The 56,915-nt window shown below is 69.4% G+C and carries 53 protein-coding genes and 1 riboswitch (1 of these 54 running past the window's edge); of the genes, 30 read left to right on the top strand and 23 right to left on the bottom strand.

All coding sequences use genetic code 11. The features are described from left to right. The 3 genes from GD1_RS05240 to groL form a co-directional block, all read left to right on the top strand. Positions 1–337, top strand: partial view of an IclR family transcriptional regulator gene (locus tag GD1_RS05240; RefSeq protein ID WP_082365950.1) — the 3' portion only. Its footprint begins 467 nt before the window's first position; 337 of the gene's 804 nt are visible here — the last part of the coding sequence; the start codon falls outside the window, past its left edge; its stop codon occupies positions 335–337. A gap of 222 nt (positions 338–559) precedes the next feature. Further along, positions 560–859: a co-chaperone GroES gene (gene groES, locus GD1_RS05235; protein ID WP_006334733.1), complete on the top strand. Its 300-nt coding sequence runs from the start codon at positions 560–562 to the stop codon at positions 857–859. A gap of 117 nt (positions 860–976) precedes the next feature. Then, entirely contained in the window at positions 977–2,596 is a 1,620-nt protein-coding gene (groL, locus tag GD1_RS05230) for a chaperonin GroEL (RefSeq protein ID WP_059036108.1), read from the top strand. Between the two features lie 254 nt (positions 2,597–2,850). Here groL and GD1_RS05225 read toward each other — a convergent pair whose 3' ends face one another. Next, a complete protein-coding gene (locus GD1_RS05225; RefSeq protein WP_053777703.1) occupies positions 2,851–3,147 on the bottom strand; it encodes a WhiB family transcriptional regulator in 297 nt (98 codons plus the stop codon). 418 nt (positions 3,148–3,565) lie between these two features. Here GD1_RS05225 and GD1_RS05220 point away from each other — a divergent pair, with 418 nt between their 5' ends. The 3 genes from GD1_RS05220 to GD1_RS05210 all read left to right on the top strand — a co-directional run bounded on the left by GD1_RS05220 (position 3,566) and on the right by GD1_RS05210 (position 6,085). Then, complete coding sequence (locus tag GD1_RS05220) at positions 3,566–4,426, top strand: hypothetical protein (protein WP_238403571.1); 861 nt, start codon at positions 3,566–3,568, stop codon at positions 4,424–4,426. Between the two features lie 152 nt (positions 4,427–4,578). Then, positions 4,579–5,169, top strand: coding sequence for a sigma-70 family RNA polymerase sigma factor (locus GD1_RS05215; RefSeq protein ID WP_053777706.1), 591 nt, complete (start codon positions 4,579–4,581; stop codon positions 5,167–5,169). Next, positions 5,153–6,085 carry an anti-sigma-D factor RsdA gene (locus tag GD1_RS05210; protein WP_238403570.1) on the top strand — a complete coding sequence of 311 codons (933 nt, stop codon included), beginning with the start codon at positions 5,153–5,155 and terminating at the stop codon, positions 6,083–6,085. The genes GD1_RS05215 and GD1_RS05210 overlap by 17 nt, the downstream gene beginning before the upstream one ends. Positions 6,086–6,168: 83 nt before the next feature. Here the strand turns inward: GD1_RS05210 and GD1_RS05205 are convergent, their stop codons facing one another. Beyond that, positions 6,169–6,558, bottom strand: coding sequence for a DUF5319 domain-containing protein (locus tag GD1_RS05205; protein WP_053777758.1), 390 nt, complete (start codon positions 6,556–6,558; stop codon positions 6,169–6,171). A 190-nt stretch (positions 6,559–6,748) separates the two neighbouring features. Between GD1_RS05205 and guaB the strand changes: the two genes are divergently transcribed. The 3 genes from guaB (at position 6,749) to GD1_RS05190 (ending at position 11,342) form a co-directional block, all read left to right on the top strand. Further along, entirely contained in the window at positions 6,749–8,260 is a 1,512-nt protein-coding gene (gene guaB, locus GD1_RS05200) for an IMP dehydrogenase (protein ID WP_059036104.1), read from the top strand. A 96-nt stretch (positions 8,261–8,356) separates the two neighbouring features. Then, the gene (locus GD1_RS05195) at positions 8,357–9,499 is read left to right on the top strand and encodes a GuaB3 family IMP dehydrogenase-related protein (protein ID WP_059036102.1); all 1,143 of its coding nucleotides are present in this window, start codon (positions 8,357–8,359) and stop codon (positions 9,497–9,499) included. A 76-nt stretch (positions 9,500–9,575) separates the two neighbouring features. After that, positions 9,576–11,342 carry a GMC family oxidoreductase N-terminal domain-containing protein gene (locus GD1_RS05190; protein WP_053777709.1) on the top strand — a complete coding sequence of 589 codons (1,767 nt, stop codon included), beginning with the start codon at positions 9,576–9,578 and terminating at the stop codon, positions 11,340–11,342. 30 nt (positions 11,343–11,372) lie between these two features. On the opposite strand, the gene GD1_RS05185 is transcribed toward GD1_RS05190, so the two are convergent. Genes GD1_RS05185 through GD1_RS05175 form a run of 3 tightly spaced genes read right to left on the bottom strand, consistent with a single transcriptional unit; the run spans position 11,373 to position 13,354 of the window. Further along, on the bottom strand, positions 11,373–11,975 hold the full coding sequence (locus GD1_RS05185) for an energy-coupling factor transporter transmembrane component T family protein (protein WP_053777710.1): 603 nt from the start codon (positions 11,973–11,975) through the stop codon (positions 11,373–11,375). Next, entirely contained in the window at positions 11,972–12,646 is a 675-nt protein-coding gene (locus tag GD1_RS05180; RefSeq protein ID WP_059036100.1) for an energy-coupling factor ABC transporter ATP-binding protein, read from the bottom strand. Before GD1_RS05180 ends, GD1_RS05185 begins: the two co-directional genes overlap by 4 nt. Positions 12,647–12,682: 36 nt before the next feature. Further along, a complete protein-coding gene (locus tag GD1_RS05175) occupies positions 12,683–13,354 on the bottom strand; it encodes a biotin transporter BioY (protein WP_053777759.1) in 672 nt (223 codons plus the stop codon). Positions 13,355–13,432: 78 nt separating this feature from the next. On the opposite strand from GD1_RS05175, the gene guaA reads away from it, so the two are divergent. Continuing rightward, on the top strand, positions 13,433–15,022 hold the full coding sequence (gene guaA / locus GD1_RS05170) for a glutamine-hydrolyzing GMP synthase (RefSeq protein ID WP_053777711.1): 1,590 nt from the start codon (positions 13,433–13,435) through the stop codon (positions 15,020–15,022). Between the two features lie 39 nt (positions 15,023–15,061). On the opposite strand, the gene GD1_RS05165 is transcribed toward guaA, so the two are convergent. Beyond that, entirely contained in the window at positions 15,062–15,289 is a 228-nt protein-coding gene (locus GD1_RS05165; RefSeq protein WP_053777712.1) for a hypothetical protein, read from the bottom strand. Next, complete coding sequence (locus GD1_RS05160; RefSeq protein WP_059036147.1) at positions 15,286–16,734, bottom strand: PspC domain-containing protein; 1,449 nt, start codon at positions 16,732–16,734, stop codon at positions 15,286–15,288. The genes GD1_RS05165 and GD1_RS05160 overlap by 4 nt, the downstream gene beginning before the upstream one ends. Positions 16,735–16,870: 136 nt before the next feature. On the opposite strand from GD1_RS05160, the gene GD1_RS05155 reads away from it, so the two are divergent. Together GD1_RS05155 and GD1_RS05150 are read left to right on the top strand one after the other, a co-directional pair. Continuing rightward, complete coding sequence (locus GD1_RS05155) at positions 16,871–18,217, top strand: ATP-binding protein (RefSeq protein WP_059036098.1); 1,347 nt, start codon at positions 16,871–16,873, stop codon at positions 18,215–18,217. Between the two features lie 65 nt (positions 18,218–18,282). After that, positions 18,283–18,969 carry a LuxR C-terminal-related transcriptional regulator gene (locus GD1_RS05150; RefSeq protein ID WP_059036096.1) on the top strand — a complete coding sequence of 229 codons (687 nt, stop codon included), beginning with the start codon at positions 18,283–18,285 and terminating at the stop codon, positions 18,967–18,969. Between the two features lie 66 nt (positions 18,970–19,035). On the opposite strand, the gene GD1_RS05145 is transcribed toward GD1_RS05150, so the two are convergent. After that, positions 19,036–20,295 carry a serine/threonine-protein kinase gene (locus tag GD1_RS05145; RefSeq protein ID WP_053777714.1) on the bottom strand — a complete coding sequence of 420 codons (1,260 nt, stop codon included), beginning with the start codon at positions 20,293–20,295 and terminating at the stop codon, positions 19,036–19,038. Between the two features lie 92 nt (positions 20,296–20,387). On the opposite strand from GD1_RS05145, the gene GD1_RS05140 reads away from it, so the two are divergent. From GD1_RS05140 to GD1_RS05130, 3 genes are all read left to right on the top strand, one after another. Next, complete coding sequence (locus GD1_RS05140) at positions 20,388–21,494, top strand: Rv2578c family radical SAM protein (RefSeq protein ID WP_053777715.1); 1,107 nt, start codon at positions 20,388–20,390, stop codon at positions 21,492–21,494. 649 nt (positions 21,495–22,143) lie between these two features. After that, complete coding sequence (gene imuA', locus GD1_RS05135) at positions 22,144–22,884, top strand: DnaE2-dependent mutagenesis accessory factor ImuA' (protein WP_053777760.1); 741 nt, start codon at positions 22,144–22,146, stop codon at positions 22,882–22,884. After that, positions 22,884–24,464 carry a DNA polymerase Y family protein gene (locus tag GD1_RS05130; RefSeq protein WP_053777716.1) on the top strand — a complete coding sequence of 527 codons (1,581 nt, stop codon included), beginning with the start codon at positions 22,884–22,886 and terminating at the stop codon, positions 24,462–24,464. The genes imuA' and GD1_RS05130 overlap by 1 nt, the downstream gene beginning before the upstream one ends. Positions 24,465–24,484: 20 nt before the next feature. Here GD1_RS05130 and GD1_RS05125 read toward each other — a convergent pair whose 3' ends face one another. After that, positions 24,485–25,657 (bottom strand): alanine racemase, encoded by a 1,173-nt coding sequence (locus GD1_RS05125; protein ID WP_280513256.1) that lies wholly within the window; start codon positions 25,655–25,657, stop codon positions 24,485–24,487. 356 nt (positions 25,658–26,013) lie between these two features. On the opposite strand from GD1_RS05125, the gene GD1_RS05120 reads away from it, so the two are divergent. The 3 genes from GD1_RS05120 (at position 26,014) to GD1_RS05110 (ending at position 31,015) form a co-directional block, all read left to right on the top strand. Beyond that, positions 26,014–27,447 (top strand): nSTAND1 domain-containing NTPase, encoded by a 1,434-nt coding sequence (locus tag GD1_RS05120; RefSeq protein ID WP_152972797.1) that lies wholly within the window; start codon positions 26,014–26,016, stop codon positions 27,445–27,447. A 70-nt stretch (positions 27,448–27,517) separates the two neighbouring features. Beyond that, positions 27,518–30,772, top strand: a complete 3,255-nt coding sequence (locus GD1_RS05115; protein ID WP_059036143.1) for an error-prone DNA polymerase — start codon at positions 27,518–27,520, stop codon at positions 30,770–30,772. Positions 30,773–30,787: 15 nt separating this feature from the next. Then, positions 30,788–31,015 (top strand): DUF167 domain-containing protein, encoded by a 228-nt coding sequence (locus tag GD1_RS05110; protein ID WP_053777718.1) that lies wholly within the window; start codon positions 30,788–30,790, stop codon positions 31,013–31,015. A gap of 110 nt (positions 31,016–31,125) precedes the next feature. On the opposite strand, the gene GD1_RS05105 is transcribed toward GD1_RS05110, so the two are convergent. After that, positions 31,126–31,590 (bottom strand): tRNA (cytidine(34)-2'-O)-methyltransferase, encoded by a 465-nt coding sequence (locus GD1_RS05105; RefSeq protein ID WP_053777719.1) that lies wholly within the window; start codon positions 31,588–31,590, stop codon positions 31,126–31,128. Positions 31,591–31,841: 251 nt separating this feature from the next. Between GD1_RS05105 and GD1_RS05100 the strand changes: the two genes are divergently transcribed. Next, a complete protein-coding gene (locus GD1_RS05100) occupies positions 31,842–32,210 on the top strand; it encodes a hypothetical protein (RefSeq protein WP_059036094.1) in 369 nt (122 codons plus the stop codon). A 22-nt stretch (positions 32,211–32,232) separates the two neighbouring features. On the opposite strand, the gene GD1_RS05095 is transcribed toward GD1_RS05100, so the two are convergent. After that, on the bottom strand, positions 32,233–33,189 hold the full coding sequence (locus GD1_RS05095) for a serine/threonine dehydratase (RefSeq protein ID WP_053777721.1): 957 nt from the start codon (positions 33,187–33,189) through the stop codon (positions 32,233–32,235). An 82-nt stretch (positions 33,190–33,271) separates the two neighbouring features. On the opposite strand from GD1_RS05095, the gene GD1_RS05090 reads away from it, so the two are divergent. The 3 genes from GD1_RS05090 (at position 33,272) to GD1_RS05080 (ending at position 36,190) form a co-directional block, all read left to right on the top strand. Then, positions 33,272–34,135, top strand: coding sequence for a bifunctional methylenetetrahydrofolate dehydrogenase/methenyltetrahydrofolate cyclohydrolase (locus GD1_RS05090; protein ID WP_020789794.1), 864 nt, complete (start codon positions 33,272–33,274; stop codon positions 34,133–34,135). A 62-nt stretch (positions 34,136–34,197) separates the two neighbouring features. After that, positions 34,198–34,530, top strand: a complete 333-nt coding sequence (locus GD1_RS05085) for a DUF3017 domain-containing protein (protein ID WP_053777762.1) — start codon at positions 34,198–34,200, stop codon at positions 34,528–34,530. Positions 34,531–34,639: 109 nt separating this feature from the next. Beyond that, positions 34,640–36,190 carry a hypothetical protein gene (locus GD1_RS05080; protein ID WP_053777722.1) on the top strand — a complete coding sequence of 517 codons (1,551 nt, stop codon included), beginning with the start codon at positions 34,640–34,642 and terminating at the stop codon, positions 36,188–36,190. Positions 36,191–36,291: 101 nt separating this feature from the next. Here GD1_RS05080 and metX read toward each other — a convergent pair whose 3' ends face one another. After that, the gene (gene metX, locus GD1_RS05075) at positions 36,292–37,440 is read right to left on the bottom strand and encodes a homoserine O-acetyltransferase MetX (protein ID WP_053777723.1); all 1,149 of its coding nucleotides are present in this window, start codon (positions 37,438–37,440) and stop codon (positions 36,292–36,294) included. Between the two features lie 18 nt (positions 37,441–37,458). Then, positions 37,459–38,769 (bottom strand): bifunctional o-acetylhomoserine/o-acetylserine sulfhydrylase, encoded by a 1,311-nt coding sequence (locus GD1_RS05070; protein WP_020793089.1) that lies wholly within the window; start codon positions 38,767–38,769, stop codon positions 37,459–37,461. A gap of 62 nt (positions 38,770–38,831) precedes the next feature. Then, positions 38,832–38,953: riboswitch (SAM riboswitch) on the bottom strand. Between the two features lie 187 nt (positions 38,954–39,140). On the opposite strand from GD1_RS05070, the gene GD1_RS05065 reads away from it, so the two are divergent. Continuing rightward, a complete protein-coding gene (locus GD1_RS05065; RefSeq protein ID WP_160319611.1) occupies positions 39,141–40,976 on the top strand; it encodes a cutinase family protein in 1,836 nt (611 codons plus the stop codon). A 117-nt stretch (positions 40,977–41,093) separates the two neighbouring features. Next, on the top strand, positions 41,094–42,368 hold the full coding sequence (locus tag GD1_RS05060) for an MFS transporter (protein ID WP_373855245.1): 1,275 nt from the start codon (positions 41,094–41,096) through the stop codon (positions 42,366–42,368). A gap of 16 nt (positions 42,369–42,384) precedes the next feature. On the opposite strand, the gene bfr is transcribed toward GD1_RS05060, so the two are convergent. Beyond that, the gene (gene bfr / locus GD1_RS05055; protein WP_059036092.1) at positions 42,385–42,870 is read right to left on the bottom strand and encodes a bacterioferritin; all 486 of its coding nucleotides are present in this window, start codon (positions 42,868–42,870) and stop codon (positions 42,385–42,387) included. A gap of 100 nt (positions 42,871–42,970) precedes the next feature. Further along, positions 42,971–43,153, bottom strand: coding sequence for a (2Fe-2S)-binding protein (locus tag GD1_RS05050; protein ID WP_020791611.1), 183 nt, complete (start codon positions 43,151–43,153; stop codon positions 42,971–42,973). A gap of 146 nt (positions 43,154–43,299) precedes the next feature. On the opposite strand from GD1_RS05050, the gene GD1_RS05045 reads away from it, so the two are divergent. Genes GD1_RS05045 through GD1_RS05035 form a run of 3 tightly spaced genes read left to right on the top strand, consistent with a single transcriptional unit; the run spans position 43,300 to position 46,288 of the window. Beyond that, on the top strand, positions 43,300–44,145 hold the full coding sequence (locus GD1_RS05045; RefSeq protein WP_020791612.1) for an exodeoxyribonuclease III: 846 nt from the start codon (positions 43,300–43,302) through the stop codon (positions 44,143–44,145). A gap of 23 nt (positions 44,146–44,168) precedes the next feature. Continuing rightward, positions 44,169–45,212, top strand: a complete 1,044-nt coding sequence (gene trpS, locus GD1_RS05040; RefSeq protein WP_053777725.1) for a tryptophan--tRNA ligase — start codon at positions 44,169–44,171, stop codon at positions 45,210–45,212. A gap of 14 nt (positions 45,213–45,226) precedes the next feature. Further along, positions 45,227–46,288 (top strand): YhjD/YihY/BrkB family envelope integrity protein, encoded by a 1,062-nt coding sequence (locus GD1_RS05035; protein WP_053777726.1) that lies wholly within the window; start codon positions 45,227–45,229, stop codon positions 46,286–46,288. 42 nt (positions 46,289–46,330) lie between these two features. Here the strand turns inward: GD1_RS05035 and GD1_RS05030 are convergent, their stop codons facing one another. The 6 genes from GD1_RS05030 to sdhC all read right to left on the bottom strand — a co-directional run bounded on the left by GD1_RS05030 (position 46,331) and on the right by sdhC (position 51,751). Then, entirely contained in the window at positions 46,331–47,539 is a 1,209-nt protein-coding gene (locus GD1_RS05030; protein ID WP_238403685.1) for a D-alanyl-D-alanine carboxypeptidase family protein, read from the bottom strand. Between the two features lie 201 nt (positions 47,540–47,740). After that, entirely contained in the window at positions 47,741–48,151 is a 411-nt protein-coding gene (locus tag GD1_RS05025) for a hypothetical protein (RefSeq protein ID WP_053777727.1), read from the bottom strand. 151 nt (positions 48,152–48,302) lie between these two features. Next, positions 48,303–49,091, bottom strand: a complete 789-nt coding sequence (locus tag GD1_RS05020) for a succinate dehydrogenase iron-sulfur subunit (protein ID WP_020793415.1) — start codon at positions 49,089–49,091, stop codon at positions 48,303–48,305. Continuing rightward, a complete protein-coding gene (gene sdhA, locus GD1_RS05015) occupies positions 49,091–50,845 on the bottom strand; it encodes a succinate dehydrogenase flavoprotein subunit (protein ID WP_059036087.1) in 1,755 nt (584 codons plus the stop codon). The genes GD1_RS05020 and sdhA overlap by 1 nt, the downstream gene beginning before the upstream one ends. Positions 50,846–50,878: 33 nt before the next feature. Further along, positions 50,879–51,331, bottom strand: coding sequence for a succinate dehydrogenase hydrophobic membrane anchor subunit (locus tag GD1_RS05010; RefSeq protein ID WP_059036086.1), 453 nt, complete (start codon positions 51,329–51,331; stop codon positions 50,879–50,881). A 12-nt stretch (positions 51,332–51,343) separates the two neighbouring features. After that, a complete protein-coding gene (gene sdhC, locus GD1_RS05005; RefSeq protein ID WP_053777728.1) occupies positions 51,344–51,751 on the bottom strand; it encodes a succinate dehydrogenase, cytochrome b556 subunit in 408 nt (135 codons plus the stop codon). A 223-nt stretch (positions 51,752–51,974) separates the two neighbouring features. Here sdhC and GD1_RS05000 point away from each other — a divergent pair, with 223 nt between their 5' ends. From GD1_RS05000 to GD1_RS04990, 3 genes are read left to right on the top strand one after another with little or no spacing between them, the layout of a single operon-like run. Further along, on the top strand, positions 51,975–52,391 hold the full coding sequence (locus tag GD1_RS05000; RefSeq protein WP_059036084.1) for a cytidine deaminase: 417 nt from the start codon (positions 51,975–51,977) through the stop codon (positions 52,389–52,391). After that, on the top strand, positions 52,388–53,704 hold the full coding sequence (locus tag GD1_RS04995) for a thymidine phosphorylase (protein WP_059036082.1): 1,317 nt from the start codon (positions 52,388–52,390) through the stop codon (positions 53,702–53,704). The genes GD1_RS05000 and GD1_RS04995 overlap by 4 nt, the downstream gene beginning before the upstream one ends. Beyond that, complete coding sequence (locus GD1_RS04990; RefSeq protein WP_053777730.1) at positions 53,701–54,831, top strand: adenosine deaminase; 1,131 nt, start codon at positions 53,701–53,703, stop codon at positions 54,829–54,831. The genes GD1_RS04995 and GD1_RS04990 overlap by 4 nt, the downstream gene beginning before the upstream one ends. A 125-nt stretch (positions 54,832–54,956) precedes the next feature. On the opposite strand, the gene GD1_RS04985 is transcribed toward GD1_RS04990, so the two are convergent. Then, positions 54,957–56,246 carry a SatS C-terminal domain-containing protein gene (locus GD1_RS04985; RefSeq protein ID WP_059036079.1) on the bottom strand — a complete coding sequence of 430 codons (1,290 nt, stop codon included), beginning with the start codon at positions 56,244–56,246 and terminating at the stop codon, positions 54,957–54,959. Between the two features lie 79 nt (positions 56,247–56,325). Further along, on the bottom strand, positions 56,326–56,915 hold a 590-nt coding region (locus tag GD1_RS04980; RefSeq protein ID WP_169798178.1), incomplete at its 5' end, for a C40 family peptidase.

Below are 56,915 nucleotides of genomic sequence, written 5' to 3'. Positions count from 1 at the left end.
GGCCATCGGGAAAGTTCTTCTCGCGCACGCAGATCCCGAACTCCAGCAGGAGGTGCTGGCGGGGCCGCTCAAGCCGTGGACGCCGCACACGATCGTCGCATCGGGTTTGCTGAGGCGCCGCCTGGCCACCATCCTCGAGGCGGGCGTCGCGTTCGAGCGCGAGGAGTCCACGCTCGGTCTGCTGTGTGTGTCGGCGCCGGTTCTCGACACGGGCACCGGGGAGGCGGTCGCGGCGATCAGTGTCACCGGCCCGGTCGGCCGGTTCCGCCCGGAGGCCCATGTCGCGGCGGTGCGGGCCGCCGCCGCGGGGATCGCCGGGGTGCTGGCGAGACGATAGTCGCGGGCCCGCCGGTCACCGCGCGTCCTCGCGTCGGGGACGAATTTCGCTGCGGGCTGATCTTTTGCAGCCGCGAGCCTTGAGTGCTGGCACTCTCATGTATAGAGTGCTAGGAGGCACTGCGAGCAGACCTCGTTCACCCGCGACGACGAAGTCTCGTGGCAGAGCCCCGCAGAAACAAGAACATCGTTTTCTCAGATGAGAAAGTAGAGGACTCACATCGTGGCGAGCGTGAACATCAAGCCGCTTGAGGACAAGATCCTGGTGCAGGCCGTCGAGGCCGAGACGACCACCGCGTCGGGTCTGGTCATTCCGGACACTGCCAAGGAGAAGCCGCAGGAAGGCACCGTCATCGCCGTTGGCGAGGGCCGCGTGACCGAGCAGGGCAACCGCGTGCCGGTCGACGTCAAGGAAGGTGACACCGTCATCTACAGCAAGTACGGCGGCACCGAGATCAAGTACGCCGGTGAGGAGTACCTGATCCTGTCGGCGCGCGACGTGCTCGCCGTCATCGGCAAGTAAGGATCGCGAGACCCTCGTGACTCTTCCCGCCCCGGCGCCCAGTGGGCACCGGGGCGGAGTCGTCCGTGCGGCCGGTGACCCGGCCGCACGATCAGCCAGCACAGAGAGAAAGCCCTGATGGCAAAACAGATCGAATTCGACGAAAAGGCCCGGCGCGCACTCGAGCGCGGCATCGATCAGCTCGCCGACGCGGTGAAGGTGACCCTCGGGCCGCGCGGCCGGCACGTGGTGCTGGCCAAGGCATTCGGTGGCCCCAGCGTCACCAACGACGGCGTGACCATCGCCCGTGACATCGACCTCGAGGATCCCTTCGAGAACCTCGGTGCCCAGCTGGTCAAGTCGGTTGCGACCAAGACCAACGACGTCGCAGGTGACGGCACCACCACGGCCACCGTCCTCGCCCAGGCCATCGTTCGCGCCGGTCTGCGCAACGTCGCCGCGGGCGCCAACCCGATCACGCTCGGCGCCGGCATCGCCAAGGCCGCCGACGCGCTGAGCGAAGAACTGCTGCGCCTGTCCACCCCGGTCTCCGGCGAGCACGGTGTCGCACAGGTCGCCACCGTCTCCTCGCGCGACGAGGAGGTCGGTGAGCTGGTCGGCAAGGCGATGAACACCGTCGGCACCGACGGTGTCGTCACCGTCGAGGAGGGTTCGGGTCTGCACACCGAGCTCGACATCACCGAGGGCGTCCAGTTCGACAAGGGCTACCTGTCGCCGTACTTCGTCACCGACCCCGACGCACAGGAAGCGGTTCTCGACGATCCGCTGATCCTGCTCTACCGCGACAAGATCAGCTCGCTGCCGGACTTCCTGCCGCTGCTGGAGAAGGTCGTGGGTGCGGGCAAGTCGCTGCTGATCGTCGCCGAGGACGTCGAGGGTGAGCCCCTGTCGACCCTGGTGGTCAACTCGATCCGCAAGACCGTCAAGGTCGTCGCGGTCAAGGCGCCGTTCTTCGGCGACCGTCGCAAGGCCTTCCTCGAGGATCTCGCCGTGGTCACCGGTGGCACGGTGATCTCCTCCGACATCGGTATCTCGCTGAACGCCGCGGACCTCGACCTGCTCGGGTCGGCCCGCCGCGTCACCGTCAGCAAGGACGCCACCACGATCGTCGAGGGTGCCGGTACCGCCGAGGCCGTCGCCGACCGCGCCGCCCAGCTGCGTCGCGAGATCGAGAACAGCGACTCCGACTGGGATCGCGAGAAGCTCGCCGAGCGGCTGGCCAAGCTGGCCGGCGGTATCGCTGTGATCCGCGTGGGTGCGGCCACCGAGACCGCGCTCAAGGAGCGCAAGCACCGCGTCGAGGATGCGGTCGCCGCGGCCAAGGCCGCTGTCGAAGAGGGCATCATCCCCGGTGGCGGGTCGGCCATCGTGCAGGCCGCGGCCGTGCTCGATGCCCTCGCCGAGGAACTCCCCGACGAGGAGGCGCTCGGTGTGAAGGTGGTCCGCGAGGCCGTCAAGGCCCCGCTGTACTGGATCGCCACCAACGCCGGAGTCGACGGCGCCGTCGTCGTGCACCGGGTCACCGAGGCGGAGAAGGGCCACGGCTTCAACGCCGCGACCCTGACCTACGGCGACCTCGTCGCCGAGGGCATCATCGACCCGGCCAAGGTCACCCGCTCCGCGGTGGTCAACGCCGCGTCGGTCGCCCGCATGGTCCTGACCACCGAGACCGCGGTCACCGACCGGCCCGCCGAGGCCGCCGACGACCACGGCCACGGCCACGGTCACGCGCACTGACGTCGCACTGATCCGGCCGACGGCGCCCACCCGGGCGCACTGACGCACAGCGACTCCGCGGTGGTCACCCTCTGAGGGTGACCACCGCGGAGTCGTCTGCGTTGTGGGATCTGGCTGTCGGATCTGGTGTCGTGGACGTCGGTGTCGGTCGGTGCCGGGCCCGGGGGAGCCGGGTGGGCCAACCGGTGTGGGAGTGCCGGTCACGCCCGTTCGGGTCGCGCCGGCGGTCCCGTCGTGGTGGAGTGTGTGGGTGCCTAGCTGGCGATGCGGCGTCCCACGCCACGCTTCATGAGCATGCTGCGCTCGGACTCGGAGAGCCCGCCCCAGATGCCGTACGGCTCGGCGACGGCGAGGGCGTGCTCGCGGCACTGGGCGATGACCGGGCACTGGTGGCACATCTCCTTGGCGCGACGCTCGCGCTGGGCCCGTGCACGGCCACGTTCGCCGTCGGGATGGAAGAACATCGAGGACTCAACGCCGCGGCACAAGCCGTGCATCTGCCAGTCCCACACGTCTGCATTGGGGCCAGGGAGGTGGTTGGGCTGGGGCATGTCAGCTTCTCCTTCGTCAGGACGAGGAACCGGGGCCGGCTCGTTGCGTGTCCACGCTCAGTCGGTGTCGTGGGGCGTTCCGAACTGCGCAAGCAAAACAGTAGGCGGGCGCCAGAAACAGCGTCAATACCGCCAATTCGGCCGAAATGATGGCAAAGATTCCGGTGTTGTTAACTGGGTGTTAGAGGGGTTCTCTGCACTATCACAGTGGTCCGGCGGTGTCGCCCCGGGTTCCCGGCCACCCGGTGAAATGGCCTGTGAACTGGCAGTTTCTGCGCAGATGCGGTGCTTCGTGGTACGAATCCGGGATGCGATCGGTTCGTGACCCGGGAAACGCCCGTAACCCATTGGAAATATATAAGTCACCCGGAGTTGATTTTCTCGACCGCTTTAACAATTGTGACGGCGAGTTAAATTCATGCTAACTGCTAATTCTGCCGGTGACCTGGGCCACGTTTCTCCCGCTCGGTCGGCCATTTCGGCCTGGCTTGCCGCCGTCGAGCGGGGTGGCCGCGGAGAGGTCGCCGCGGCGCTGACCGCTCTCGAGGAGCTCGTCGTCGACGCGCGACGCCGTAACGATCCCACGATTTTGTCGTTCGCGCGCACTACAGCGGGATCGTTGCTGCGTCAGGCCGGCCGGCACGAGGTGGCGCTGGGATGGGACGGGGCCGGGCTCGCGGCGCTCACCGGGTCGGGTTCGATCACGCGGTGGGGTCCGGGCACGGCGCGGTGGACCGGCGGCGAGTGGGCTCGGGCGGCCGCGGTGGACGCAGTGGTGAACCTGGCCGCCGACAATCTCGGGCTGGGCCGGTTCTCGGCGTCGGCTCGTCTGTTGCGGCGGGCGGGGGCGATCCTCGCGCCCGAGCCCGCCGCGGGTGCGCGGGAACCGTGGCAGACGTCCGCGCGCGGACGGTTGCGTCTTCTCTGGGTCTCCGCCGAGCTCGCCATGTACAGCGGTGACCCGGACACCGCGCTCGATCGTGCCGCCCGGGCGGTCGACCTGATGGACCGTCGTGACGACGCCGGTCTGGACCGTCACCGGATCAAGACGGCGCTGATCTCCGCGGCCGCCCACGCGGCGGCCGGGCGGATCGAGGTCGCCCGGTCGGGGGCGGACGGGTGTCGTCGGCGTGCCGCCGAGGCCGGCCTGCTGCCCCTGCAGTGGGCTGCGGTGATGCTGGGACGAGGTGTCGGCGACGACTCCGCGGCGACGGCCACCGAGCAGGCGCGGATCGAGGCGGCGCTGAGCGCACGCGGCATGGTTTTCGTCCCGCGCTGACCCGATCGCTAAGGTGTTTGGGGTCCGACGCCGTGTTCGCGAACCGAGTTCGAGCAGCGGTGGGCCCGCGCCGGGGGCGAAGTGGCGTGCCTATGTCAACCGAGCCGGTGAGACCGGCCACACAATGCGTAACACGGGGATCTCTGCTGACGATGAAATTGACAGGTGTTGAGTTGGACGCCGCAGTCCGGGCTGCCGGACTCGGTGACCGCGACGCGCTCACGTCAGTCCTCGAAAGCGTGCAAGAGCCGATCCTGCGCTACTGCCGAGGGCGGATCGGTGTCGGAGAACGCCATCTGTTCTCCGCGGATGACATTGCACAGGAGGCGTTGATGGCGGTGATGACGGCGCTGCCCCGCTATGAGGATCAGGGCAAGCCCTTCATGGCCTTCGTCTACGGTATCGCCGCGCACAAGGTGGCCGACGCGATGCGTGTGGCCGGCCGGGTCAAGGCCGACCCCGTCGACAGCGTGCCCGATGTGATGACGGTCAACGGCGGGCCCGAACAGGCGGCATTGGACTCCGACGGCAGTCGCCGGATGCGGATGCTGCTGTCGGTGCTCCCGGACAAGCAGCGCGAGATCCTCGTGCTGCGCCTGGTCGTCGGGATGTCCGCCGAGGAGACCGCCGACGCCGTCGGGAGCACTCCCGGCGCCGTCCGCGTGGCCCAGCACCGTGCACTGGCGAAATTGAAAGACGAACTGAGGAAGGCAGGAGGGCGACGCGATGAGCGACGAGCGTGATCGGGATCGACGTCGACCGATGCCGGGCCCGCAGTCGTCGGGGGCGATGCAGGGTCCGGGATCGGCACAGGGCGGGCACGGACAGCCCGACGACGGTCACATCGACCTGAATCAGGTCCACTTCGACGACGCGTTCCTCGACTCGTTGTCACGCGATCAGCCCACGCAGACGCGCGACGACGCCGAGTACGAGCTCGCCGCGCTCCTGTCCGGCTGGCGCCACGAGGCCATCACCACACCCGCGCCACCGCTGCCGGGGATCGACGAGGTCGACCGCGCCATCGCGGCGCAGCGTCCGACCAAGCGCGGTGCCACGGTCGTGCGCACCCTGCGCGTGGTGGCCGGTGCGGCGGCCATCGCGGTGGTCGCCGCCGCCGGTCTCACGGTGGTGAGCGAGGGCGCCGCACCCGGTGATGCCCTCTGGGGTGTGAAGCAGGTGGTGTTCGCCTCGGCGGCGTCGGAGACCCAGGCGTCGTTCGACGTCCGCGCCGATCTCGAGCAGGCCGAGGCGGCGTTCGCCGCCGGCGACACCGAGAGCGCGCATGAGCTGATCGCGCGGGCCCAGACCCGGCTCGCCCCGGTGCGCGACGATGCGACCCGCGACCAGATGACCGAATGGATCGACCGGCTCAAGACCGAGGAGCCCGGATCGGCCACGGCGTCGTTGACCGCGTCACCGGAGGCATCCGGCACGACCCGACCGGGCGGCACGACCTCGGAACCGGGGACCACCACCGGTGGGTCGTCGACGAGTGTGGACGTGCGGGCGCGCACCACCACACCGCAGACCACCACACCGCCGGTGGAGACCACTCCGGCACCGCCGTCGCAGACCCCGTCACCGACCAGTGCCACCGTCACCCAGGTGCCGAGTGCGCCGGAGGAGATCACCACCACCACGACCACCCCGTCCTGAGCGACCGGGTCTCCACTCATGACGCGACACCGCCCGGATGCGGGCGGTGCGTGCGTCGGTGATCGCGTGAGGCCGGTGCCGGCTCAGCGTTCGTGATCGATGTGGGCGCGCGCGTCGGCGTACCCGCGGCAGTAGTCCCAGGTGACGTAGCACTCCGTGCACGGATCGATCGCGGGCTCGTGCGGACGGACCGTGCCGTCGATCAGCAGCTGGAGCAGGTTGGCGCGCAACATGTCCCAGTCGTGATAGTGGTCCTCGTGGCAGTCGTCGCAGACCACGACCAGACCGCGGATCCCGCGGTGGGCCAGCAATGCCTCGTAGACGGCGAGATCGGCGAGATCCTCTTCCACTGCGAGACGCTCGTTCTCGTCGAGTGGGATTCCCGGTTCCACGGAGTCCAGTGCCGCCGCGGGATCACTCGGATCATCGGCGAACGGGTCCGGTGGGAGTCCGGGAGGGAGGTGGTCACGCACACCACCACGGTAGCCGATCTTCGGTGACCTGCGCCGCATCGCATCCACAGTTCGTCTGGTGACGCGATCGCGCCGCCGGCGGCGCCGAGCACCGAATCCGGCGATGGTTGACGCGGGGCACGTACGGCGGCAGAGAGTGACCCACACAATCGCATTCGGTTCCTCGGCAATCGCTCGTTAGGATGGTCAGATGACTCACGTTCGTACCGGTGGTGACGATCCCAACAAGGTTGCAATGCTCGGCCTGACCTTCGACGACGTCCTTCTCCTGCCCTCGGCGTCGGACGTGATCCCGAGCGAGGTCGACACCTCCTCCCGCCTGACCCGCGAGATCACCCTCCGGGTGCCGCTGGTGAGCTCGGCGATGGACACCGTCACCGAGGCGCGGATGGCGATCGCCATGGCCCGCGCCGGTGGCATGGGTGTGCTGCACCGCAACCTGTCCATCGAGGACCAGGCCGGTCAGGTCGAGACCGTGAAGCGGTCCGAGGCCGGGATGGTCACCGATCCGGTCACCTGTTCGCCGACCGACACCCTCGCCGATGTCGACTCCATGTGTGCGCGCTACCGTATCTCCGGTCTGCCCGTGGTGGACGGCAAGGGCGAGCTCGTCGGCATCATCACCAACCGCGACATGCGCTTCGAGGTCGACCAGGACCGTCCGGTGTCGGAGGTCATGACCAAGGCGCCGCTGATCACCGCCCAGGAGGGCGTGTCCGCCGAGGCCGCACTCGGACTGCTGCGTCGCAACAAGGTGGAGAAGCTGCCGATCGTCGACGGCAACGGCCGGCTGACCGGTCTGATCACGGTCAAGGACTTCGTCAAGACCGAGCAGCATCCCTACGCCACCAAGGACTCCGACGGCCGCCTGCTGGTCGGTGCCGCCGTCGGCGCCGGTGACGAGGCGTGGAGCCGTGCGATGGCGCTCGCCGACGTGGGCGTGGACGCCCTGGTCGTCGACAGCGCACACGGCCACTCCCGCGGCGTGCTCGAGATGATCGCCAAGCTCAAGGCCGAGATCGGCGACCGCGTGCAGCTCGTCGGCGGCAACGTCGCCACCCGTGAGGGTGCACAGGCACTCATCGACGCCGGGGTCGACGCCGTGAAGGTCGGCGTGGGACCGGGCTCGATCTGCACCACCCGCGTCGTCGCCGGTGTGGGCGCCCCGCAGATCACCGCGATCCTCGAGGCGGTGGCCGTGTGCCATCAGGCCGGTGTCCCGGTGGTCGCCGACGGCGGCCTGCAGTACTCCGGCGACATCGCCAAGGCGCTCGCCGCCGGCGCGTCCACCGCGATGCTCGGATCGCTGCTGGCCGGTACCGCCGAGGCGCCCGGTGACCTGATCCTGGTGAACGGCAAGCAGTTCAAGAGCTACCGCGGCATGGGCTCGCTCGGTGCAATGCAGGGGCGTGGGCAGGGCAAGTCGTACTCGAAGGACCGCTACTTCCAGGACGACGTCCTCAAGGAGGACAAGCTGGTCCCGGAGGGCATCGAGGGGCGCGTGCCGTTCCGCGGTCCGCTCACCCAGGTGATCCACCAGCTCGTCGGCGGTCTGCGCGCCGCGATGGGGTACACCGGGTCGGCGAGCATCGCCGACCTGCACGATGCCCGCTTCGTCCAGATCACCGCGGCCGGACTCAAGGAGTCCCATCCGCACGACATCACCCTGACCGCCGAGGCGCCGAACTACTATTCACGCTGAATCGGCCGACACGGCAGATCACACACCGTCGGGAGTGGATTCTCGACAGCGTCGGCCCGTCCAGGGTCTCGGCGTGCGTAGCAGAAAGGCGTAACGGTGCGCGACATCGTCGACATCGGAATGGGCCGTACGGCCCGGCAGACGTTCGAGCTCGATGACATCAGTCTGGTCCCCTCGCGGCGGACACGGTCGTCGAAGGATGTGTCGACCGCCTGGCAGATCGATGCGTACCGCTTCGAGGCGCCGATCCTCGCCCACCCCACCGATGCGCTGGTGTCGCCGGCGGTGGCCATCGAGCTCGGGCGTCTCGGTGCGCTCGGTGTGATCAACGGTGAGGGCCTGTGGGCACGTCACCGCGACGTCGAGGACAAGATCGCCGAGCTCATCGAGCTCGCGACCTCCGACCCCGATCCGCAGGCGCCCGTGCGCCGGCTGCAGGAACTGCACGCCGCACCGCTCGACGTCGAGCTGCTGGCGCAGTCGGTGGCCGCCGTGCGCGACGCCGGGGTCACCACCGCCGTCCGGGTCAGCCCGCAGCGTGCCGCCGAGCTGACCCCCGCCCTGATCAAGGCCGGGGTGGAGCTGCTGGTGGTGCACGGCACGATCATCTCCGCCGAGCACGTCGCACAGGGTTCGCAGGAGCCGCTGAACCTCAAGACGTTCATCAGCGACCTCGACATCCCGGTGATCGCCGGCGGGGTGCACGACCACCGCACCGCGCTGCACCTGATGCGCACCGGCGCGGCCGGTGTCATCGTCGGCTACGGCTCGACCGCCGGCGCCACCACCACCGGTGAGGTCCTGGGCCTCGGCGTGCCGATGGCGACCGCGATCGCCGACGCCGCCGCCGCGCGCCGCGACTACCTCGACGAGACCGGCGGCCGGTACGTCCACGTCATCGCCGACGGCGACATCCACACCTCCGGCGACCTGGCCAAGGCGATCGCCTGTGGCGCCGATGCAGCGGTGCTCGGCACCCCGCTCGCGGCGGCCGCCGAGGCGCCCGGCAAGGGCTGGTACTGGCCGTCGGCGGCGGCCCACCCGGACACCCCGCGCGGTGCGCTGCTCGAGGTGGCCCGACCGGACGGACGCCCGAGCCTTCAGCAGGTGCTCACCGGCCCGTCCGACGACCCCTACGGTGAGCTGAACCTGGTGGGTGCCCTGCGTCGGTCGATGGCCAAGGCCGGCTACTCCGACCTCAAGGAGTTCCAGAAGGTCGGTCTGACCGTCCGCAGCTGATCGACCACCGATCGTGTCCACGATGGGGTGAGGCCGCCGTCACGTAACGTGACAATGACCGTTAGTATATTTGGTCATGGCAGCCCACCCCATTCGTGATTCATCTCACCGTACGGACTTCGACGTCCTGATCATCGGTTCCGGATTCGGCGGCAGCGTCAGTGCGCTGCGACTCGTCGAGAAGGGATACCGGGTCGGCGTGGTCGAGGCCGGCCGGCGCTTTGCCGACGACGACTTCGCCGAGACCAGCTGGCGCCTGAACAAATGGCTGTGGGCACCCAAGCTCGGCCTGTTCGGCATCCAGCGGATCCACGCCCTCAAGGACGTGATGATCCTGGCCGGCGCGGGCGTCGGCGGCGGATCGCTGAACTACGCCAACACCCTCTACAAGCCGCCCACCCCGTTCTTCACCGACCCGCAGTGGGCGCACATCACCGACTGGCAGGCCGAACTCGACCCCTACTACGAGCAGGCCCGCCGGATGCTCGGCGTGGTGCTCAACCCGACCTTCACCGAATCCGACCGCGTGATCGGTGAGGTGGCCACCGAGATGGGCGTCGGTGACACCTTCGTGCCCACCCCGGTCGGCGTGTTCTTCGGCGCCAAGACGGGGCTGGCCGGTGAGCCCGGGGAGACCGTCGGCGACCCCTACTTCGGCGGGGCCGGCCCGGACCGGACCGCCTGCACCGAATGCGGCGCCTGCATGACCGGATGCCGGGTCGGCGCCAAGAACACCCTGCTGAAGAACTACCTCGGACTCGCCGAGGCGAACGGTGCCCGGATTCTCGACCGCACCACCGTCGACTCGCTGACCCGGCGGGCCGACGGCACCTGGGTGGTGGGCACGCACCGGTCGGCGGCGTGGGGTCCGGTCGGGCGGCGTCGGCGCAGCTACACCGCCGGACAGGTGATCGTCGCCGCCGGGACCTTCAACACCCAACGACTGCTGCACCACGCCAAGGCGTCGACGCTGCCCGCGATCTCCGATGCCATGGGGCGGCTGACCCGCACCAACTCGGAGGCGATCCTCGGTGCGGTCGCCGCGAAATACGATCCGGCACATGACTACTCGGCGGGGGTGGCGATCACGTCGTCGTTCTATCCGGCGCCCAACACCCACGTCGAGCCGGTCCGCTACGGCAAGGGCTCCAATGCGATCGCCTTCTTGCAGACGGTCCTCACCGACGGCGGCTCCCGGCGCAACCGCATCGGTCAGGTCCTGCTGCAGATGCTGCGCAAGCCGTCGACGCTGGTGCGGCTGCTGGTGGTGCGACGATGGAGCGAGCGCACCGTGATCGCGCTGGTGATGCAGAACAACGACAACTCGCTGACCACCTTCCTGCGCAGACGAGGACCGCTGCGGTATGTCACCAGCAAGCAGGGGCACGGCGACCCCAACCCCACCTCGATCCCGGAGGGCAACGACGCGACACGGCGGATCGCGGCGAAACTCGACGACGGTCTCGCCGGCGGCACCTGGGGTGACGTCTTCAACATGCCGATGACCGCGCACTACCTCGGCGGCTGCGCGATCTCCGACGACCCGGCGACCGGGGTGATCGACCCGTACCACCGGGTGTGGAACTACCCGACGCTGCACGTCACCGACGGTGCGGCGATCTCGGCGAACCTCGGCGTCAACCCGTCGCTGTCGATCTGTGCGCAGGCCGAGCGGGCGATCGCACTGTGGCCGAACAAGGGGGCCGACGACATCCGCCCCGAGCAGGGCGACCAGTACCGGCGCCTCGCACCCGTCGCGCCGACGGCACCGGTGGTGCCCGCCGACGCCCCCGCGGCCCTGCGGCTGACGATCACCCCGGTGGACCGCGCGTCGGCGTCCTGAACCGGTGGTCGGGGAGTGCCCGGGTCTGCCCTAGTCGAGGCCGCGGGCGATGAGGCTGTCGGCGAACCCGTCGGCGGTACGCAGGGCCCCGACCACGATCGGGGCCACCAGGATGCGCGGCCCGGGACGCAGCCCACGCGCGCGGCGGGCCTCGTCGACCGCCCGGGCGATCTCCACCATGAGGGGGATCGCCCGGATGGTCAGGGCCAGCGAGATCGCGATCAGATCCACCCGGACGCCGAACCGCGCGAGCGGCGACAGCGCGCGGGTGATGGTGGCGAGCATGTCGGTGACCCGGGTGGTCAGCGTGACCACGGCGGCCAGGATCACCGTCAGCCCCAGGATTCCCACCACGATCACCGCGCGATGCCAGCCGGTGAAGATCACCTGGAACACGAAGATGAACAGCAGCATCCAGATCGCCGGGCGCAGCTGACGCCACGCGGCGACCGGTCCGATCCCGCCGAGCGCATAGAGCGCCGCGACCGCCACCGCGGCGATCCCCAGCGCCGGAAGCGTCCGTACGAACAGCGAGATGGCCAGCACCGCGACGGCCAGACCGACCAGCTTGGTGCCGGGGGAGAGGCGGTGCAGCACCGTGTTGCCGGGCCGGTAGACGCCGAGCGCGGTCACGACATCATCGCCCGGTAGGCGGTGAGCGCGGGACCGGGCAGGTCGTCGACCACCACCCGGCCGTCGTCGATCACCAGTACGCGGTCGAAGTCGTCGACCAGGTCGAGATCGTGGGTCACCACGATCAGCTGCTCGTCGAGCCCGGCGAACACCTCCCGCAACATGCGGCTGTTGCGGAGGTCGAGCAGCGTCGTCGGTTCGTCGGCGACGATGATCTGTGGTTCGGTCACCAGGATCGATGCGAGCGCCAGCAACTGCTTCTGGCCGCCGGAGAGGCGGGCCGACGGATGGTCGACATGGTCGGCGAGGCCGAACCGGTCCAGCACCGCGCGGGTGCGCTCGGCCCGTTGGGCCCGGTTCAGCTCGGTGCGGGTCAGCGAGAGCTCGATGTCCTCGCGGACGGTCGGCATGATGATCTGCCGGTCCGGGTCGGAGAACACGAACCCCACCGACCGCCGCACCTGCCGTTTGTGGCGGCTCGCGTCCACACCGTCGACGACGACGCTGCCCTGATCCGGGGTGACCAGCGCATTGATCATCCGGGCCAGGGTGGACTTGCCGCTGCCGTTGGCGCCGACGATGCCCACCCGCCGCTCGGACAGGGTCAGCGACACCTCACGCAGCACGGTCCTCGCGTCGTAGGCGTGGGTGACGTCACGGAACTCGATCACGGCAACGATGCGATCACTGGTGCGGCGTCGGCCATGTCAGCCGGCGACGCCGGCGGTACCGGTGGGGCCGCGCTTCCCGGATCGCCACGGGGTGATCAGTCCGGGCCAGGAGCGGTGCACCTGCGCGGCGACCAGCGCGGCCACCACGGCCTTGATCACGTCACCGATGATGAACGTGCCGTTGGTGGAGACGGCCGCCCACAGCGTCAGGTCGGTGCGCACCAGCAGGCCGATCACGCCGCAGGCGTACACCACGACCATGCCGCCGAACAGGTTGATCAGCGCGCCCCACACGACCCGGTAGCGCGGCATCATCAGGGCGGTCAGCACACCGATCACGATCACGGCGGGCAGGAACCCGATGAAGTACCCGGCGGTGGGCGAGAGCAACGCGGTCTGACCGTTGCGGCCACCCGACAGGATCGGCAGACCGGCGAGCGCGAGCACCATGAAGATGACCACCGCGAGGGTGCCCTTCTTTGGGCCGAGGACCGCGCCGGCGAGCATCACACCGAGGGTCTGGAAGGTGATCGGGACCCCGCTGCTGCCGAGGTTGATCGTCCCGGGCAGGCCCAGGGCGGCGATCAGTGCGGCGAACACCGCCGCCTGGGTGAGGTCGGCGACGCCGAGGGAGAACCGGCCGGACGCCGACCCTGCGGATCCGGCCGTCACTGACCTGGCGTTTTCTGGGGAGTCAGAAGTATCCATGGTGGTCAACGAGTATTCCACGCGCCGTGGGCACCGCCGACCGGCAGGTCGCCGGTGGGCAGACATTAGACTCGCCTCGTGACGGATTCTGCAGATGGAGCGATCGAGGGGCCGCGTCCGGTCCTCGTCGTCGATTTCGGCGCACAGTACGCGCAGCTCATCGCGCGCCGCGTGCGTGAGGCCCGCATCTACTCCGAGGTGATCGCGCACGACGCCACCGTCGAGGAGTTCGCGGCCCGTAACCCGGTGGCGCTGGTGCTGTCGGGCGGACCGTCGTCGGTGTACGCCGACGACGCACCCGCCATCGACCCGGCGATCCTGGAACTCGGCATCCCGGTGTTCGGCATCTGCTACGGATTCCAGTCGATGGCCAAGGCCCTCGGCGGCGTGGTCGCCAACACCGGTGGCCGAGAGTTCGGCCGCACCACCCTGACCGCGGACGGGGCCGGGGTGCTGCATCAGGGACTGCCCGCCGAGCAGCCGGTGTGGATGAGCCACAACGACGCCGTGCAGGTGGCCCCGGAGGGCTTCGAGGTGGTCGGTTCGACGCCGGGCGCACCGGTCGCCGCATTCGAGAACCTCGACCGCAGGATGGCCGGCGTGCAGTACCACCCGGAGGTGCTGCACTCGCCGCACGGCCAGCAGGTGCTCACCCGCTTCCTCTACGAGATCGCCGGACTCGAACCCACCTGGACCGCCGCGAACATCGCCGACGCCCTGGTCGAGCAGGTCGCCGATCAGATCGGTGACGGCCTGGCCATCTGCGGTCTGTCCGGCGGCGTCGACTCGGCGGTCGCCGCGGCGCTCGTGCAGCGTGCCATCGGTGATCGGCTGACCTGTGTGTTCGTCGACCACGGTCTGCTGCGTGCCGGTGAGCGCGAACAGGTCCAGCACGAGTTCGTCGGCGCGACCGGGGCCCGGCTGGTCACCGTGGACGCCGCCGAGACGTTCCTCTCCGAACTGGCCGGCGTCTCCGACCCGGAGACCAAGCGCAAGATCATCGGCCGCGAGTTCATCCGCTCCTTCGAGGGGGCGGTGTCCGACGTGCTCGGCGACCGTGCCGCGGCCGGCGACAAGGTGGACTTCCTGGTCCAGGGCACCCTGTACCCCGACGTCGTCGAATCCGGCGGCGGCAGCGGCACGGCGAACATCAAGAGCCATCACAATGTGGGCGGGTTGCCCGACGACCTGGAGTTCACCCTGGTCGAGCCGTTGCGGTTGCTGTTCAAGGACGAGGTCCGCGCGGTCGGCCGGGAACTGGGTCTGCCCGAGGAGATCGTCGGACGTCAGCCGTTCCCCGGTCCGGGTCTGGCGATCCGGATCGTCGGCGAGGTGACCGCCGACCGTCTCGCCCTGCTCCGCACCGCAGACCAGATCGCGCGGGAGGAACTCACCGCCGCCGGTCTGGACGGACAGATCTGGCAGTGCCCGGTGGTGCTGCTCGCCGACGTCCGCAGTGTCGGCGTGCAGGGCGACGGCCGCACCTACGGTCATCCGATCGTGCTGCGCCCGGTGTCCAGCGAGGACGCGATGACCGCGGACTGGACACGCATCCCCTACGAGGTGCTCGAGATCATCTCCACCCGCATCACCAACGAGGTGCCCGACGTCAACCGCGTCGTCCTGGACGTGACGAGCAAGCCGCCGGGCACCATCGAGTGGGAGTGATCCCCGGCACCGGTGCCGATTCCGGTGCGGGGGTGACCGTCAGCGGCGCGCCGACCGCGCGCCGCTGACGATCAGCACCAGACCCGCGATCGCCCCGACCGCCACCGCGATCCAGCCCAGGGTCGCGAGGTCGGGGAGGGTGGGCCCGTCGGCGAGACCCCAGGCGGCCACGGCCAGGCCGAGCAGGGCGAACAGGGCCAGGCCGGGCGAACGCCGGGCGGCCTCCGTGGTCGATGCGTTCGTGTCGGTGTTGTCGGTGCCGTTCATCGCCTGATCTCCACTCGTCCCATTCCGGTGTGTGCGTCGACCGTCAGGACCGGCCCGGCGGTGCCGTCGTTGCCGCCGTCGAGTCCGTCGGGGCAGGAGTAGTCGCCGACCCCGGTACTACAGTCGGCGCGGACGTTCATACCCGCGGGGACCTCGATGACGAGCTCACCGATACCGTTGCGCAACTGGACCGTTCGGTCCGACGACAGTGTGATGTCACGCAGATCGAGTGTCCCGGTACCCATGCCGAGTGAATACTCGCCGCGGATGTCGTTCTCGCTCAGTGGTTTCCAGTTCCGGTCGCCGACGCCGCCGGTGGGGATGCCCAGGCCGTGATCACTCGGGCTCCAGGTGGTCAGCGTGGTGGAGACCACCACGGCCGCCATCAATGCGAGCAGTACCGGCACGAGACCGCCTGCGTGACGACCGGATCGGGTCTTGCGCAGGGCGCCGACGAGCAGGCCGACGGCCACCACGGCCAGCGCCAGCGACAGCACGTGTGGCACCGAGAACCAGCCGATCCCGGCGCGGTTGCCGGCGATCCCGGCAGCGGCGACGATCACCGCGAGGCCGGCGACGACGAGCCCCAGCGGGGAACGGCGTGGACTCTCGGGTACGGCCGGCGGCGTGGGTGTACTCGGTTCGGGCAGGTCCCAGGCGAAGCGGGCCGCCCCCAGCGGATCCCACGCGGGTGGGGTCCGGTCGATCGGGTCGGCCGGGATGACCGGCGTGGGGATGTCGTCGGCACCGGCCGCCACCACGGGTGGCTCGGAATCGGTGCCGGCCGGCGTCTTCCCCAGGTCGATCGTGGTGCCCTGCGCGGTCGGGGTGGGGGACGAATCGGCGGACATGGCGGCTGTACTCCCTTCGGTCGCACGTTGGTACGGGGCCGGCTGGGCAGGTGCGGGAGCAGCGGACGCGGTACGGATCGCACGCGGGGTCCAGCGCACGAAGTGATCGGCACCGATCGCAGCGGGTGGCGACGCCGGGGCGATGGTCGCGACGCTCGTCCCGGCCGGCGCCTCGGGCGTGCGCAGATACAGCAGCCACCAGCCGAACAGCATCAGCAGACCACCGAGCAGGCCGCCGGAACTCCATGGGCCCGACGATCCGATCGAGGTCACCAGCACGATCACGACGAGCACCACCAGCAGCAGCATCATGGGACTGCGGGTGCGGCCGGGATGCTGCCCGCCGGGTGGGGTGACCTGCGCGGAGACCCGGGTGACCGACGGGAAGGCGATCCAGCCGGCCAGGTACAGGATCAGGCCGCTGCCGCCGAACAGCGTCGACACCACGAATGCGACCTTCACCAGGGTCGGATCGACCCGGTAGCGGTCGGCGACACCCGCACAGACACCGGCCACGGTGCGCGGTGCCGACGGACGCACCGGGCGTGTGGCCCACAGGTTCTCGAGCCGGTTGCGAAACTCTGCACCATCCATGTCACCCATCTTCACGTCCGGCGGCCCCACCCACATCGGGGGCGCACCCTGAGATCCACCCGGAACGTGCACCCGGGCCGGATTCGGGGGTGGACCCTGATGCCCGAACTCCCACCCGCGTGACACCATCGGTTTCATGGAAGTGGCGCAGGCGGAGCTGCCGCCGCGGCTGATGCGCCGCAGCGGTGGCCGGGTGATCGGTGGGGTCGCAGGGGGTGTCGCCGACCATCTCGGCGTCGACGCGTTCCGCGTGCGGGTGGTGTTCGTGGTGCTGACCGCCCTCGCCGGGGCCGGGGTGCTGGCGTATGCGCTCCTGTGGTTCTTCTGCCCGCAGGGTGCCGACACCGCGCCCCCGCAACCGGGTGAGCGGCGTCAGGCCTGGGGGCTGGCGATCCTCGGCCTGATCGCGATGTCGGTGGTCGGGTTCGCCACCGCCGGCACCCCCGCCGCCTATCTGGTGCCGTTGGTCGTCGTGGCCGTCGGCGCCTCCCTCGTCTGGCGGGAGTTCGACACCTCCGCGCGCGCCCACCCCCGCAGCCCGGTCCTGACCTGGCTGCGGCTGGCCGGCGGTGTGGTTCTGGTGGTGGGCGGTCTGGTGGTGATCGTGCTCGCCGGCAACCGCAACTTCGGCGGCCTGAGCACCACCTTGCTCGCGGTCGGGGTGACCCTGATCGGCGTCGTGCTGCTGACCGTCCCGTTGTGGATGCGGATGTGGCGGGCGCTGAACGAGGAACGGGCGGCGCGAATCCGCAATGCCGAACGCGAGGAGATCGCCTCCCACCTGCACGATTCGGTGTTGCAGACCCTCGCCCTGATCCAGAAGAAGGCGGGCCGGCCCGAGGAGGTGGCCCGTCTGGCGCGCAGTCAGGAACGTGAACTGCGCAGCTGGCTGTTCGGTGATCCGGCCCAGCAGCGGAGCTCGCTGAGCGCCGCACTGCGCAGTGTGGGCGCCGAGGTCGAGGACGACTACGGGATCGAGGTGGAGGTGGTCACCGTCGGCGATCTCCGCCCCGACGACGACACCGACAAGGTGGTGGCGCGCCGCTGGCCCGCCCTGATCGGGGCCACCCGCGAGGCGCTGGTCAATGCGGCCAAACACTCCGGTGAGCGCAAGGTCGACGTGTACCTCGAGGTGGGCGACGACGAGGTGGAGGTCTACGTGCGTGACCGCGGCGTGGGCTTCGACCCGGACGCCGTCGACGAGGACCGCCAGGGGGTGGCGCGGTCGATCCGCGCGCGGACCGAGCGGGTCGGTGGACGTGCGACGGTGAAGTCGTCGCCGGGGCGCGGCACCAACGTGGCGATCACGATGCCGCGGGGCGACGGCCGTACGGTGCCCGACGAGGAGCGGGCACCGGACCAGGAGCGGGCACTGGACCAAGACCCGGACCAGGACGAGGACCCGGACCGGGGCGGCGACGATCCCGACACGGGCACCGATTCCGATGCGGGGACCGACACCGGCCGCGGAAAGGCGTCATGATGACGACGGCAGGCACCGCGACGATGGTCGGGGCGCGGCACATGACGACAGATGAGCGGAGTGAGATGACAACCGAGGAGCAGGCCGTACCGGCCGGTGGGTACCGGGTGTTCCTGGTCGACGACCACGGGGTGTTCCGTTCCGGCGTGCGTGCCGAGCTCGCCGGCGAACCCGGACTGACCATCGCGGGGGAGGCGGGTGCGGTGGCCGAGGCGATCGCCGGGATCACCCGGGTCCGGCCCGACGTCGTGCTGCTCGACGTGCACATGCCCGCCGGTGGTGGGGTGGCGGTGCTGCGTGGCGTCGCCGACGCACTCGGTGACCAGGCGCCGGTGTTCCTGGCGCTCAGCGTGTCCGACGCCGCCGAGGACGTGATCGCCACCATCCGGGCCGGTGCCCGCGGGTATGTGACCAAGACGATCGACGGCAAGGAACTGGCCGACGCGGTGCGACGGGTGGCCGAGGGGGACGCGGTGTTCAGCCCGCGGCTGGCCGGCTTCGTGCTGGACTCGTTCACCGGCCGCTCGTCGGTGCCCGAGCCCCAGCTCGATCCGGAACTCGACTCGCTGACCCGCCGTGAACTCGAGGTGCTGCGGCTGCTCGCGCGCGGCTACACCTACCGCGAGATCGCCGAGGAACTGTTCATCTCGATCAAGACCGTCGAGACCCATGCGTCGAATGTGCTGCGCAAGACCCAGCAGTCCAACCGCAATGCCCTGACCCGATGGGCGGCCACACGCCACATAGGCTGAGCCGCAACAGGTCCCGCCATTCGCCGAGGCGGTGTCCGGCCCGGGCGTCGCTCCGGTGAGAGGTGATCAGCCGGTGAGGGCGATCACCAGGACGATCACCGCGGCGAGCACCAGGAAGAACAGGAACACCGCCCCCGCCAGAACCGCGGGCGAGGTACCCGACTGCGATCCGGGCGGCGGGATGTGCGACGGCATGGCGCTCGGCGGATACGGGCCGTACGGTCCCGAGTTCTGGGGCGCCGGGGTATGGGTTCCGGGGGTGGACAGCGGCATCTGCGGCAGCGGGGGCGTCCGGGGTGCCGGGGTGGCGGTACGGGTGTGATCGAACTGGCCGGGCATCGCCCCGGGGTATCCGCCGGTGGACGCATATCCCCCCGACGGCGTGCCCGAGCGTGGGGCCAGTGTGGACGGACCCACCACCGGCCGGGCCACCATGCTGGTGAGGACCTGCTCGGTGGTGCCGTGCTCACCGGCGGCGACCCGGGCGAGCTCGTCGCGTGCCTGCGCCATGCTGATCCGGCGCCGCGGACTCGGTTCGAGCATGCGCAGGATCACCGGTTCGAGGGCGCCGGCGCGGGTCATCGGATTGATCTGGGCGCGAGCCACCCGGTGCAACATCACCAGTGAGTTGTCGTCGACGCCGAACGGCGGCTGCCCCTCGACCATCGTGTAGACCGTGGCCCCGAGCGAGTAGACATCCGACTCCTCGCCCGGCTCGTCACCGCGGGCCACCTCGGGGGCGAAATAGGCGGGGGTCCCGGTGATCAGACCGGTCTGGGTGATGGTGACGTCGTCCTTGGCGCGGGAGATACCGAAGTCGGTGATCTTGACCAGCCCGGCATTGCGGCCCGCCCCGGCGATCAGGATGTTGCCGGGTTTGATGTCGCGGTGGATGATCCCGGCGGCATGCGCCTCGGTCATCGCGTCGGCCACCTGGGCGCCGATCTTCGCGGCCTCGGTGACGTCGATCGTGGCGGTGGCGTGCAGGATCTGGGCGACACTGCGGGACGGCAGATACTCCATGACCAGCCATGGTTCACCGCCGTCGAGGGCCACGTCGTGCATCGCGATCGCATTGCGATGACTGAGCCGGGCGGCGATCCGTCCCTCCCGCATCGCGCGTTTGCGCACGTTCTCGGCGGATTCCTCGGACAATCCCTCGGTGGAGAGCACCTGCTTGACCGCGACCTCGCGGTCGAGCAACTGGTCACGGGCGAGCCACACGGTGCCCATCCCGCCGCCGCCGATCCGGGAGAGCAGGCGATAGCGACCGGCGACCAGATAATGCGGACCGGGGGTCCGGTGGGAGTCGGTCTCGCTGGTCATACCGGAGATGATAGCCGGGACCGCCGGATGGGCCGGGGTGCCCGGGACCCCATACGCTTGACATCTCCTCGCACGCGTGTTCGACTTTCGGCATGCGATGGTCCGAACAGGTGATCGAAGCCGACGATGGTGCCCTGCCGGGTCTCGGCCGGGCCGGGTTGGTGCGCTCGGTGCAGACGCCCGAGTTCGAGGGCATCACCTTCCACGAGGTGCTGGCCAAGAGTGCGCTCAACCGTGTGCCCGAGGGTTCCGGGCTGCCGTTCACCCACACCGTCAACACCTTTCGCGGATGTACCCATGCCTGCCGGTACTGCTTTGCCCGGCCCACCCACGAGTACCTCGACCTCGACGCCGGACGTGACTTCGACAGTCAGGTGGTGGTGAAACTCAACGTGGCTGCGGTGCTGCGCAAAGAGTTGCGGCGCCGGTCCTGGCATCAGGAGCCGGTGGCGCTCGGCACCAACACCGATCCCTACCAGCGGGCCGAGGGACGCTACCGCCTGATGCCGGGGGTGATCTCGGCACTCACCGAGGCCGCCACCCCGTTCTCGATCCTCACCAAGGGCACCCTGCTGCGTCGGGACCTGCCGCTGCTACGGCAGGCCGCCGGTCAGGTGCCGGTGCGGTTGAGCGTGTCGCTGGCGTTCATCGACACCGAACTGCAGAAACAGATCGAACCCGGCACGCCGTCGCCGGCCGCGCGGCTACAACTGATCGCCGACATCGCCGACGCCGGGTTCGCCCCGCATGTGATGCTCGCGCCGGTGATCCCGTATCTCACCGACTCCACCGCACATCTCGACGAACTCCTGGGATCGATCGCGGCGGCCGGGGCGACCGGGGTGACGGCCTTCCCGTTGCATCTGCGGGGCTCCACCAAGCCGTGGTTCCTGAGTTGGCTCGCCGAGCATCATCCGGCGCTGGTGCGGCGCTATCGCGACCTCTACGGCCGAGGCGCCTATGTCACCCCGGACTACTCCTCCCGATTGCGGGAACGGCTGCAGCCGTTGGTGTTCGGTCATGGGCTCGCCTCTCGGACCGATCGGCTGGACGACGACCGCGCCGGCGCGCCCGGCGGGAGTTCGGGTCGGGCGCGTATCCACGCGCCGGGCGGGCGCGCGGAAGCCGCCGGGGCGGAGGCCGGCGGGGTGGGGCTCGTGGCCGCCCCGGCCCAGCAGCAGGTGCTGACCCTGTTCTGAGTGCTGCCCGGCTGTGGTGTCCGCCGGGTTTGTGTGCCGGGGCTGCTTGCCGGTTTGTCTGCCGGGTTTGTTTGCCGTGGTGGCGTTTTCGGGGTTGCTTGCGGAGATCTCGACTCGACTCGTCGCTGCGCTCCTTGTCGGCTCGATCGTCGTGGTGGGTCGCCTTGTCGCTGTGTGCTTTGTTGCTGCGCTCTTGTCGGTTCGATGGTCGTGGTGTGGTGGCGTTTTCGGGGTTGCTTGCGGAGATCTCGACTCGACTCGTCGCTGCGCTCCTTGTCGGCTCGATCGTCGTGGTGGGTCGCCTTGTTGCTGTGTGCTTTGTTGCTGCGCTCTTGTCGGCTCGATCATCGTGGTGGGCGCCCGTGACCGGCGTGGTTGCGGTTTGTCGGAGGCCGGGCGTAACATTTTCGGTATCGAAAAAACGTTCGAGTAGCGCCGGTTCCGGGGCTCGGAGGGGCTTTCGAGGGCGTAGCGACTTCCCGGCTCGCCAGACATGTCGGTGCTGGTCAGGAGGGGTGTCATGGGTGTTGTGTCGATGGGCGGTGCGGACCGCCCGCGCGGGGGTCCCGCCGAACGACGGAATGACCGGGACGATGCGGAATCGGCGGGTGCGGACCGTGCCGACACGCTCGCCCGGCTACGTCGCCGGATGGCGGTCATGTCGGGGATGCCCGACCGGACCGATGCCGACCGGCCGGAGGCCGGAGTGCTCCCGGTTCCGGAGGAGCTGTCGGACCTGTTGCCGCAGAAGGGGATCGCACGCGGGACGATCGTCTGCTGCACCGGGGCGCGCTCACTGCTGACCGCGCTGATCGCCGCGGTGACCCGGGCGGGATGCCAGGTGGGCATCGTCGGCCTGCCCCGGCTCAACCTGCTCGCCGCCGCGGAGATGGGGGCCGATCTCGACCGGATCGCCGTCGTCGCCGATCCGGGGATCGACCCGGTGGAGGTGGCATCGGTGCTGCTCGACGGGATGGATCTGGTGGTGCTGGGACTGCGCGGGGTCACCGTGCCGCGGTCGCGGTGTGCGACGGTGAGCGGCCGTGTCCGCAGGCAGTCGTCGTCACTGCTGGTGGTCGACGGGGCCTGGCCGGGTGCGCAGACACAACTGGCGGCGCGTGTGCTCGGATACCGGCACCGACCCCGAACCGGTGACGCCGACCTCACGGCCGCGGCCAACGGCCACGGCCGGGTGGCGGGAATGCGGTTACAGGTGACCGCCGAGAGCGGTGGGCGTCGTCGGCGGACCGCCGAGATCGACCTGATCGCACCGGAATTCGGTGAAGAGGACCGGCTGCGCATGCTGCGCCTCGATTCGATCGGGGTACGGCGGGACATCCCCGCCGTCACCGGCGCGGATGCCGACGACGATGTGGCGGTGGCGAACTGATGGCCGGTACCAGGCGGGTGGCCGCCCTGTGGTGTCCCGACTGGCCGGCGACCGCGGCCGCGGCGGACGCGGAGCTGCCACCCGGACACCCGATCGCGGTGCTCTCGGCGAACCGGGTGATCGCCTGCTCGGCGTCCGCCCGGGCGGCCGGGATCCGCCGCGGGATGCGTAAGCGCCAGGCACAGTCGTCGTGCCCGGAGATGACGGTGGTGACCGCCGACGACCATCGCGACGGCCGCATGTTCGAGCCGGTGGCCGCGGCCGTGGCCGACCTGGCCCCGACGATGGAGGTGCTGCGGCCGGGGCTGCTGGTGGTACCGGCCTCCGGTGCCACCCGGTTCCACGGCGGTGAGGAGAACTTCGCCGAGCTGCTCGTCGACCGGATCGCGGTGTCCGGAACCGAATCCCAGGTGGGAATCGCCGACGAACTGTTCACCGCGGTCCTCGCCGCACGTAGCGGACACCTGGTCCCGGCGGGCGGCGATCGTGACCATCTCGCCGGACTGCCGATCGCCGAGCTCGCCGCCGAACCGTCGCTGTGCGGACCCGACCGGGCCGACCTGGTGGACCTGCTGCGGCGCCTCGGGCTGACCGGCATCGGGGCGTTCGCGGCGCTGTCGGCGACCGATGTGGGTACCCGATTCGGTGCCGATGCGATCGTCGCACACCGGCAGGCGCGTGGGGAGCCGGGGCGCCCGCCGTCGGCGCAGGCGTTGCCCGCGGACCTGTCGGTGGAGCAGGTCTGCGATCCGCCGATCGACCGGATCGATGCGGCCGCCTTCGCCGGACGCCGGCTCGCGGAGGTGCTGCACCGTCACCTCCGCGAGCGGTCGGTGGCCTGCACCATCCTCACCGTCGAGGCGATCACCGAACGCGGACAACGACATTCGCGGACCTGGCGATGTGCCCAGCCGCTCACCCCGGCGGCCACCGCCGACCGTATCCGCTGGCAGCTCGAGGGCTGGATGACCGGTGGCCGTTCCCGGGCCCACCACGCACGTCCGGACTCGCCCATCGGGATGTTGCGACTGGTCCCGGCCGAGGTGGTCGACGCAGGAGCGCTCCAGCAGACGCTGACCGCACCCGAACTACCCGGCGGGGCCGAACTGTCCGAGCGGGCCCGTCGCTCGATGGAACGGGTCCAGGGGCTGCTCGGCGGGGATGCGGTGCGCATCCCGGTACGCAGCGGCGGACGCGGTCCGTTCGACCAGATCACCCTGGTGGCCCTCGACGAGGAGCCGACACCCGAACGGGACCCGTCGGCGCCCTGGCCCGGCCGGATCCCGCATCCGGTACCCACGGTGATCAGCGAGTCCCCGATCGAACTGGTCGATCTGTCCGGACAGCCGGTGCGGGTCACCGACCGCGGGGCGTTCACCACCGAACCGACCACCGTCCGCCTGCCCGACCGGCGCGACGGCTGGGAACTGCGCTGGTGGGCCGGGCCCTGGCCGACCGGGATGGAGACCGGCGCAGCGTCACCGGTCAGTGCGCGGGCGCAGGTCCTGCTCGACGACTCCCGGGCATTGCTGCTGGCATATCGGTCCGGCGGCTGGATGGTGGAGGGGATCTATGAGTGAGCCACGTCGGTTCGGCGACCTCACCGATTGGCGCATCTGGCGGCCACCGGCCAGACCGACACCGGTTCCGGTGCGGCGCCGGCCGCCGGGACACCGGGGACGGGCGAGTCGAGCACGAGGACATCCGCGAGATTGACCGCGCTGCACACGTGGTTGGGGATCACCGTGATCACCGCGCCGGGGTCGGGGAGGGCGCCGGCGGCGAACTCGGCCGGATACTCGATCACCGCATGATGTTCGGACAGTGCCACGATCACCGCATCGGGCACATCGGTCACCCGGCCGAAACCGGTGGCCCACGCGGGCCGGTCGGCGCCGAGGACCTTGCTCCCGGCGTCGACGACGACCCGGTGTCCGGTGCGATGGACCACCGTGGTGACCACGGTGAGCGCCACCTGCGTGATGTCACAGGTCCCGAGTTCGACCTGCTGGGCGTCCTGGAACGGGTAGACGCCGGGCCGCAGTTCGGTGAGTGTCGCGGCGTCGGCGAACCCGGCGGTCGGGGTGGAGCCACCGCTGATCACCGCCGGTTCGATGCCGCGGACCCGCAGGGCCTCGGCCGCGACGGCCAGCGTCTGCGCCTCCTGGGTGGCGGCCGCCTCGCGCGCCGGGGCGGGACCGTAACCGTGTCCGGGAAAGGTGAACACACCCACCACGTCGAGTCCGGCGTCGACGGCCGCCGCGGCGACCACCCCGGCCTGCTCCGGGACCACCCCGGTGCGGTGCTGGCCCGAGTCGACCTCGACCACCACCGTCACCGGGTGGAACGGGCCGGTCTCGGCGGCGAGCCGGCCGGCACCGACCTCGGCACCGAGCCGTGCAGCCGCGGCGACCGAGTCGACACCCACCCGCACCGCGACGTCACGGGCCAGTGCACGCAATCGCGCACCCTTGTGCGGGGTCACCCACAACGGATAGGCGAGAAACAGGTCGCGGCAACCGGTGTCGGCCGCGGCCGCCGCGAACACCTCCGCCTCGCCGATCGTCGCCACCGTCAGACCCACTGCGCCATGATCGATCTGGCGTCGGGCGAGTTCGATGCACTTGTGGGTCTTGGCATGTGGGCGCAGGTCCACACCGAGGACGGATGCACGCGCGGCCATCGCGGCGAGATTGGCCTCGAGCCGGTCGGTCGAGACCCGCAGGTACGGGGTGTCGGGTGTCGTGATGTCTGCTGTCGGGGTCTCGGGCACGGGGACTCCTGTCTGTCGGCGACGTCGGTGTCGGGACCGTGGTCCGGTGTCGGGCCAGCCCGCCGTCGGCATCCATTGTCCGGCCACCTCGCCGTCGGAATCCATCGGTCGGGATCCATCTGTCGGGATCCATCTGTCGGGATGGACCGGTGCGGGATGCGCCGTCGGGATCCGCTGTCGGGCTCCGGGTGTCGGGATCTGCCGGGATCCTCGGGGCGAGTGTGGCGTCGTTCACCTTCCGTTCATCGTGTGCTCGGACACAACGGCGGGCGAAAGTGCAGGGTGCCGGGTACCTTGATCATGCGATCAGGAATCACGATCGTGCGATTATCACCAAACGCGAGTCGGGGGACGGCGTGACAACTGAAATGATGGGAAGTCTGCGGACCGAGTTCGCAGAACGATTCGAACGGCTGTATCGGGCGGCGGGTTCACCGCCGGCGCGCATCGTGTGCGCGCGGGCCAACGAAGAACTCGCGCGGAGCGGCCTGCGGTGGTCGGTGTCGCCGCAGCGGGTCTCCGACTGGCGGCGTTGCCGCACCACACCGGCGAGGTTCGAGGTGTTCGCACCCGTGCTGAACATCCTGGTGCTCGCTGCGCGCGGCCGGATCGGTACGACCGACGAGCAACTGCTGGACGTGCAGGCATGGGAAGCGCTGTGGCAGGAGATCCAGCGGGACGAGCCGCGTGCCGGATCGGTCCGCACCTCCACCACGGTGCAGGTGTGCCCGTATCGCGGGCTCGGCGTGATGACCGAGGCCGACCACGGTGCCTACGGCGGTCGTACGCAGGAGCGTGACGAACTGTCCCGGCGTGTCGCCGAGATGGCCGGTACCGGGCGACTGATCGTGCTGACCGGGGCGACCGGCAGCGGCAAGTCCTCGTTCATCCGGGCCGGATTCGGCGGCACCATCGCCGGTCGCCCGATGGTCGGCGGGATCGCCGATCCGCGCCGGACGATGACCGGGTCGCCGAGTCGTCCGGCGGTGGTCGTGGTGGACCAGTTCGAGCGTCTGCTCGTCGATCCGCGTGCGGCCGAGGCATCGGCGGCGTGGCTCGCCGAGTGCGCCCGCCGGCCGGGAGTGGCTGCCGTGGTGGTCTTGCGCTCGGATCGGATCGGCTGTGCAGGTTCCATCGCCCGATTGCAGGATGGCTTGGCGCACAACCGGATCGATCTCGCACAGCCATCGGTGTCGGATGTGATGGAGGCGATCACCGCACCGGCCCGGCATGCCGGGCTGGCCATCGGTGACGGGTTGGAACAGCTCATCCGGGCCGATCTGGGTCTGCGTCCGGGGCTGGGTCTGCAGGCCGCCGCCGCACCGTTGCCGGTGTTGTCGTGGGCGTTGCAGCATGCCTGGCTCAATCGCGAGCGGAACACGCTGACCGTCTCGGGATACGAACGGTCCGGCGGCATCACCGGTGCGATCGTCCACCTCGCCGAGCAGTGCTGGGCGGGGATGTCGGAATCGGACCGCGGGCTCTGCCGGGATCTGTTGTTGCGGCTGGTGGTGCCGCGTTCGGACGGTGTCGTGGTGGGCGGCGGCGTCCCGGTGTCGGATCTGGTGGCCACGGCCGGTGATCCCGGTGCCGTGCGGGCGGTGCTGTCCCGCCTGGTCGATTCCCGGGTCCTGATCGCCGACGCCGACGGGGTGCGTGCATCGCACGACGCCCTGTTCTCCGAGTGGGGGCGGATGCGGGACTGGCTGGCGGCGTGCCACGTCGGGGTCGAGGTGCCGCGTGCCGGTCCGGTGGCACCGGTCCGGCTGTCGGCGGCCATGGTCAGCTGATCCGGGCGGAGAACCCGATCGGGCGGTGACCGACCCACCCCTCATCGAACGTGTGTTCTATGATGGCGGAGTGGGTTGGAATCAGGGACCACCGACCTGGTCGGAGATGGAACGAGTGCTCTCCGGGCGCTCCCGGCAATCGGGGCGGCCCGGGGAGTTCTTCGGTCCCGGCGACGGGGGCGACTCGCCGGCGTGGTCGCGCAAACGGGGTCCCTACGTGGCCCCCGAGGTACGGCCGGAGAACTCGTCGGTGCCCTACGCCGAGTTGCACGCCCACAGTGCCTACAGCTTCCTCGACGGTGCGTCGATGCCCGAGGAGATGGTCGCCGAGGCCCGGCGGCTCGACCTCTCGGCCCTGTCGATCACCGACCACGACGGCTTCTACGGAGTGGTCCGATTTGCCGAGGCGGCAAGGGAATTCGGGATGCCGACGGTGTTCGGTGCGGAACTGTCCCTGGAACCCGACGTCGCCCGGACGGGGGTGCGCGACCCGGCCGGTGACCATCTGCTGGTGCTCGCCCGCGACAGTGAGGGGTACCGGCGGTTGTCGCGGACGATCGCCGACGCGCACATGGCCGGCGGCGAGAAGGGATTGCTGCGGTATCACCCGGACCGCCTGGCCGAGGGTGCCGGGCACTGGCTGGTGCTCACCGGCTGCCGCAAGGGGGCGGTGCGGCGTGCCCTGGATCGGGGTGGCCCACCGGCGGCCGAGCGGGCCCTGGCCGACCTCGTCGAACGGTACGGACGTGACGGGGTGGCGGTGGAACTGACCGCCCAGGGCCTGCCCGACGACGACGAACGCAATGCCGTCCTGGCCGGGTCGGCGGTTCGTCTGGGTCTGCCGACGGTGGCCACCACCGGCGCGCATTTCGCCGGCCCGTCGCGGCGGCGGCTCGCGCTGGCGATGGCCGCGGTGCGCGCCCGCACCGACGTCGACACGATCACCGGCTGGATGCCGGCCGTGGCCGGGGCGCATCTGCGCAGCGGCGACGAGATGACCCGACTGTTGCCCGCGCATCCCGACGCGATCGACAACGCGGTGCAGATCGCCGCCGACTGTGCCTTCGAACTCGGTCTGATCGCACCGCGACTGCCACCGTTCGACGTACCCGAAGGCCACACCGAGAACACCTGGCTGCGGCATCTGACGATGCTGCGTGCCGCCGGCCGCTACGGTCCGCCGTCCGGGCATCCGCAGGCCTACCGGCAGATCGAACACGAACTCGCGATCATCTCCACCCTCGACTTCCCGGGGTACTTCCTGGTGGTCACCGACATCGTCGACTTCTGCAAACGCAACGACATCCTGTGCCAGGGGCGGGGGAGCGCGGCCAACTCGGCGGTCTGTTACGCGCTGGGTATCACCAACGTGGACCCGGTCGCCAACGAGTTGCTGTTCGAACGGTTCCTGTCGCCGGAGCGGGACGGTCCCCCCGACATCGACGTCGACATCGAATCCGAACGCCGGGAGGAGGCGATCCAGTACGTCTACCGCCGTTACGGCCGGAACTACAGTGCGCAGGTCGCCAACGTGATCACCTACCGTCGCCGATCCTCGGTGCGCGACATGGCGCGTGCCCTCGGCTATGCCACCGGACAGCAGGACGCGTGGAGCCGCAACCCCGACGACGCGCCCGCCGACGTCACCGAACTCGCCGGTGAGATCGCGGGGATGCCGAGGCATCTGGGTATCCACTCCGGCGGGATGGTGATCTGCGACCGGCCGATCGCCGACGTCTGCCCCACCGAATGGGCCCGGATGGCCGACCGCAGTGTGCTGCAATGGGACAAGGACGACTGTGCCGCAATCGGATTGGTGAAGTTCGATCTGCTCGGTCTGGGTATGCTCTCGGCGCTGCACCACGCGATCGACCTCCTCGCCGAACACAAGGGACTGGCGGTGGACCTGGCCACCCTCGACCTCACCGAGGACGCGGTGTACGAGATGCTGTGCCGCGCCGACTCGGTGGGTGTGTTCCAGGTGGAATCGCGGGCGCAGATGGCCACCCTGCCGCGGTTGCGGCCCCGGTGCTTCTACGACCTGGTGGTGGAGGTGGCACTGATCCGGCCCGGCCCGATCCAGGGTGGATCGGTGCATCCCTACATCCGGCGCCGCAACGGAACCGAACCGGTCACCGTCGAGCACCCGTCGATGCTGCCCGCGCTCGAACGGACCCTGGGTATCCCGCTGTTCCAGGAACAGCTCATGCAACTGGCCGTCGACGTCGCCGGATTCGATGCCGCCGAGGCCGATCAGCTGCGTCGGGCGATGGGATCCAAACGATCCCCGGAGAAGATGCAACGGCTGCGGCAACGGTTCTACGACGGGATGGCGGCGACCAACCAGATCACCGGCGAGGTGGCCGACCGGATCTACGAGAAGATGGCCGCCTTCGCGAATTTCGGTTTCCCGGAGAGTCATTCACAGAGCTTCGCGTCACTGGTGTTCTATTCTGCGTGGTTCAAACTGCATCATCCGGCGGCGTTCTGCGCGGCGCTGCTGCGGGCGCAGCCGATGGGGTTCTACTCACCGCAGTCGCTGGTGGCCGATGCCCGCCGGCACGGGGTGGCGGTGCACCGGCCCGACATCAACCGGTCGACGGCCCAGGCGAACCTGGAGGCCGCCGGAACCGAGGTGCGCCTGGGGCTGGCCGCGGTCCGCGGGGTGGGCGAGGAGGTGGCGGAGCGGATCGTCACCGCGCGTGAGGCCGGTGACTACGCCTCGATCACCGACCTGGCGCGGCGGGCCGAGCTGACCACGCGCCAGCTCGAGGGGCTGGCCGGCGCCGGTGCCTTCGACTCGTTCGGACTGAGTCGGCGGCAGGCGCTCTGGGAGGCGGGTGCGGCGTCGTCGGCCCGTGCCGGGCACCTGGACCTGGAGCCCGCCGGGGCGGTCCCGACGCTGCCCGGGCTCTCCGACATCGAACTCGCCGCCACCGATGCGTGGGCCACCGGCATCACCCCGTCGTCGTATCCCACCCAGTACCTGCGGCCGCGCCTCGACGCGCTCGGGGTGATCCCGGCGGACCGGCTATTGTCGGTGCCGGATGGCTCCCGGGTCCTGGTCGGCGGCGCGGTCACACATCGTCAACGGCCGGCGACGGCATCCGGGGTGACCTTCATCAACCTGGAGGACGAGACCGGGATGGTCAACGTGGTGTGTTCGGTGGGATTGTGGACGAAGTACCGCGATCTGGCGCACTCGGCATCTGCATTACTCGTGCGCGGAAGGACTCAGAACGCCGAGGGTGCGGTCACGGTGGTGGCAGATCGATTGCAGCGCATGGATCTTCGTGTGGGAACACGATCCCGGGACTGGCAATGAGAGGTGGCGGAGACAATGCCGCAGCAAGTGGTCGTGACGGCCAAACCCAGCAGCCGCAAGGGGCCGCTGGTGGAGACCGCGCCGGACGGTGCGATCACCATCTACGTGCGTGAGCCGGCCACCGAGGGCAAGGCCAACAAGGCCGTGGCCGAGTTGCTCGCCAAACATCTCGGGGTGCCCAAGAGCAAGGTGGCACTCGTCGGCGGGGCGACCTCCCGCACCAAACGTTTCCGGGTCGGATAGTCCCCCCTGCTCGGGCGGCCCCGACTTCGCCGGCCCCGCCACGTACTGATCGGGCCGATGCGTCTTGTACCGACGGGGCCGGACAGATGGCGACCGGATGGTCTCCGCCGTCAGACCGCCCCGTCGAACCCGTGCTGACGCCATGCCTCGTAGATCGCGATGCTCGCCGAGTTGGCGAGATTGTGTGACCGGCGGCCGGCCAGCATCGGGATGCGCACGCGGTCGGTGACCTGTGGGTCGTCGAGTACCTCCGGCGGCAGGCCGGTGGGTTCGGGACCGAACAGCAGGACGTCGCCGGGCCGGTAGGCGATGTCGGCGTAGGAGTGCTCGGCGTGTGCGGTGAATGCGAACACCCGTTCCGGGCGCACCGTATCCCACGCCGTCTGGAGGTCGGGATGCACTGTGACCGTGGCCATCTCGTGGTAGTCGAGGCCGGCGCGTTTGACCTGGGCGTCGGACATGGAGAAGCCGAGCGGTTCGATCAGGTGCAGTTCACATCCGGTGTTGGCGGCCAGCCGGATGGCATTGCCGGTGTTCGGCGGGATGCATGGCTGATAGAACATGATGCGGAACAACGGAACTCACCTCGGTGCTTGCAGATCCCGGTGGTGTGTGGATCTCGGTGGTGTGTGGATCTCGGGGCCGGGGGGTATGGCGGCCGGCCGGGAGATGTGGTCGCAAGAAACGTACTCGTCGCCCGGTCGCCGGCGATCGGCGACTCCCGCCCGACCGTTGTTCGCTATGGTGAAATCTCGACATGTTCTCATGAATCGGGGGATTCTCGGATGAAGCTGATGGTGCGTGCCGTCCTGGCACTGACGGCCGTGTGCGCGGGGGTCGTGCTGCTCACGCCGATCGCCTCGGCGGCGCGGCGAAGGCCGACGGGTGGGTGATCCGGCTCGACCCGGCCCAGACCCGGGCGCTGGCCACCGAACCGGTGCGGCAGGTCACCACGTCGGTGCTCGATGCCTCCTCGGCTGCAGATGGGCCACCGGCCGCGCTGATGGCGGCCGCGTTGGACGCCCAGTTCGTCACCTGGTTCGCCGAGCGGATCACCAAGAGCGATCCGCAATCCTGCATGGAGGTGTCCGTCGCCGACGGCGGTGGCGTCACATCCCTGCACGGACGCGGCCCGTGTCCGTGGGGGTCGGCCTCGATCACGCGCGGCGCCGTCCACTCCGATCCGTACGCCTGATCACCGCACCGGGCACCGGGACTCACAGATCGTCGAGGCGGGTGTTGGCCCCGCACAACACGATGGCCAGGGTCGTCCCCGGCTCCGGGCGGACCCGGCCGGTGGACACCGCTGCCACGGCGGTCGCGGTGCCGTGTTCGACGACGATCCGGAACCGCTCCCACAGCATCGCCCGCGCGGCGACGATCTCCTCGTCGGAGACCAGCACCGAGGTGACCGGCCGATCGGCGATACTCGCCCAGCAGATCGCACCGACCCGGGTGGCACCCAGGGAGTCGGCGGCGACGCCCGCCGGATCCACCGGGACCGGGTGTCCGGCGGCCAGCGCCGCGTGCAGACACGATGCGGACTCGGGTTCGGCCCCGACCAGATGATCACCGGTGCGCAGGGTGGCCGACATGCCGCCCAGCAGCCCGCCGCCGCCGACACAGACCACGGTGGTGAGCGGGCCGTGTACCTGTTCGGCCAGTTCGAGGCCGATGGTGCCGGCTCCGGCGACGATCTCGGGGAGGTCGTAGGCGTGCAGCAGCAGCGCTCCCGACGCCGCGGCCATCTCGGCAGCGGCGTCGGCGGCGTCCTGATAGCGGCTGCCGATCAGGTGCACCGTCGCGCCGAGTGAACGCAGCGCGGCCACCTTGACCGCCGGTGCGGACTCGGGGACGACCACCGAACAGCCGGTGTCGGCGATCCGGGCCGCCCAGGCGGCACCGATCGCCGCATTGCCCCCGGAGGCGACCAGAACGCCGGCATCGGTGAGCCGGCCCACGCTGCGTGCCGCGATCACCGCGTTGACGCTGCCGCGCGCCTTGAAACAGCCGCCGAGCTGGGTGTACTCGAGCTTGAAGACCACCTCGACCGGGCCGTCGGCGGTGTCGAGAGACGTCCGCCAGACCGGGGTGTGGCGCACCAGTCCGCTGATCCTCTCCCGCGCGGTGAGCACGTCGGCGGGGGTGACCGGATGGCTGTGCGGGACGCCCATGTCGTCACAGTACGCAGGGACCACGCGGGGACACAGGGGAACGGGGGCCCGTGCGCGGCGCGCGGGATGAAACAATGTCGGGGTGAGCGCAATACGACTCGATGGCAAGGCGACCCGCGACGAGATCTTCACCGACCTGGCGGCGCGGGTCGAGAAACTCCGGGCCGCGGGGATCACGCCCGGTCTGGGCACGGTCCTCGTCGGTGACGATCCCGGGTCCCAGTCCTATGTGAAGGGCAAGCACGCCGACTGTGCACGCATCGGTGTGGCATCCATCCGCAAGGACCTGCCCGCCGACGCCACCACCGAGCAGCTCGACGCGGCGATCGACGAGCTCAACGCCGATCCGGCCTGCACCGGCTACATCGTGCAGCTGCCGCTGCCCAAACACCTCGACGAGAACGCGGCGCTCGAACGCATCGCACCGGAGAAGGACGCAGACGGGCTGCACCCGATCAACCTCGGTCGCCTCGTGCTCGGCAAGGAATCGACCCTGCCGTGCACGCCGCGAGGGGTGATCCACCTGCTGCGCCGCTACGACATCCCGATCGCCGGGGCCCACGTCACCGTCGTCGGCCGCGGCGTGACCATCGGCCGGCCGATCGGACTGCTGCTCACCCGGCGCAGCGAGAACGCCACCGTCACCCTGTGTCACACCGGCACCCGGGATCTGGCCGCCGAGGTGTCGCGTGCCGACATCGTCATCGCCGCCGCCGGGGTCCCGCACCTGGTGACCGCCGACATGGTCAAGCCGGGTGCCGCCGTCATCGACGTGGGCGTCAGCCGCACCGAGGACGGCCTCGTCGGCGATGTGGCGCCGGATGTGTGGGAGGTCGCCGGACATGTCTCACCGAATCCCGGTGGCGTCGGACCGCTCACCCGGGCCTTCCTGCTGGTGAACGTCGTCGAACGTGCCGAGGACCAGCTCGCCGCCCAGGGGCGATGATCGCCGGGACACCGATGTCGGACGAGACCCCGGGGCCCGACGGCTCCCCGGGGTCACCTGAGATGCCGGGGCCCCGTGAGATCCCGGCCGACGACGACACCACCGAGCAGCACGACCGGATTCTGCGGACCTGCCTCGTGCAGATCCCGTACCTCCTGGTGCTGCTGTGCGTGGCCGTCGCCGCGGCCCTGGTGCTGTTCGACCGATGGCGCCGTGGTGCATTCGTGTTCGGTTCGGCGATGTTGCTCGGTGCCGTCCTCCGTGGTGTGCTACCCCCGAATCAGGTGGGATTGCTACAGGTCAGGGGGCGTTTGTTCGATGTGGCGACGATGGCCTCGGTCGGTGCCCTGGTGCTCTGGCTGGCCACCTCCATCGACCCGTTGGGAACGGATTGATCACGAAATTGCGTAGACTGGTCCGCAGATCGTGATCTTTGCGGTCGACGAGAGGGGTGGCGGGATCTTTTCCGCCTGGCTCTTTTTCGGGGGTCGTTAGCAACACTAAGTGGGGAACGTCATCAGTTCGGAGTTCGAGACCAGCGTCCAGGGCCCCGGCGACGACATCACGTCGCTGGGCGTCTCGTCAGGCGACGGGATGATCCACTACGTCCTGCTCACCAGTGACGAGTCGGGCCGGCACGGCGTCGAGTCCCGGGTGATCGACGTCGATCCCTCCGACGGCCTCGATCCGGTCGGCCGGGTCAACGCCGGTATCGACCTCGTGCTCGACGCCGTCCGCACCGCCGATGTCCGGGTCGGTCCGATCGGTGTGTCCGCGCGAACGGCCACCCAGCGCCGCCGCCTGGGCTCGACCGGCAGCGGCACACGCCGCCAGATCCATCTCGTCTCCGACGCCGAGGCCGTCGCCGCGTTCCTGACCGGTACCGGCCAGATCGAGCGGTTCGGTTCGGTCCTGGTGGCCGACTGCGGCGACACCGGGATGTCGCTCTACACCGTCGAGCCGACCTCCGGCCGGATCGCCGCCGACGCCCGCACCGATGTCCTCAGCGGCCGTGCGCTCGACGAGGCACTGGCCGACCGGGTCGCCGCCCGCTCCGACCTCGACGGCACACAGACCCGCCGTGGACGAGCCTCGCTGGTCGGGGCCTGCCGGACCGCCAAGGAGGAGACCTCCGGTCCGGACACGGTCGGCATCACTCCCGCCGGGATACCCACCGGGGTCCGGCTGACCGACGAGATGGTGGAACAGGCCGCACGTCCGATGGTCGAGCAGGCCCGGACCGTGATCGCCGAACACCTCGAAGGACTCCGGACGGCGGCCGGACCCGCCCCCGAGGCGCTGGTGCTGGTCGGGGGACTGGCCAATCTGCCGGTGCTCGCCGAGCTCGGTGAGGGGACCGGCCTCGAACTGATCCGGCCCGACACCCCCGAGCTCGTCGCCGCGACGGGGGCGGCACTGCTCGCCCGCCGGTCGGGTGCCGGGCGGGTGACCTTCATCGGTGGCCGCCGCCGGAGCGGCTGGATGCCCCTGGCGCCGGTTGCCGCCGTCATCGGGTTCTGCTGTGCGCTGCTGGTCACCGCGGTGGCCGTCGGCGCCACCCTGACATCGGATTCCGGGGACGCCGATCCGTCGACGACCACCGTGGAATCCGAACGGTGGGTGGGGACGGTCGAGCCGGACTGGACGACGACGGCGCACACCACCCGGATGTCGTCGGTGGATTCACCGACCGCCACACACAACACCGTGACGACCTATCCGCCGAACGGGTGGACACCCGGATGGGCCACCACCGAACTGCCCCTGCCGACCGCGGGGACCTCCACGTGGACACTCGGACCGAGTTCGGCCCCGACCACCACCGAGACCTCGGTGCCCGACATGCCGACACGTCCCACCCGGCCGACCTGGTCGACCTGGACCATCCCGCCGAATCTGATTCCGCCGGAACTGATCCCGAGCCTGGGCGTCCCGACCACGGCACCCGGTGACGTGGCGGAGCCCGCGCCGGGGCAGTCGTTGCTCCCGCCGTCCGGATCGCAGCCCGCCGGGACACCGCCGGCCGAGGTCACCACGACCACTCCCGCCGCCTAGCCGCACGCCCCGGGCGCGGCCGAGACCGCTCCGGCGGCCCGGACCCGCCGACAGACAACGGCCGTACACCCGAGGGTGTACGGCCGTTGTCGGAGGGGGACTCAGTTGCGCGCGAGGTCCACGGTGCGCTTGAGCAGGTCGGCGACCGCATCGAACTCGGTCAGGAAGCCGTCGTGGCCCTTGTCGGAGTTCACCACCTGCAGTCCGCCGACGCAGTTGCCGAGCAGATCGGCGATCTCGGCCTGCAACCGCAACGGGTAGAGACGGTCGGAGTCGATACCCGCGACGATCACCGGAACGGTGCACGACCGCAGTGCGGCGGCCACGCCACCGCGGCCGCGGCCGACGTCGTGGTGATTGAGCACGTTGCTGAGCACCACGTAGCTACCCGGATCGAAGCGCTCGGTGAGCTTCTCGGCCTGGTGCTCGAGGTAGCTCTGAACCGCGTACCGACCGCCGGTGAGTGGATTCTCCTGGCCCTGAGGATGATTGGCGAACCGCTCGTCGAGTTCGACCTCGTGCCGATAGGTCAGGTGCGCGATCCGGCGGGCGATCCCCATGCCGGCGAACGGCGCGCGGCCGGTGCCGTGGTAATCGCCGCCCTGCCAGTCGGGATCCGAGGTGATCGCGGCGATCTGGGTGGTCTGGGTGCCGATCTGGTCAGCGGTGGCGCGGGCGCCGACCGCGAGGACCAGCGCGCTGCGCACCCGGTCGGGGAACTCCACCGCCCACTCGAGCGCCCGCGCGCCACCCATCGAACCGCCGACCACCGCACCGATGCTGCGGATGTCGAGCGCCTCGAGGAGGGCGGCCTCCGCACGCACCTGGTCGAGCACGGTGATCTCCGGGAAGCGTGAGCCCCACGGCCGTCCGTCGGCATCCAGGGACGCCGGACCGGTCGACCCGCGGCACCCGCCGAGGACGTTGGCCGAGATGACACACCACTCGTCGGTGTCCACGGCGCAGCCCGGACCGATCAATCCGTCCCACCAGCCGGGGGACGGGTGCTCGGCGTCGGCCTCGCCGGTGACATGGGAGTCACCGGTGAGCGCATGCAACGCCAGGATCACGTTGTCACGGGACGGCGACAACGTCCCCCAGCGCTGGAATGCCAGGGTGACGTCGTCGAGCCGGTACCCGCTGTCGAGCACCATCGGCCCGAGGCGGACGCCGACCATCCGCCCGTCCGGGACCTTCTCCCAGTCGGGTTGACGCGCCTGCGACGCCTTCGGGTCGATCGTTACCGACACTGGTTATGCGCTCCTCAACTACTTCGCTGCCGCGAAACCCTGGTCCAGGTCGGCCAGGATGTCGTCGATTCCCTCGATACCCACGGCCAGGCGGACCAGGCCGGGGGCCACACCGGCGGCCAGCTGCTCCTCCGGGGTGAGCTGGCTGTGCGTGGTGGACGCCGGGTGGATCACCAGCGACCGGACGTCACCGATGTTGGCGACATGGCTGTGCAGGGTCAGCGCCTCGACGAACCGCTTGCCCGCGTCCACACCGCCGGCGATCTCGAATCCGATGATCGCACCCTGGCCCTTGGGGGCGAGCTCCTGGCCCCGCTCGTACCACGGCGACGAGGCCAGACCGGCGTAGGCCACCGACTCCACCTGCGGATGGTCGGCGAGGTACTGGGCCACCTTCTGGGCGTTGGCGACATGCCGCTCGACGCGCAGGCTCAGCGTCTCCAGACCCTGGGCGAGCAGGAAGGCGTTGAACGGGGAGATCGCGGCGCCGGTGTCACGCAGCAGCTGCACGCGGGCCTTGAGCGCATACGCCGGGGCGCCGAGGTCGGCGAAGACCGCACCGTGGTAGCTCGGGTCCGGCGTGGTGAAGCCGGGGAACAGGTCCTGGCCGTCGCGCTGGACGCGCCAGTCGAAGGTGCCGCCGTCGACGATCACGCCGCCGATCGCGGTGCCGTGACCGCCGATGTACTTGGTGGCCGAGTGCACCACGATGTCGGCACCGTGGGCCAGCGGGTTGAGCAGGTACGGGGTGGCGACGGTGTTGTCGACGATCAGCGGGACACCGTTGCGGTGGGCCACCTCGGAGATGCCGGGGATGTCGAGGATCTCGTTGTTCGGGTTGGAGATCGACTCGCCGTAGAACGCGCGGGTGTTGTCACGCACCGCGGCCTGCCAGGAGTCGAGGTCCTCCGGATTCTCGACGAAGGTCACCTCGACACCGAACTTCGGCAGGGTGTAGTGCAGCAGGTTGTAGGTGCCGCCGTACAGACGCGGGCTGGCCACCACGTGGCCGCCGTTCTCCACGATGTTGAGGATCGCGTAGGTCTCGGCGGCCTGACCGGAGGCCACCAGCAGTGCGGCGACGCCACCCTCGAGGGCGGCGAGGCGCTGCTCGACGACGTCCTGGGTGGGGTTCATGATGCGGGTGTAGATGTTGCCCGGCTCGGCCAGGCCGAACAGGTTCGCGGCGTGCTGCGTGTCGTTGAAGGTGTACGACGTGGTCTGGTAGATCGGCAGGGCGCGAGCGTTGGTCGTACCGTCGGCGGTCTGGCCGGCGTGGATCTGCTTGGTCTCGAAACTCCACTCGCCACCGTTGGCTGCGTCAGACATGGGTATAGATCACTTTCTGCGGTCGGCAGGGTCGTGAAGACCCTGGTGGGGTCCGACCTTCGGACCCGCGCTTGCCGGGGATGCGTGAACGCGATCCCACAACCCGGTCATCACCCGGAGCACCCCACCGCGGTTGGAGGGTTGCCGATCAGCAAGCCGGGGCTGTGCGCTGATACTCATGACCTGGCGTCAAGGATATAACACGGTCACAAGCCGTTGAGAACCCTCCTGCTCGCACCGATCTCAACGCTGGTCGCCGACGATTTCTGCTGTCCTGCGTTCGATGGAGTCGCGACGGTATCGGGACGGCCGCCCAACTCCCCGGATTTACGATCGCGTACCACAGGATGTCTCGGCCGAAGGGGATGGCCATGAAGCACCGGACACACACCGCCAAGCGTCACTCGTCCCTGTTCGGCAAGCCGGGCCCCGGCTCGCCCGGGTGCACCGAACCCGGTCGATCCCGATCCGACAGACATGCGTCGGTCCGACGCCGTGGCGTCCTGGCGCCGGCGGCGGTCGTCGCGATCGGGGTGGTGGTCATCGGAGTGGGCGCAGGCGTCGCGGCCGCCGACCCCGCCGATCCCGAGTGCGCCGGACCGGGCCGGGTCTTCCTGGTGGGCGGGGCCTCCGAACCGGGGGCCGGGGCACTGATCGGTGTGCAGCAGCGCTACACCGCCCTGGGCCCCGACAACCAGCCGGACCCGACCAGTCCCTACTACGGCAACCCCTACACCGTCGAGGTGGTGGACTACTCGGCGTCGATCTGGCCGCTCGGGTCGGTGGGCTACAACAACGCCGAACGTGAGGGGAGTGCGAACCTCGAGCAGGCCGTCGGGGAGTACGTGACGCAGTGCGGTGGCGACAAACAGGTCGTGATCGCCGGCTACTCCCAGGGGGCGCGGGTCGCCGGCGATGTGCTCACCGGGATCGGCGAGACCGGGCGGGTCACCCTCGACGACGGCACGCAGGTCGAGTTGGTCCGCGACAACGTGAGCGGTGAGGTGTACTCGGATCCGCGGATGAGCGGCAGCCTGTGGGGGCGCGGCATCGAGCTGACCCTCGTCGGGGTGATCCCCGGGCTGACCATGTCGGGGCCACGCAGCAGCGCCGACTACGGCGGACTCGAGGTCACGACGATCTGCGTGGCGGGTGATCCGGTCTGTGACCTGCCCGACCCGCTGCACGATCCGATCGGCGACATCGACGGCTTGCTCGGCTACTTCGTCAAACACGGCTACTACCCGTGGCACATGTACCAGGACCCGGCCGCCTACGCCGACTGCACCGGCCCCGATCCGGCGACCCCGAACGTCCAGGTGACCACGTGCACCGTCGAACAACCATCGTCGGTGGCCGTACTGACCCAGCAGCTGGTGGACGCGCTCGGCGTCGACTGGACCGTCCCGGACCTGCTGGCCTACCGCTTCCGGTGGCCCGACATCATCGGTATCACCCTCGCCGACTTCCAGACACCGATCGCCTGGACCATGGACTGGTTCCCGCAGCTTCCCGAACTCGGCTACGGCGGATACCTGCCCGACCTGTCCATGCTCACCGACATCCTCAACGGTCTGGTCACCGGCGACCTCGCCCTGGTCCGCACCGGGGTGTCGGGGCTGACCGGCAGCGCGGTGAGCGTCGTGGGGATGCCGGTCGAGTTCGTCACCTACTGGGCCGGGCGCATCGTCGACGGGATCACCTCGGTGCCGTTCGGTCCCGACACCCTGTTCACCGACACCCTGTTCACCGACAGCCTGCTGACCGCCGGAGTGCCGGCCGCTGCATCGGTCACCCCGCAGATCGCCGCACTCACCGCCGGCACGGAAGCCGGTGACGGATCGGTCGCCCGGGGCGCCGGATCGGCGGACTCCGACGACCCGGACACCGCGCAAGCCGGCGCGGCCGCGATGGTCACCGAGCCGCGAGCCGAATCGCAAACGGAACCGGCCCCGCAGCCGCAATCCGCGCCCGACCCGGACCCCGGTCCTGCCGCCGGCGCCGATCCCGCCCCTGGTTCCGACGCCACCGGGTCCGACGCCACCGGGTCCGACGCCACCGCAGAGCAGACGCAGAACCCGGATAGCGCGACCGGGTCGACGGAACCGTCCGGTTCCGAAGGCGCGTCCCCGGCCACGATGGGAACGGTGGACACGCAATCGGACGAGACGGAAGCGGACGAGACGGAAGCGGTCGAGGCAGGGTAGAGGGGGTCGGGCGGGGTGGAGGGCGTCGGACAGGGGAGAGGTGGACCGGCGGCCCTGTGAAGTAGTTCACCGCCGGACCAGGGAATTCACCGCACCCTCGCGGTGGTTGGTGGACAGGTGCCGCACACCCCAGCCCCCTCCCAGCCCGACCGCACGTCCACGCTCCCCGCGGCGACACCCGCCGGGACCTCCCTGCGGTGGGCGATCCTGGCGCTGGCGCTCGGCGGCTTCGGCATCGGCACCACCGAGTTCGTCTCGATGGGTCTGTTGCCCAACATCGCCGACGCCATGGATGTGTCCGAACCGACCGCCGGATGGGTGATCTCCGCCTACGCCCTCGGCGTCGTGGTGGGTGCACCGCTGATCGCCGCGCTCACCGCACGTATGTCCCGTCGGACCCTGCTGATCGGACTGATGGTGGCCTTCACCGTCGGCAACCTCGCCACCGTGCTGGCCCCGACCTTTCCGTCACTGCTCGCGGCCCGCTTCGTCGCGGGCCTGCCCCACGGTGCCTACTTCGGTGTGGCGGCACTGGTCGCCGCTCACCTCGCCGGCCCGCAGCGCCGTGCCAAGGCGGTCGGTCAGGTGATGCTCGGACTGTCTGTCGCCAACGTCGCAGGCGTCCCCGCTGCGGCCTGGCTCGGCGAGCACTCCGGTTGGCGCAGTGCGTTTCTCATCGTCGTGGCGGTGGGCGTGCTCACCGTCGGCGCGCTCATCCGCAACCTCGGTTCACTCTCGGACATGCGCGTGACCAACCCGATGACCGAACTCGGCGCACTCCGCCGCGGGCAGGTGTGGTTCACCCTGCTGATCGGTACCGTCGGATTCGGCGGGATGTTCGCCTTCTACACCTACCTCAACACCACGCTGACCAGCATCTCCGGGATCGGTGTCGGAACGATCCCGTTCGCGCTGATGCTGTTCGGCCTCGGCATGGTGCTGGGCAATGTGGTCGGCGGGATCGCTGCCGACCGCAATGTGCCACTGTCCATCCTGCTCGGGCTGATCGGCACCACCGTGGTGCTGCTGGTCTTTGCCGCTTCTGTTCAATTCGCCTGGGCTGCACTGATTCTGACATTCTTCGTCGGTGTGGCCGCCACCGTGACGATCCCCGCCCTGCAGACCCGGCTGATGGACGTCGCCGACGACGCGCAGACCCTCGCCGCGGCGCTGAACCACTCGGCGCTCAACCTGGCCAACGCGATGGGCGCATGGCTCGGCGGTCTGGTGATCGGGGCCGGGCTCGGCTACCGTGCGCCGTCGGTCGTGGGCGCCGGTCTGGCGGTCGCAGGCATCGTGGTCCTGATCGTCGCGCTCGCGGTGCAACCCGGTGGTCTACGCACGTTGCGACCCCGGCGGCAGGCGCCGCCGGTGACCCCGATCGAGGTGTGACCCGCGATCTCTCGGCTCAGCCGACGTCGGGCGGGGTGGCGATGGTCTTGGTGAGGTAGAGCTGCTCACCGAGGCGATCGAGCAGTTCGAGCTGGGTCTCGAGATAGTCGATGTGGTGCTCTTCGTCGGCGAGGATCTCCTCGAAGAGCTTCGCCGAGGTGATGTCACCCTTGCCCCGGCACATCGCGATGCCCGGCTTGAGTCGTTCGACCACCTCGACCTCGATCGCGAGGTCGGACTCGAACTGCTCCCGCAACGACTGGCCGATCCGCAGGGGCAGGATCTTCTGATAGTTGGGCAGACCCTCGAGGAACAGGATTCGGTCGGTCAGGATCTCCGCGTGGTGCATCTCTTCGATGGACTCCGCACGGGTCTTGCCCGCCAGCTCCGTCAGACCCCAGTTGGCCTGCATCTTCGCGTGTAGGAAGTACTGGTTGATCGCCGTGAGCTCACTGGTCAGCTGCTCGTTGAGCAGTGCAATGACCTCATCATCTCCACGCATGCCGAACTCCGTTCGCTCTGGTGTTGATGTGCGAACGGTAACACTGATGCCGGCGTCACGCGGGCTTTCGCCTCGGATGACGTCGGTTCTCGGTATCGGGTCAGGCAGCGGTACTGGCGGTGGCATTCCTCTCGGCGACGATCGCGTGCAGACGTTCGAGGCAGGTGCCACATCCTTCACCGGCGCCACACTTGTCGCTGATGGCGTCGACGGTGCGCGCCCCGGAATCGCAGTGCTCGTGCACTTCGTCCTCGGTGACCGCGCGGCAGATACAAACGAACATGACCTCACCTCAAAACTGCTGTTAGGTGAGCATTACATAAAGTAGGGGCATTGTCCAAGGATTGCCTAACCTTGGACCGGCTCCAGAAAACACCCTGGAACGGGTCCAGAAAATCCTGTCGGAACCGACCCGTACCCTCGTCTTCTGTGTCGACCACGATCACCACAGTCAACGTCAACGGCATCCGTGCCGCCGTCAAGCAGCGTTCCGAGGTCAATCCGGGGATGCTGGCCTGGCTCACGCAGACCGACTCCGACATCGTCCTGATGCAGGAGGTCCGTGCGAGCGAGAAGCAGGCGCGCGAGGCGCTGCAGCCGGCACTCGACGCCGGCTGGCACCTGGCCATGTCGGAGTCCGTGGTCAAGGGGCACGCCGGGGTCGGCGTCCTGAGTCGCACAGAACCGCAGGACGTCCGCGTCGGATTCGGCAGCGACGAGTTCGACGCCACCGGCCGCTACCTCGAGGCCGACTTCGACGCCGAGTTCGGGCCACTCACCGTCGCGAGCCTCTACCTGCCCAAGGGGGCGGCCGCACCCACCGACGCCTCCACCGACAAGGAGGCCGAGAAGTTCGAGGAGAAGAAACGTTTCCTCGACGGGTTCGGTGCGCACATGACGGCGCTGGCGCGTCGTCGCAGGCATCTGGTGATCGGTGGCGACTGGAACATCGCACATGCCGAGGCCGACATCAAGAACTGGAAGGGCAACCTGCGCAGCCCCGGATTCCTGCCGCACGAGCGGGAATGGGTGGGCGCACGCCTCGACGGCGGCTGGACCGACGTCGTGCGCGCCCTGCATCCCGGGCTCGACGGCCCCTACAGCTGGTGGTCGTGGCGCGGCAAGGCCTTCGACAACGACTCCGGCTGGCGGATCGACTACCAACTGGCCAACCGGTCGCTCGCCGGACGTGCGACGAAGGCCTTCGTCGACCGCGCCGACACCTACGACCGCCGCTGGTCCGACCACGCCCCGGTCACCGTGGTCTACGAATGAGCGGGTCTGGAAGACTGGAATCCATGAGTGAGCCAACCGCGACCCCCGCGGCCACGCCGCGCAAGCGTGTGCTGTCGGGGATTCAGCCGACCAGTGATTCCTTCCATCTCGGGAACTACCTCGGTGCGGTGCGGCAGTGGGTGGAGCTGCAGGAGGACTTCGACGCCTTCTACTTCATCCCCGACATGCATGCGCTCACCGTCGACTTCGACCCGAAGACCCTCGCCGAACGCACCCGCACCTCGGTCGCGCAGCTGCTGGCCGTCGGCGTCGACCCCGAGCGTGCCACCGTCTACGTGCAGTCGCACATCCCCGAGATCGCCCAGCTGACCTGGGTCCTGCAGTGCATCACCGGGTTCGGTGAGGCGAGCCGGATGACCCAGTTCAAGGACAAGACCGCCAAGAAGGGCACCGACGCCGCGGGCGTCGGGCTGTTCACCTACCCGGTCCTGATGGCCGCCGACATCCTGGCCTTCGAGGTCGACTACGTGCCGGTGGGCGAGGACCAGCGTCAGCACCTCGAACTGACCCGTGATCTCGCGCAGCGCTTCAACAAGCGGTTCGGCAAGTCCTTCGTGGTGCCCCAGGCGCACATCGTCAAGGAGTTCGCCAAGATCTACGACCTGCAGAACCCGACGGCCAAGATGAGCAAGTCCGCCGAGACCGACAAGGGCCTGATCAACCTGCTCGACGACCCGAAGCGCTCGGCCAAGAAGATCCGTTCGGCGGTCACCGACACCGACACCGTGATCGCCTTCGACCGCGAGAACAAGCCCGGGGTGAGCAATCTGCTGACGATCCAGTCGGCGCTGTCGGGGGTCGGCGTGGACGATCTGGTGGCCAAGTACGAGGGCAAGGGCTACGGCGATCTGAAGGTCGAGACCGCCGACATCCTCGCAGACTTCGTCACGCCGCTGCGCGGGCGGGTGGCCGGCTATCTCGACGACCCGGCCGAACTCGACGCGATCCTCGCCCGCGGCGCCGAACGTGCCCGCGAGGTCGCGGCGGCGACCCTGGACTCGGTCTACGACAAGGTCGGATTCCTGCGCCCCGCCACAGGCGAATAGGACAGACTCTCCCCATGGGCGCCGTGGTCGATCGCATCAAGGCCGTCATCGCGTGGGCGACCGCGCTGTTCGCCGACCTGCGCCGAAGATGGCACTGGCTGGACCACCTGCTGGCGATGCAGGAGCGGTACTCGCACCGGCGCGGCAATCTGTACGCGGCGAGCATCAGCTTCAACGGCATCCTCGCCCTGGTGCCGATCATCATGGTGGCGTTCGCGATCGCCGCCTTCGTGCTGGCCCGCCAGCCCGAGGTGATCGATCAGATCAAGGATGCGGTGGTCAAAGAACTCCCCGGGGCGATGGGGACGCAGGTCGAGCAGGTCATCGACTCGGCGATCGATTCCCGCACCACCGTCGGTGTGGTGGGTCTGGCCGGTGCGGCGCTGACCGGGATCGGCTGGATCTCCGGGGTGCGCAACGGCATGACCGAGATGTTCGGTGGGCGCAAGAACCGCAATGCGGTGGTGTCCAAGGGCACCGACCTGCTGACCTTCGCACTGCTCGGCATCGCCTTCGCGGTCACCATGGCGCTGACCACCCTGGGCAACCAGGGCAGCCTGTTGCGCAAGATCCTCGAATGGGCCGGAGCCGATGAGGCGTCGTGGGCTCCGTCGGTGCTGCGGTTCGCCGCCATCATCGTCTCGATCACCGCGAGCTGGCTGCTGTTCAGCTTCATCCTGTCGCGGCTGCCGCTGGTGCCGCTGCCGTTCGTCAACACGATGCGTGCCGGGCTGGTCACCGCGATCGCCTTCGAGATCGTCAAGAATCTCGGCGGCATCTATCTGCGGTCGGTACTCGGGAGTCCGGCCGGGGTGGCCTTCGGGCCGATCCTGGGTGTGATGGTTTTCGCCTACCTGGCGTCGCGGATCATCCTCTACGCCACCGCCTGGTGTGCGACCGATCCGATCAACGCGCCGTATCAGGTGGTCGACGAGGTGGACGAGGGCCCGGGGGCGCCGGTCACCATCCGTCCGGTGGTCGAGGTCAACCCGACGTCGCGCGTCGGGGTGCTGGCCGGTGCCGCCGCACTCGGCGCGGTGGCCGGGGCGCTGGTCGACCGGTTCCGGCGGCGCTGACGCCGCAGGCCGGCATGTCGGCGGCGCCGTGCCGTGTGGCACTCAGCCGCGTCGTCGGCCGGTGAGCCGGGTCGCGATCGCGAGCAGCACCAGGATCGCCAGCGCGGCGAGCAATCCGATCACGATCCGTACCGAGACGGGGGTGCCGTCGTCGGTGTGTGTCGGGGACGACGCCGCGGCATGCTCGGCCGCCGACTCGGGTTCGGCTCCCCGGGTGGTCGCCGAGGTGGACACCAGCTCTCCCACCGAGGTACCGGCGGGCGCGGCGAACCCGTAGTCGAGCAGGGAACCGGCCTGCGTCCAGTAGCTGTCGTCGGCGGTCGACAGGCCGTACATCTGCACGATCAGCACGGTCCGGCCGTCGCGTTCGGCAGCTCCGACGAAGGTCTTCAAGGCGTCGTCGGTGTACCCGGTCTTTCCGCCGAGAATTCCTGGATAGCCATCCAGCAGAAGATGATTGGATGTCTGCATCTCGTAGCCGGGGTGAGGCGTGTCGCTGATCACGTCCGACCGCGGCGGATAGCCGGGGAAGTGGTAGGTGGGCGTGGCGATGATCTCGCGGAAGGTCGGGTGGGTCATCGCGGCCCGGAAGACGAGCGCGAGGTCGTAGGGGGAGGTGCTCATCCCCGCGGAGTCGAGCCCCGACGGGGTGGCGGCCCGGGTGTCGAGGGCGTGCAGATCGTGGGCCAGCGAGTTCATCTTGGCCAGCGTCGCGTCGACGCCACCGAGTTGCCGGGCCAGCGCCATCGCGCAGTCGTTGCCGGAGACCACGAGCAGTCCGGAGACCATGTCGCGCACGGTGTAGTGCCCGCCGGGGCCCATCCCGCAGGAGTCGCCCTCGGCACTCCAGTCCTCGACGGTGGCGGTCACCGGGGCATCGAGGTCGAGCTCGTCGAGTGCGACGAGCGCCAGCAACACCTTGATCGTCGACGCCGGACGGTACCGCCCGTGCGGGTCCTTCGCGGCGATCACCGCCCCGGTGTCCATGTCGGCGATCAGCCAGCCCGCCGAGGTGAGCCGATCCGGGACCGGTCCGGCGGCCGGGTCGGCGATCACGCCGCAGCCGGCGAGACGGTCACCGCCGACGGGCGGATTCGGCACCGGCAGCGCGGTGGGCGTCGGCGAGCCCGGGGCGACGACCTCGGACGCATCGACCGCCGGTGCCGGGGCGATGCGATACGGGCAGTGGTCGGTCACCGGCGTGGGCGGGCCGGGGGCCGCATTGGCGGCGGCGGGCACCAGTGCCGCCATGGTGGCCACACAGACACCCGCCACGAACCCCCGGAACCGTCGCCGGTGCTGCGGGCGCGGATTCACCGGTCGGACACTACCAGCGGTCGCCGGCATGGTCCGGGTGTGGCGGTGAGCCGATGCACCCGACGCGGGATCCGCTCGGGCAGGGGGTGGTTCGCCGGGGTGGCCCGGGTACGTCACCGGGCGTGGGCGAGCGGGTCACAGGCAGATCGCCGTGGCGTGCGGTCCGTCCTGACTGTCCTCGGTGACCAGCTTCTCGCCGACGAAGACCGCACATCCGGCATGCCCGCCGTCGGCGACGAAGACGACCGCCGGGCGCGCCTGGCCGGTCCCGTCGGCGGTGTAGGTCAGCGAGCCCGACCAGAGCCCGGACTCGGGGTCACGATGGGGCAGGGGCAGATCGTCCTGGCGCCGGCGTTGCCCGGCGGCATCGAACCAGACGGCGCTGCCGGTCGCGGCGTCGGAGGTCAGGACGATCGTGACGACCGGCGGCGGGTCGGGTTGCGCCGCGGCAGGGGGCGTCGGGGGCGCGGTGACGGCCAGAACGGTGACCGCCAGGGTGGCGAGGATCTGTCCGATGGTGAGCAGGAACGTGCGGTGTGGATGCATGGACCCTTGGACGCACCGCACCCCCCGAGCGGTTCCCCGTCGGTGACGATCCGGCCGGCCCCGACAACAGGAGAACCCACCACGGTTGTGCCGGAACACAACGGTGGTGGGTTCACCCGGGCTGCAGAGAGAGACTGCGAGGTGGTGCGGGTCAGCGCGAGAACATCAGCGCGCGCTTGACCTCCTGGATGGCCTGCGTGACCTGGATGCCACGGGGGCATGCGTCGGTGCAGTTGAAGGTGGTGCGGCAGCGCCACACACCGTCGATGTCGTTGAGGATGTCCAGACGCTCCACGGCACCCTCGTCACGGCTGTCGAAGATGAAGCGGTGCGCGTTGACGATCGCCGCCGGGCCGTAGTAGCTGCCCTCGTTCCAGAACACCGGGCAGCTCGTGGTGCAGCACGCACACAGGATGCACTTGGTGGTGTCGTCGAAACGGGCGCGATCGGTCTGGCTCTGGATGCGCTCACGGGTGGGCTCGTTGCCACTGGTGATCAGGAACGGCTTGATCGCCCGGTAGGCGTCGAAGAACGGCTCCATGTTCACCACCAGGTCCTTCTCCACCGGCAGACCCTTGATGGGTTCGATGGTGATGGTGATGTCCTTGGACTTGTCCTTCGGCAGCAGATCCTTCATCAGGAGCTTGCAGGCCAGCCGGTTGACGCCGTTGATCCGCATCGCGTCCGAGCCGCACACGCCGTGCGCGCAGCTGCGACGGAAGGTCAGCGTGCCGTCGAGGTAGCCCTTGACGTAGAGCAGCAGGTTGAGCAGCCGGTCGGTCGGCAGGGCCGGGACGCGGAAGCTCTCGAACCCCTGTGCATCGGGCTTCTCCGGGTTGAACCGGTAGATCTTCAGCGTCACCATCGTCGCCTCGGTGGGGACGGGTGGCAGCGGCGGCTCGTCGGAGGCAGGAGCCGGATTGTCCATGATCGCGGTCATCAGTACTTACGCTCCATCGGCTCGTAGCGGGTCTGGATCACCGGCTTGTAGTCCAGCTCGATGTCCGAGATGAGGTCGGCGCCCTTCTTGTACGCCATGGTGTGGCGCATGAAGTTCACGTCGTCGCGGGTCGGGTAGTCCTCGCGGGCGTGTCCGCCGCGCGATTCCTTCCGGTTGAGCGCACCGACGACGGTGACCTCGGCCATCTCGAGCAGGAAGCCCAGCTCGATGGCCTCGAGGAGATCGGAGTTGAAGCGCTTGCCCTTGTCGTGGACGCGGACGTGGTTGTAGCGCTCCTTGAGGGCGCGGACGTCGCCGAGTGCCTGCTTGAGGGTCTCCTCGGTCCGGAACACCGATGCGTTGGCGTCCATCGAGGCCTGCAGATCGGTGCGGATGTCGGCGACGCGCTCGTGGCCGTGCTCGGAGAGGATCGTCTCCAGCCAGGAGTCGACCATCGCGGTCGGGGCCTCCGGCAGGTCGGTGAACTCCACCGAGTTGGCGTACTCCGCGGCGGCGATGCCCGAGCGGCGGCCGAACACGTTGATGTCGAGCAGCGAGTTGGTGCCCAGGCGGTTGGCGCCGTGCACCGACACGCAGGCGCACTCACCGGCGGCGTACAGGCCGTGCACGATCTCGGTGTTGTTGCGCAGGACCTGGCCCTCGATGGTGGTCGGGATGCCGCCCATCACGTAGTGACAGGTCGGGAACACCGGCACCCATTCGGTCACCGGGTCCACACCGAGGTAGGTGCGGGCGAACTCGGTGATGTCGGGGAGCTTCTCGTTGAGGACGTCCTCGCCGAGGTGGGTCACGTCGATGTAGACGTAGTCCTTGTTGGGTCCGGCGCCGCGGCCCTCGAGCACCTCGAGCACCATCGACCGGGCGACGATGTCACGCGGTGCGAGGTCCTTGATGGTGGGGGCGTACCGCTCCATGAAGCGCTCGCCGTCGACGTTGCGCAGGATGCCGCCCTCACCGCGGACCGCCTCGGAGATGAGGATGCCCAGGCCGGCCAGGCCGGTCGGATGGAACTGGTGGAACTCCATGTCCTCCAAGGGAAGTCCCTTGCGGAAGACGATGCCCATGCCGTCACCGGTGAGGGTGTGCGCATTGGAGGTGGTCTTGTACATACGTCCGGAACCGCCGGTCGCGAAGATGATCGACTTGGCGTGGAAGACGTGCAGCTCGCCGGTGGCCAGCTCGTAGGCGACGATGCCGGTGGCAACCTTCTCGCCGGCCTCGTTCTCACTCAGGCACAGATCGAGCGCGTAGTACTCGTTGAAGAACTCGACGTCGTGCTTGACGCAGTTCTGGTACAGCGTCTGCAGGATCATGTGGCCGGTGCGGTCGGCGGCGTAGCAGGCGCGACGCACCGGCGACTTGCCGTGGTCACGCGTGTGCCCGCCGAAGCGGCGCTGGTCGATCTTGCCCTCGGGCGTCCGGTTGAACGGCAGACCCATCTTCTCGAGGTCCAGCACGGCGTCGATGGCCTCTTTGGCCATGATCTCGACGGCATCCTGGTCGGCGAGGTAGTCGCCACCTTTGACGGTGTCAAAGGTGTGCCACTCCCAGTTGTCCTCCTCGACGTTCGCCAGTGCGGCGCACATGCCGCCCTGGGCGGCGCCGGTGTGGCTGCGAGTGGGGTAGAGCTTGGTCAGGACCGCGGTGCGGGCGCGGGGCGCGGCCTCGATGGCGGCACGCATACCGGCACCACCGGCACCCACGATCACGACGTCGTAGCGGTGTTCCTGCATGTGAATTGGTCTCCCTCAGTCGACGTGGATGTCTCAGTCGACGCTGTTGACGTCAAAGGTCAGCAGGACATAGGTGCCCAGGACCAGGACGATGATCATCGAAATGCCGAGCAGGACGTTCAGCCAGAACCGGGTGGAGTCCTTGCGCGTGTAGTCGGCGATGACGGTGCGCACACCGTTGCCGCCGTGCAGCTGGGCCAGCCAGAGCATGGTGAGATCCCACACCTGCCAGAAGGGCTCTTTCCACCGTGCGGCGACGAACGAGGCGTCGATGCGGTGCACGCCGTCGTCCCAGGCCAGCATGATGAACATGTGGCCGATGGTGAGGATGATCAGGGCGAGGCCCGAGAAGCGCATGAACAGCCATGCGTACTTCTCGAAGTTGCCGCCCTTGCGGGCGCGGGGAGCGCGCGGGTTGTCCAGGCTGGCCGGACGGTCGTACTGGGTTCCCAGTGTCTTGGCGATGTTCGCCGAAGAGGTGGTCATCGGTGAGATCTCCTAGAGCGAGTGGGTGAACAGGATCTGCAGCAGACGGATCGCGCCGGCGGCGAAGACGATCACGAAGAGCGTCAGGATCACCCACAGCAACACACGCTGGTACTTGGCGCCCTTGGACCAGAAGTCCACCAGGATGATGCGCACACCGTTGAATGCGTGGTACAGCACCGCAGCCACCAGAGCGATCTCCATGAGACCGATCAGCGGGGTCTTGTAGGTCTCGATGACCTCGGTGTACTTGTTCGGGTCGACCCGGATCACCGCGGTGTCCAGGACGTGGACGAACAGGAAGAAGAAGATGGTGACACCGGTGATGCGGTGGAGCACCCACGACCACATTCCTGGGTCGCCTCGATACAGGGATCGTTTACGCACCGGCTCCGGAGCGGTTTCGGTCGGGGTGCTCATTGCGAATTTGGCCTCCAACATCGTCGATGGACGTAGTGGGCCACCGTTTGGAGGCTCCACAAGGACCCATGACAAGAGACTTTAAACCTATGCTGTCGGCAGTCATAAATTGCCCGAACAGATTTGGGCGACAAGAGATTCCGACTTAGGTTTGCCTTACCATTCTTACTTGCGCGTGTGAGGTCATGGACATGCGCCCTCCCGAGGATGCCAGGAGTTGTAGATGCACGCCACAATTGATTGGAAAGTCTTGCGCGGCAAGGCAAATGAGATGATCCCGCGGGCATATGCCCGCTACTCGCACTACCCGGTGGGTGCCGCCGGCGTCACCGCTGAGGGTGGAATCGTCGTCGGATGCAATGTGGAGAATGTCTCATACGGCCTCGGGATCTGCGCGGAGGTCGCACTGGTCGCCGCACTGGTCTCCGGTGGCGGTGGGCGGTTGCGGGCGGTGAGCGTGTGTGACTCGCGGGGCGAGATCCTGATGCCGTGTGGACGATGCCGTCAGGTGCTCTACGAACACGGCGGCCCGGAGATGCTGATCGACCATCGCGACGGTCCGCGTCCGCTGGCGCGGCTGCTCCCCGATGCCTTCGGACCCGGCGACATCGCGGCCGGCCGGATCGGAGGGGACCGGTGAGCGCGGTCGGGCTCGACCCGGTGTCGGTGATCGTCGCCAAACGGGACGGCCACGCCCTCGACGACGCACAGATCGCCTGGGCGGTGGACGCCTACACCCGGGGGGAGATGGCGCCGGAACAGATGTCGGCACTGCTGATGGCGATCCTGCTGCGCGGGATGGACCGCCGGGAGATCGCCACCTGGACCCGGGCGATGATCGAGAGCGGGTCGCGGATGGACTTCTCCGGACTGCGTCGCGACGGACGCGCGCTGCCGACCGTGGACAAACACTCCACCGGCGGCGTGGGGGACAAGATCACGCTGCCGCTGGCGCCGCTGGTGGCCTCGTTCGGCGTGGCGGTGCCGCAGCTGTCCGGTCGTGGCCTGGGCCACACCGGCGGCACCCTCGACAAGCTCGAGTCCATCCCGGGCTGGCGCGCCGACGTCCCGATCGACGAGATGACCGCACAGCTGGAGTCGGTGGGGGCGGTGGTCTGTGCGGCCAACCCCGATCTGGCACCGGCCGACCGCCTGCTCTACGCGCTTCGCGATGTGACCGGGACGGTCGAGTCGATCCCGATGCTGGCGGCCTCGATCATGAGCAAGAAGATCGCCGAGGGCACCGGGGCGCTCGTGCTCGACGTCAAGGTGGGCTCCGGCGCGTTCCTGCCCGAGATCGAGCGTGCGCGGGAACTGGCCGACACCATGGTCGAACTCGGGGAGCGTGCCGGTGTCGCGACCAGCGCCCTGCTGACCGACATGGACCAGCCGCTGGGGCGCGCCGCGGGCAACGCCGTCGAGGTGGCCGAGTCGGTGGAGGTGCTCGCCGGTGGCGGACCGGCCGACGTGGTGGAGCTCACCGTCGCCCTCGCGGCCGAGATGCTCACCCTGGCCGGGCTGCCCGACGCCGATCCGGCCGCACATCTGGCCGACGGCCGCGCGATGGACACCTGGCGGGCGATGATCGCCGCCCAGGGAGGTGATCCCGATGCGCCGCTGCCGCGTGCCCGCCACACCGACACCGTCACGGCCACCGAGACCGGTCGGGTACGGCGGGTCGACGCCCGGGCGGTCGGGGACGCGGCATGGCGTCTGGGTGCCGGCCGCTCCCGGCCGGGGGCGGATGTGCAGGCCGAGGCCGGGGTGATCGTGCACGTCGCCACCGGCGACCAGGTGCGACCGGGAACGCCGCTGTTCACCCTGCACACCCGGACCCCGGAACGGTTCGACGCCGCCCGTGCCGCGCTGACCGGCGCGGTGACCCTCGCCGACCCGGAATCCGATCCGGTCGCCGCGCCGCGCGTGATCGAACGGGTTAGGTTCGGGGCATGACGTCGATGCCGCCGCGTTCACCGCTCGATCCCGCCGCCCTGCTGCTGGCCCCCAAGGTGCTCCTGCACGATCACCTCGACGGCGGTCTGCGCCCGTCGACGGTGCTCGACCTGGCCCGCGACAGCGGATACGGCGACCTCCCGGCCGACAACGCCGACGACCTCGCGCGCTGGTTCCGCGAGGCCGCCGACAGCGGTTCGCTCGAACGGTATCTGGAGACCTTCGCGCACACCGTCGGGGTGATGCAGACCGTCGACGCCCTCGAACGGGTCGCCCGGGAGTGTGTCGAGGACCTCGCCGCCGACGGCGTGGTGTACGCGGAGGTGCGCTACGCGCCCGAACAGCACCTCGAGCGCGGGCTGGATCTCGACGAGGTGGTGGAGGCGGTGCTGCGCGGGTTCGCCGAGGGCGAGGCCGCGGCCGCGGCGTCGGGCCGCACCATCATGGTGCGGTGTCTGGTCACCGCGATGCGGCACGCCGCACGGTCCCGCGAGATCGCCGAACTCGCGGTGCGCTACCGCGATCGCGGTGTGGTGGGCTTCGACATCGCCGGCGCCGAGGCCGGACATCCGCCGTCACGGCATCTCGACGCCTTCGAGTACATGCGGGCCAACTGTGCGCCGTTCACCATCCATGCCGGTGAGGCGTTCGGGCTGCCGTCGATCCACGAGGCGATCGGCTTCTGCGGCACCGACCGGCTCGGGCACGGCGTGCGGGTGATCGACGACATCACCCTGGCCCCGGGGTCGCGACCCGATGCCCACGAGTTCCCCGGTGCCGAACTCGGATTGATCGCGAACATCGTGCGCGACAAGCGGATTCCGCTCGAACTGTGCCCGAGTTCCAATGTGCAGACCGGTGCGGTGGCATCCTTGGCCGAGCATCCGTTCAACGTGCTCGCCCGGCTGCGGTTCCGGGTGACGGTCAACACCGACAACCGGCTGATGTCCGACACCACCATGAGTCGCGAGTTCGCCAAGCTCGCCGACCAATTCGGATACGGCTGGGCCGATTTCGAGCGATTCACGGTGAACGCCATGAAGTCGGCGTTCATCCACTTCGACGAGCGGCTCGCCGTGATCGACAACATCATCAAGCCCGGATACGCGGTTCTGCTCGAGGGCTGACGCGGGGATCGGGCGGGCACGCCGTCGGCCACCGACTCGGTGCCGTGCTGATGGGACTGGCGGCGTTGCTCGCCCGTCGTCTACCCGGACGTCGATGACGCCGACGTGCGGGTAGACGTCCCGGGTCAGCGCTTCTTGGTCAGCCGGTCCTCGAAGTCGTGGACGAGGGCCCGCCACGCCTCGGACTCGTTCTCGAACGGCGCGCTCGGTGCCATCCGCTTGGGGTCGGGGTTGATCGCATAGTCGACGAACCAGCCCAGCGGAGTGTTGGCCCCCAGTGCCTCGTTGACCGCGTCGTCGTCGGCGTAGTCGGCTGCGTCGGTGAGCAATTCGACAGCCAGCTCGAGCTGGTTGCGATCGATGCGGCGCGGCCCGTCGGCGATGTCCTCGGCCAGGCCGGGCAGGACGTAGACGTTGTCGTCGATGACGTCGAACTCCAGCGAACCGTCGGTCGCGGCCACCTGGACCTCTTCGAAGGTCGACACCCGGGCCAGATCGTGCGAGGTGTCGTCGGACAGGAACTTCGCCAGCGTCCGCGGTGAGCTGAACACGAAGATCTTTCCGTCCGAACCGAGGAAGACCGGATCGTCGCCGAGATAGCAGCGCAACGACAGGTACTCCCCGTCGCCGGTGACGATCCGGATCGGGTCGATACCGACCGACGCCCAGAAGTCGTCGTCCAGATCGTCCTCGTCGTCTGCTTCGTCGTCGTCCTCGTCGAGATCGTCCTCGGTCTCGTCGGAGTCCTCGTCGCCCTCGGTCTGCTCGCCGATCAGGTCGAGATCTTCCTCCGGCTCGTCCTCGTCCTCGGCCGACGCCGCGGCCTCGAGCTCGGCCTCGGCGGTGGTCACCGCGTCGGCGTCGACGGTCGGGGTGCTGATCACGCCGTCGACGGCGTCGAGAACGTCGTCCCAGTGCTTGGCGATCAGGCGGCCGATCCGGACCCACAGGTCCGTGCCGTCACGGCCCTCGAAGTTGCGGGTACCGGTGGTGACCGCACCCAGGATCGGGTTGCCGTTGAAGAACTTGGTGATGACGGTCAGCTCGCACACCTCGCCGAGGATGCGCACGATCTCGAGGGCGTCCTCGAGATCGGCGATGACCTCGGGGGTGGGATCCTCGGCGGCCAGCTCGGGCACCCCGACGAGGTCGTAGGTGCGCCGCTCGTCGGGGACGAGCTCGTCGGCGGCGAGGCTCTTGACCGTCTCCCATGCCGGATGCTCGGCGAGATCGTTGTCGTCGTCGGTGCGGATGAACGCGACCAGCTCGGCGACCCCGGGGAAGACGTAGAGATCCTCGTCCAGACCCAGGAACGCCTCCCACTCGTCGTCACCCTCGCGCCAGCGCGGGGCCCACAGGGTATAGGTGTTTCCGTCCGTGAGTCCGAGCTCGATGGGGACGATGTCTCCGGCCATGACGACACAGCCTACTGATCGAGACCGGGAACGGGGGTACTGGGCCCGCGACGATTCGGTGAACTGTTCGCCGCCCCCCTCATCGCGGACGGAAGAAGCCCTGGAAACCCTGTCCTGCGTTGGTCGTACGCAGGGCCGACACCTGCACGGGATCGCCGGCCTCCACCAGCTGCTGGTTCCCGATGTACATCGCCACATGACCGTCCCACACCGCGAGATCGCCGGGCATCAGATCGCCCTGGGCCACCGGTATCCCGGCGGTGTCCTGATCCTGTGCCAGTCGCGGCAACTCCATCCCGGCCTGTCGGTAGGCCCACTGGGTCAGCCCGCTGCAATCGAAACCGGCCGGGGTGGTGCCGCCCCACGCGTAGGGCACGCCCTGCTGACTCAGCGCGGCACGCACGGCCGTGGCCGCCCGCTCGTTCGGGGCATAGGCCACCGATCCGTCCGGCAGGGTGATCGCCACCCCCTCGCCGCGGGCCGGTCCCGCCGCCGAGACCGGTACGGCCGCTGCGGGGGCCTCGTGGTGGGTCAGGGCCATCAGGTCGGCGATGTCGCCGGACAGTTCGCCGCGGGTCCGGTCGACCACCTCCACGCCCCGGCCGATCAGTCCGACGGCGACGGGGACCAGCGTGGCCAGGCCCGCCGGGCCGAACGCATCGGGGCCCA

The organism is Gordonia desulfuricans NBRC 100010, assembly GCF_001485495.1.
Taxonomy (GTDB): domain Bacteria; phylum Actinomycetota; class Actinomycetes; order Mycobacteriales; family Mycobacteriaceae; genus Gordonia; species Gordonia desulfuricans.
The sequence above is the reverse complement of the archived record's forward strand: the minus strand, read 5'-3'. Positions and strand labels throughout refer to the sequence as shown.

Excerpts from the sequence above, each read along its gene's own strand:
- trpS (WP_053777725.1), top strand. The coding sequence starts at position 44,169 with ATGAGTGAGCCAACCGCGACCCCCGCGGCCACGCCGCGCAAGCGTGTG.
- GD1_RS05150 (WP_059036096.1), top strand. The coding sequence starts at position 18,283 with ATGACAACCGAGGAGCAGGCCGTACCGGCCGGTGGGTACCGGGTGTTC.
- GD1_RS05085 (WP_053777762.1), top strand. The coding sequence starts at position 34,198 with ATGCCGGGGCCCCGTGAGATCCCGGCCGACGACGACACCACCGAGCAG.
- GD1_RS05160 (WP_059036147.1), bottom strand. The coding sequence starts at position 16,734 with ATGGATGGTGCAGAGTTTCGCAACCGGCTCGAGAACCTGTGGGCCACA.
- GD1_RS05215 (WP_053777706.1), top strand. The coding sequence starts at position 4,579 with ATGAAATTGACAGGTGTTGAGTTGGACGCCGCAGTCCGGGCTGCCGGA.
- GD1_RS05110 (WP_053777718.1), top strand. The coding sequence starts at position 30,788 with ATGCCGCAGCAAGTGGTCGTGACGGCCAAACCCAGCAGCCGCAAGGGG.
- GD1_RS05155 (WP_059036098.1), top strand. The coding sequence starts at position 16,871 with ATGGAAGTGGCGCAGGCGGAGCTGCCGCCGCGGCTGATGCGCCGCAGC.
- sdhC (WP_053777728.1), bottom strand. The coding sequence starts at position 51,751 with ATGAGCACCCCGACCGAAACCGCTCCGGAGCCGGTGCGTAAACGATCC.
- GD1_RS05025 (WP_053777727.1), bottom strand. The coding sequence starts at position 48,151 with ATGCATCCACACCGCACGTTCCTGCTCACCATCGGACAGATCCTCGCC.
- imuA' (WP_053777760.1), top strand. The coding sequence starts at position 22,144 with ATGGCGGTCATGTCGGGGATGCCCGACCGGACCGATGCCGACCGGCCG.
- groL (WP_059036108.1), top strand. The coding sequence starts at position 977 with ATGGCAAAACAGATCGAATTCGACGAAAAGGCCCGGCGCGCACTCGAG.
- GD1_RS05130 (WP_053777716.1), top strand. The coding sequence starts at position 22,884 with ATGGCCGGTACCAGGCGGGTGGCCGCCCTGTGGTGTCCCGACTGGCCG.
- GD1_RS05165 (WP_053777712.1), bottom strand. The coding sequence starts at position 15,289 with ATGAACGGCACCGACAACACCGACACGAACGCATCGACCACGGAGGCC.
- GD1_RS05225 (WP_053777703.1), bottom strand. The coding sequence starts at position 3,147 with ATGCCCCAGCCCAACCACCTCCCTGGCCCCAATGCAGACGTGTGGGAC.
- GD1_RS05140 (WP_053777715.1), top strand. The coding sequence starts at position 20,388 with ATGCGATGGTCCGAACAGGTGATCGAAGCCGACGATGGTGCCCTGCCG.
- GD1_RS04990 (WP_053777730.1), top strand. The coding sequence starts at position 53,701 with ATGACGTCGATGCCGCCGCGTTCACCGCTCGATCCCGCCGCCCTGCTG.
- GD1_RS05175 (WP_053777759.1), bottom strand. The coding sequence starts at position 13,354 with ATGGATACTTCTGACTCCCCAGAAAACGCCAGGTCAGTGACGGCCGGA.
- GD1_RS05070 (WP_020793089.1), bottom strand. The coding sequence starts at position 38,769 with ATGTCTGACGCAGCCAACGGTGGCGAGTGGAGTTTCGAGACCAAGCAG.
- GD1_RS05210 (WP_238403570.1), top strand. The coding sequence starts at position 5,153 with ATGAGCGACGAGCGTGATCGGGATCGACGTCGACCGATGCCGGGCCCG.
- GD1_RS05220 (WP_238403571.1), top strand. The coding sequence starts at position 3,566 with ATGCTAACTGCTAATTCTGCCGGTGACCTGGGCCACGTTTCTCCCGCT.
- sdhA (WP_059036087.1), bottom strand. The coding sequence starts at position 50,845 with ATGCAGGAACACCGCTACGACGTCGTGATCGTGGGTGCCGGTGGTGCC.
- guaB (WP_059036104.1), top strand. The coding sequence starts at position 6,749 with ATGACTCACGTTCGTACCGGTGGTGACGATCCCAACAAGGTTGCAATG.
- bfr (WP_059036092.1), bottom strand. The coding sequence starts at position 42,870 with ATGCGTGGAGATGATGAGGTCATTGCACTGCTCAACGAGCAGCTGACC.
- GD1_RS05020 (WP_020793415.1), bottom strand. The coding sequence starts at position 49,091 with ATGACCGCGATCATGGACAATCCGGCTCCTGCCTCCGACGAGCCGCCG.
- GD1_RS05030 (WP_238403685.1), bottom strand. The coding sequence starts at position 47,539 with ATGGCGGCACTGGTGCCCGCCGCCGCCAATGCGGCCCCCGGCCCGCCC.
- GD1_RS05050 (WP_020791611.1), bottom strand. The coding sequence starts at position 43,153 with ATGTTCGTTTGTATCTGCCGCGCGGTCACCGAGGACGAAGTGCACGAG.
- GD1_RS05035 (WP_053777726.1), top strand. The coding sequence starts at position 45,227 with ATGGGCGCCGTGGTCGATCGCATCAAGGCCGTCATCGCGTGGGCGACC.
- GD1_RS05095 (WP_053777721.1), bottom strand. The coding sequence starts at position 33,189 with ATGGGCGTCCCGCACAGCCATCCGGTCACCCCCGCCGACGTGCTCACC.
- GD1_RS05000 (WP_059036084.1), top strand. The coding sequence starts at position 51,975 with ATGCACGCCACAATTGATTGGAAAGTCTTGCGCGGCAAGGCAAATGAG.
- GD1_RS05145 (WP_053777714.1), bottom strand. The coding sequence starts at position 20,295 with ATGACCAGCGAGACCGACTCCCACCGGACCCCCGGTCCGCATTATCTG.
- GD1_RS05065 (WP_160319611.1), top strand. The coding sequence starts at position 39,141 with ATGAAGCACCGGACACACACCGCCAAGCGTCACTCGTCCCTGTTCGGC.
- GD1_RS05190 (WP_053777709.1), top strand. The coding sequence starts at position 9,576 with ATGGCAGCCCACCCCATTCGTGATTCATCTCACCGTACGGACTTCGAC.
- GD1_RS05010 (WP_059036086.1), bottom strand. The coding sequence starts at position 51,331 with ATGACCACCTCTTCGGCGAACATCGCCAAGACACTGGGAACCCAGTAC.
- GD1_RS04985 (WP_059036079.1), bottom strand. The coding sequence starts at position 56,246 with ATGGCCGGAGACATCGTCCCCATCGAGCTCGGACTCACGGACGGAAAC.